This window comes from Victivallis vadensis (assembly GCF_003096415.1).
In the GTDB taxonomy this organism is placed as follows: Bacteria; Verrucomicrobiota; Lentisphaeria; order Victivallales; family Victivallaceae; genus Victivallis; species Victivallis vadensis.
On the sequence record NZ_QEKH01000016.1, the window covers coordinates 1 to 57671 of the forward strand.

Annotated in this window: 42 protein-coding genes (1 of these 42 running past the window's edge); 25 read left to right on the forward strand and 17 right to left on the reverse strand. The window is 61.2% G+C overall.

The genetic code is table 11. The features are described 5' to 3' along the window. Positions 1–207 precede the first annotated feature (207 nt). The 4 genes from C8D82_RS10570 to C8D82_RS10585 all read left to right on the forward strand — a co-directional run bounded on the left by C8D82_RS10570 (position 208) and on the right by C8D82_RS10585 (position 7733). The gene (locus tag C8D82_RS10570; protein WP_116884256.1) at positions 208–978 is read left to right on the forward strand and encodes a DUF1559 family PulG-like putative transporter; all 771 of its coding nucleotides are present in this window, start codon (positions 208–210) and stop codon (positions 976–978) included. 13 nt (positions 979–991) lie between these two features. After that, positions 992–4915 (forward strand): rhamnogalacturonan lyase family protein, encoded by a 3924-nt coding sequence (locus tag C8D82_RS10575; protein WP_116884257.1) that lies wholly within the window; start codon positions 992–994, stop codon positions 4913–4915. 387 nt (positions 4916–5302) lie between these two features. After that, positions 5303–6835, forward strand: a complete 1533-nt coding sequence (locus tag C8D82_RS10580; protein WP_116884258.1) for an alpha-isopropylmalate synthase regulatory domain-containing protein — start codon at positions 5303–5305, stop codon at positions 6833–6835. 493 nt (positions 6836–7328) lie between these two features. Further along, entirely contained in the window at positions 7329–7733 is a 405-nt protein-coding gene (locus tag C8D82_RS10585) for a WbuC family cupin fold metalloprotein (RefSeq protein ID WP_116884259.1), read from the forward strand. A gap of 49 nt (positions 7734–7782) precedes the next feature. On the opposite strand, the gene C8D82_RS10590 is transcribed toward C8D82_RS10585, so the two are convergent. Then, a complete protein-coding gene (locus C8D82_RS10590) occupies positions 7783–8475 on the reverse strand; it encodes a prepilin-type N-terminal cleavage/methylation domain-containing protein (RefSeq protein ID WP_116884260.1) in 693 nt (230 codons plus the stop codon). A 214-nt stretch (positions 8476–8689) separates the two neighbouring features. On the opposite strand from C8D82_RS10590, the gene C8D82_RS10595 reads away from it, so the two are divergent. Continuing rightward, positions 8690–9400, forward strand: a complete 711-nt coding sequence (locus C8D82_RS10595) for a type II secretion system protein (RefSeq protein WP_116884261.1) — start codon at positions 8690–8692, stop codon at positions 9398–9400. Between the two features lie 145 nt (positions 9401–9545). Further along, a complete protein-coding gene (locus C8D82_RS10600) occupies positions 9546–10541 on the forward strand; it encodes a lysophospholipid acyltransferase family protein (RefSeq protein WP_116884262.1) in 996 nt (331 codons plus the stop codon). 194 nt (positions 10542–10735) lie between these two features. Here C8D82_RS10600 and C8D82_RS10605 read toward each other — a convergent pair whose 3' ends face one another. Next, complete coding sequence (locus C8D82_RS10605; protein WP_116884263.1) at positions 10736–11200, reverse strand: YceD family protein; 465 nt, start codon at positions 11198–11200, stop codon at positions 10736–10738. Continuing rightward, positions 11193–11690, reverse strand: a complete 498-nt coding sequence (gene coaD / locus C8D82_RS10610; RefSeq protein WP_116884264.1) for a pantetheine-phosphate adenylyltransferase — start codon at positions 11688–11690, stop codon at positions 11193–11195. Before coaD ends, C8D82_RS10605 begins: the two co-directional genes overlap by 8 nt. A gap of 86 nt (positions 11691–11776) precedes the next feature. Here coaD and ribF point away from each other — a divergent pair, with 86 nt between their 5' ends. The 4 genes from ribF to C8D82_RS10630 all read left to right on the forward strand — a co-directional run bounded on the left by ribF (position 11777) and on the right by C8D82_RS10630 (position 17171). Further along, positions 11777–12754 (forward strand): riboflavin biosynthesis protein RibF, encoded by a 978-nt coding sequence (gene ribF / locus C8D82_RS10615; protein WP_165833006.1) that lies wholly within the window; start codon positions 11777–11779, stop codon positions 12752–12754. Next, positions 12751–13866, forward strand: coding sequence for a MerR family transcriptional regulator (locus C8D82_RS10620; RefSeq protein WP_116884266.1), 1116 nt, complete (start codon positions 12751–12753; stop codon positions 13864–13866). The genes ribF and C8D82_RS10620 overlap by 4 nt, the downstream gene beginning before the upstream one ends. Beyond that, positions 13863–14240 carry a holo-ACP synthase gene (gene acpS / locus C8D82_RS10625; RefSeq protein WP_116884267.1) on the forward strand — a complete coding sequence of 126 codons (378 nt, stop codon included), beginning with the start codon at positions 13863–13865 and terminating at the stop codon, positions 14238–14240. The genes C8D82_RS10620 and acpS overlap by 4 nt, the downstream gene beginning before the upstream one ends. 132 nt (positions 14241–14372) lie before the next feature. Continuing rightward, entirely contained in the window at positions 14373–17171 is a 2799-nt protein-coding gene (locus tag C8D82_RS10630) for a hypothetical protein (RefSeq protein WP_116884268.1), read from the forward strand. Between the two features lie 38 nt (positions 17172–17209). Here the strand turns inward: C8D82_RS10630 and xerD are convergent, their stop codons facing one another. Next, positions 17210–18094 (reverse strand): site-specific tyrosine recombinase XerD, encoded by an 885-nt coding sequence (gene xerD / locus C8D82_RS10635; RefSeq protein ID WP_165833007.1) that lies wholly within the window; start codon positions 18092–18094, stop codon positions 17210–17212. Between the two features lie 117 nt (positions 18095–18211). Here xerD and C8D82_RS10640 point away from each other — a divergent pair, with 117 nt between their 5' ends. Beyond that, positions 18212–18763, forward strand: coding sequence for a DJ-1 family glyoxalase III (locus C8D82_RS10640; protein ID WP_165833008.1), 552 nt, complete (start codon positions 18212–18214; stop codon positions 18761–18763). Between the two features lie 23 nt (positions 18764–18786). Continuing rightward, positions 18787–19887, forward strand: coding sequence for a tRNA guanosine(34) transglycosylase Tgt (tgt, locus tag C8D82_RS10645; protein WP_116884271.1), 1101 nt, complete (start codon positions 18787–18789; stop codon positions 19885–19887). A 1-nt stretch (position 19888) separates the two neighbouring features. Here the strand turns inward: tgt and C8D82_RS10650 are convergent, their stop codons facing one another. From C8D82_RS10650 to C8D82_RS10665, 4 genes are read right to left on the reverse strand one after another with little or no spacing between them, the layout of a single operon-like run. Then, positions 19889–22879, reverse strand: coding sequence for a beta-galactosidase (locus C8D82_RS10650; RefSeq protein ID WP_116884272.1), 2991 nt, complete (start codon positions 22877–22879; stop codon positions 19889–19891). 8 nt (positions 22880–22887) lie between these two features. Next, a complete protein-coding gene (locus C8D82_RS10655; protein ID WP_116884273.1) occupies positions 22888–24618 on the reverse strand; it encodes a right-handed parallel beta-helix repeat-containing protein in 1731 nt (576 codons plus the stop codon). Positions 24619–24636: 18 nt separating this feature from the next. Next, positions 24637–25359: a prepilin-type N-terminal cleavage/methylation domain-containing protein gene (locus C8D82_RS10660; RefSeq protein ID WP_116884274.1), complete on the reverse strand. Its 723-nt coding sequence runs from the start codon at positions 25357–25359 to the stop codon at positions 24637–24639. 12 nt (positions 25360–25371) lie between these two features. Continuing rightward, positions 25372–26385 carry a LacI family DNA-binding transcriptional regulator gene (locus C8D82_RS10665; protein WP_116884275.1) on the reverse strand — a complete coding sequence of 338 codons (1014 nt, stop codon included), beginning with the start codon at positions 26383–26385 and terminating at the stop codon, positions 25372–25374. 355 nt (positions 26386–26740) lie between these two features. Between C8D82_RS10665 and C8D82_RS10670 the strand changes: the two genes are divergently transcribed. The 5 genes from C8D82_RS10670 to C8D82_RS10690 all read left to right on the forward strand — a co-directional run bounded on the left by C8D82_RS10670 (position 26741) and on the right by C8D82_RS10690 (position 31542). Beyond that, positions 26741–27829, forward strand: a complete 1089-nt coding sequence (locus C8D82_RS10670; RefSeq protein WP_165833009.1) for a GntR family transcriptional regulator — start codon at positions 26741–26743, stop codon at positions 27827–27829. A 17-nt stretch (positions 27830–27846) separates the two neighbouring features. Then, positions 27847–28362 carry a carbohydrate binding domain-containing protein gene (locus tag C8D82_RS10675; RefSeq protein WP_116884277.1) on the forward strand — a complete coding sequence of 172 codons (516 nt, stop codon included), beginning with the start codon at positions 27847–27849 and terminating at the stop codon, positions 28360–28362. Between the two features lie 10 nt (positions 28363–28372). Then, entirely contained in the window at positions 28373–29056 is a 684-nt protein-coding gene (locus tag C8D82_RS22130) for a prepilin-type N-terminal cleavage/methylation domain-containing protein (protein WP_116884278.1), read from the forward strand. Positions 29057–29071: 15 nt separating this feature from the next. Continuing rightward, positions 29072–31276: a hypothetical protein gene (locus C8D82_RS10685; RefSeq protein ID WP_116884279.1), complete on the forward strand. Its 2205-nt coding sequence runs from the start codon at positions 29072–29074 to the stop codon at positions 31274–31276. Between the two features lie 92 nt (positions 31277–31368). After that, positions 31369–31542, forward strand: a complete 174-nt coding sequence (locus tag C8D82_RS10690; RefSeq protein WP_165833010.1) for a hypothetical protein — start codon at positions 31369–31371, stop codon at positions 31540–31542. 20 nt (positions 31543–31562) lie between these two features. Here the strand turns inward: C8D82_RS10690 and uvrA are convergent, their stop codons facing one another. The 5 genes from uvrA to C8D82_RS10715 form a co-directional block, all read right to left on the reverse strand. Next, on the reverse strand, positions 31563–34421 hold the full coding sequence (uvrA, locus tag C8D82_RS10695) for an excinuclease ABC subunit UvrA (RefSeq protein WP_116884281.1): 2859 nt from the start codon (positions 34419–34421) through the stop codon (positions 31563–31565). A gap of 214 nt (positions 34422–34635) precedes the next feature. Further along, on the reverse strand, positions 34636–35673 hold the full coding sequence (locus C8D82_RS10700; RefSeq protein WP_116884282.1) for a lactonase family protein: 1038 nt from the start codon (positions 35671–35673) through the stop codon (positions 34636–34638). A gap of 166 nt (positions 35674–35839) precedes the next feature. Next, on the reverse strand, positions 35840–36742 hold the full coding sequence (locus tag C8D82_RS10705) for a D-hexose-6-phosphate mutarotase (protein WP_165833011.1): 903 nt from the start codon (positions 36740–36742) through the stop codon (positions 35840–35842). A gap of 655 nt (positions 36743–37397) precedes the next feature. Next, a complete protein-coding gene (locus C8D82_RS10710; protein WP_116884284.1) occupies positions 37398–38504 on the reverse strand; it encodes a hypothetical protein in 1107 nt (368 codons plus the stop codon). A 3-nt stretch (positions 38505–38507) separates the two neighbouring features. Then, positions 38508–39014, reverse strand: coding sequence for a nitroreductase family protein (locus C8D82_RS10715; protein ID WP_116884285.1), 507 nt, complete (start codon positions 39012–39014; stop codon positions 38508–38510). A gap of 172 nt (positions 39015–39186) precedes the next feature. On the opposite strand from C8D82_RS10715, the gene hisF reads away from it, so the two are divergent. From hisF to C8D82_RS10730, 3 genes are all read left to right on the forward strand, one after another. Continuing rightward, complete coding sequence (hisF, locus tag C8D82_RS10720; RefSeq protein WP_116884286.1) at positions 39187–39954, forward strand: imidazole glycerol phosphate synthase subunit HisF; 768 nt, start codon at positions 39187–39189, stop codon at positions 39952–39954. A 41-nt stretch (positions 39955–39995) separates the two neighbouring features. After that, positions 39996–41327, forward strand: a complete 1332-nt coding sequence (locus C8D82_RS10725; protein WP_116884287.1) for a malic enzyme-like NAD(P)-binding protein — start codon at positions 39996–39998, stop codon at positions 41325–41327. A gap of 778 nt (positions 41328–42105) precedes the next feature. After that, complete coding sequence (locus tag C8D82_RS10730) at positions 42106–44916, forward strand: alpha-L-rhamnosidase-related protein (RefSeq protein WP_116884288.1); 2811 nt, start codon at positions 42106–42108, stop codon at positions 44914–44916. 2 nt (positions 44917–44918) lie between these two features. Here the strand turns inward: C8D82_RS10730 and C8D82_RS10735 are convergent, their stop codons facing one another. Both C8D82_RS10735 and zwf read right to left on the reverse strand, forming a co-directional pair. Further along, positions 44919–45680 carry a class I SAM-dependent methyltransferase gene (locus tag C8D82_RS10735; RefSeq protein WP_116884289.1) on the reverse strand — a complete coding sequence of 254 codons (762 nt, stop codon included), beginning with the start codon at positions 45678–45680 and terminating at the stop codon, positions 44919–44921. Between the two features lie 356 nt (positions 45681–46036). Continuing rightward, the gene (gene zwf / locus C8D82_RS10740; RefSeq protein WP_116884290.1) at positions 46037–47521 is read right to left on the reverse strand and encodes a glucose-6-phosphate dehydrogenase; all 1485 of its coding nucleotides are present in this window, start codon (positions 47519–47521) and stop codon (positions 46037–46039) included. Positions 47522–47702: 181 nt separating this feature from the next. Between zwf and C8D82_RS10745 the strand changes: the two genes are divergently transcribed. Continuing rightward, positions 47703–48932: a hypothetical protein gene (locus C8D82_RS10745; protein WP_116884291.1), complete on the forward strand. Its 1230-nt coding sequence runs from the start codon at positions 47703–47705 to the stop codon at positions 48930–48932. A gap of 164 nt (positions 48933–49096) precedes the next feature. Next, positions 49097–50491, forward strand: a complete 1395-nt coding sequence (locus tag C8D82_RS10750) for an MFS transporter (RefSeq protein WP_116884292.1) — start codon at positions 49097–49099, stop codon at positions 50489–50491. Between the two features lie 15 nt (positions 50492–50506). Here the strand turns inward: C8D82_RS10750 and C8D82_RS10755 are convergent, their stop codons facing one another. Then, the gene (locus tag C8D82_RS10755) at positions 50507–51562 is read right to left on the reverse strand and encodes a LacI family DNA-binding transcriptional regulator (RefSeq protein WP_165833012.1); all 1056 of its coding nucleotides are present in this window, start codon (positions 51560–51562) and stop codon (positions 50507–50509) included. Positions 51563–51622: 60 nt separating this feature from the next. Continuing rightward, entirely contained in the window at positions 51623–52573 is a 951-nt protein-coding gene (locus C8D82_RS10760) for a dihydrodipicolinate synthase family protein (protein ID WP_116884294.1), read from the reverse strand. Positions 52574–53263: 690 nt separating this feature from the next. On the opposite strand from C8D82_RS10760, the gene C8D82_RS10765 reads away from it, so the two are divergent. The 3 genes in view from C8D82_RS10765 to C8D82_RS10775 are tightly spaced (at most 12 nt apart) and all read left to right on the forward strand, a layout consistent with a single transcriptional unit that may run on beyond the window. Continuing rightward, positions 53264–54052 (forward strand): DUF1559 family PulG-like putative transporter, encoded by a 789-nt coding sequence (locus C8D82_RS10765; RefSeq protein ID WP_187144095.1) that lies wholly within the window; start codon positions 53264–53266, stop codon positions 54050–54052. A 12-nt stretch (positions 54053–54064) separates the two neighbouring features. Further along, positions 54065–56701 carry an FG-GAP-like repeat-containing protein gene (locus C8D82_RS10770; protein ID WP_116884296.1) on the forward strand — a complete coding sequence of 879 codons (2637 nt, stop codon included), beginning with the start codon at positions 54065–54067 and terminating at the stop codon, positions 56699–56701. Positions 56702–56707: 6 nt separating this feature from the next. After that, positions 56708–57671: the 5' portion of a sodium:solute symporter family transporter gene (locus C8D82_RS10775; RefSeq protein ID WP_116884297.1), read on the forward strand. The gene runs 587 nt beyond the window's last position; the window shows 964 of its 1551 coding nt (coding positions 1–964); its start codon is at positions 56708–56710; the stop codon falls past the right edge of the window.

The window sequence follows — 57671 nt, forward strand, 5'->3', positions numbered from 1 at the left end:
GGCTTCGTCACTATCGTTCCTCGTTACTTGCTGCCGCAAGTAATTCCCTCACATTCGTTCGCGGCGCTGACCGCGCTTATTGTGCGCCGCGTAAATGGTCTTGGAGACCAACCAAGGCCTGCCAGTGTCAGCAGCCGCACGCCCCCCGAAGGGGCATTGGCGTGCGCACCCGGCGGCGGCACCTTGCCGCTTAACATACTTGGCATTATGCGTCGGAATTTTACCCTTATTGAGCTGCTCGTTGTGATAGCGATTATCGCGATTCTGGCGGCGATGCTGCTGCCGGCGCTGAATCAGGCGCGGGAGAAGGCGAGATCGATTTCGTGCGTCAGCAATCTGAAGCAGTGGGGACTGGCGGTGCACAACTATTATGCCGCATTCGACGACTTCATCTTCCCGTATGGCGGGATGGGATCGGGGGATGGAACGAATAAGACGGACGGCTTCAACTGGAATCAGGCGGGGAGCTGGCTGGTCTGCTCGATCGATCAGGGGGCAATTTCAACTTGGAGCCCCGGACGGGAGAAGTGGGAGTCCGGCAAGGGAATAAACGGCTGTCCGTCGGTGGGAGACGGGGATGTAACTCAGGGGCAATGGGGCGGTTCGCCGCTGCGGCGGGATAGTTATGCCGCCAATTACTGCGTGACTTGGACGCAAAAAGCGATGGATGGATTTGACGGTTCCGATCCCCGGATTCGGAAATTTACGAAAATCCGCAACCCTTCCCAGGTGATCCTGATCAGCGATGGGATTTATATAGGCGGATTCCATGCCAATGACGATTCTCACTTAAATCCTGCTACTTATCCGGGAAATTTGACCACCAAACAGGAGAATCCGTGCCGGATCGGATATCGCCACGGCGGGCGGGCCAATCTGCTGATGCTGGGCGGGAATGTCGCGAGTTCTTCGCACATCCGTAAATGTAAAGCGACCAACGGCAAATGGGAAGCAGACAAACTGGTCTGTGAATATTGAGAGGAGGATAACGATGAAAAAATGGATGGGAGTGGCGTCGCTTGCGGCGATCGCCGGAATCGGGGCCGCCGCTGCGCCGGTCGAACAGCGGTTCGAGGCGGAAAAAGTGCTGGCGAACCCGGAAGCGGTAGTGCGGAACAGTCAGCAGAAGGGCCGCTGGAATCTGTGGAGCACCGATGTCGATGCGATGAAAAAGTGGTCCGGCGGCGTGGTGCTGCAGGGGAATGTGATTTCGGAGGACGCCGCGCCGGGGACGAATGTGCCGGTGCTGAAGTTTCGGATTCCGGTCGCACAGGATGGGAATTATGATTTGAAAGCGCAGGTCACCCGTACCGTCGGGATTTCTCAGGACGGCGGGAAGAACTGGACAAAGAGAACCGGCCCCGGCACGGTTTTCTCGAACCGCGCCCTGAAAGCCGGGGAGGTGATCGAGCTGCTGATCGCCGGGGATTACCGGGACCCGAACGGGGCCGGGGCTCCCTATATCGATTATTTCACACTGATACCCGCCGCCGTGCAGAGTGCGGAACTGAAAAACGCCGGTTTCGAGGCTTCGCCGGTCGGCAGGGCCCCGGAGGGCTGGACGCTCTGGACGCGTGAAAAGGGCGGCGCCGAAGCGACGGTCACGGAAGACGCCCGTTCCGGCAGGCAGGCGGGGCGGATCGTCTCCTCCGGCGTGAAGGATTGGGCGTTCAACAACACCCTTTCGCTGCCGGTGAAAGCCGGGGATGCCTTTGAACTGGCCGCATGGGTCAAAAACAACGGCGCTGCGGCGCCGGACGCCCATTTGCAGGTCGTTTCCTACAAAAACGGCAAGGTGGCCGACTTCTCGATGGTGTCGGTTCCGCTGGGAAGCGCCGGGAAGGAGTGGCGCGAGTTCAAGCGCGAATTCGTGATTCCCGTCGGAGTGGACCGGATCAGCATCCGGGTGATCGGGGACGGCGTGTGCGATCTCGCTCTGGATGATTTCAAGCTGGCTTCAAAGGGCAACCGCGCCGGGAAGCCGGAAGCGGTGAAGCTCCCCGGCGCCGACTTTGAGGAGGATGCAGTCGGGCAGGCTCCGAAAAACTGGAACCGCTGGGCGCGCGAGGGCGTGACTTTCTCGGCGGAAGTGACCGGTGACGCGGCGCAGGGCAACCGGACCGCGCGGCTGCGTTCCGCCGGAGAGCGGGACTGGGCGTTCACACTGCGCGGCACCGTTCCGGTGACTCCGGGACAGGCGGTCCGCATCTCCTGCAAGGCCCGGAAGACCGGCGACGGCACCGGCGGTGCGACGGTCCAGCTGATGGGCTTCACCAAAGGGAAGCTGGTCGATTACGGCTTTGCCGGGATGGGGCTGAACGGGCTTTCCGAAAAGTGGAAAGAATTTTCGACCGTGGCGACCGTTCCCGCCGGCCGGGACGGGATCGGCATCCGGGTGATCGGGGACGGAAACTGCGATCTGGCCGTCGATGATTTCCGGCTGGAAAAACTTCCTGCGCCGCCTGCGCCGCCGAAGCGGGAACACCGCCCGGTGCAGGGCTTTGCGAAAGAACGGGTGGCGGAAAAGCCGGATCGCGGTCTGGTGGCGCTTCCGGTGGAAGAGGGGGTCTATCTGTCGTGGCGGCTGCTCGCCTCCGACAACCCGAAAATCGGCTTCGACGTGTTCTGCGCAGCGGATGGCAAAGAGCAGAAGCTCAATGCGGCTCCGGTGATGCAGACCACCGATTTTCTGGTGAAGAATCCGGTTCCGGGGGCGAAGTATCTGGTGCGTCCCGCCGCCGGTTTCTCCGGGACTGCGGGAGAGGCGGAGGTGTACGCCGGAAAGTTCGAGCGCAACCCCTATATTTCCTACAAGCTCAGTGATCCGAAAGCGCGGGTCAACAAAATCGGCATCGGCGATCTTGACGGCGACGGCAAATATGACTTCGTGGTGCGCTACGGCAATGCGAATGTCGATCCGTGGTATCTCTTCTGGAAGCCTTCGAAGCATCCGTTCGTGCTGGAGGCGATCAAAAGTGACGGCACGATCCTGTGGACCAGAAATCTCGGCTGGAATATCGAAAGCGGCATCTGGTACAGCCCTTACATCGTCTACGACGTGAACGGCGACGGCAAAGCCGAAGTGGTCCTGAAAGCGTTCGACCCCGAAGCCGGCGACCTGCGGGAGAAGGAGGGCAAGGACAAAGGCAAGGTGATGACCGGCGAGGAGTACGTGATGGTGCTCGACGGCATGACCGGCAGGGAGATCGCCCGTGCGCCGTGGCCTTCGCGGGAGCTGTTCAACGGGATGAACATGGCCTATAACTATTATTCGCGCAACCAGCTCGCGATCGGCTATCTGGACGGCAGGACCCCCTGCATCATCGCGCTTCGCGGCACCTACAGCCTGATGCTGGCCGAAGCGTGGCAGCTGAAGGACGGCAGGCTCGAACCGCTGTGGAAGTACAACAGCGGCGACTACGGCCGGGAATTTCACGGGCAGGGGGCGCACTCCACCCGGACCGTCGACCTTGACGGCGACGGCCGCGACGAGATCGTCCTCGGCGGCGCGGTGCTGGACGACGACGGCCAGCCGCTGTGGAGCACCGGCCACGGCCATCCCGACTACGTCTATGTGACCAATATCACCAATCGCAATCCGGGCATGGAGGTGGTCACGATCTATGAAACCGCCTGCAAGGTGAAGGGCGGCTTCACCTGCGCCGATGCGAAGACCGGCAAGGTGATCTGGGAGCTGGACAAGCCGAGCACCCATATCCACTACGGTTACGCGGGCGATATCGATCCGCGTTACCGGGGGTGGGAGGTCGGCGGCTCGGATACCTCCGGCGGCGAGAAGAAAACTTCGGCGATCAGCCGCCATTACTCTCCCGACGGCGAGCTGCTGCGCTCCGGCGACGATGCGCCGTACAAGGGGACCGAACACTTCATCTACTGGGACGCCGACCTGCAGCGCGAACATGTTTCGCCGGTGATCACCGACTTCAGCGGCGGCGCTTCCGGCGGCGGTTACGAGGGGAGTTTCATCATGCAGGCCGACGTGCTCGGCGACTGGCGCGAGGAGGCGCTGACGGTCACGAACGGGGAACTGCGGATCTATTCGACCACGATTCCGGCGATGGACCGGCGGGTCTGCCTGATGCAGGACCCCAACTACCGGCAGACGGTCGCCGCCAATTCGATGGGCTACATCTACGATCCGGCCCTGACCTATCTGCCGACCGACGTGTCGCCGAACCTCAATTTGAACTTCAAGGACAAATTGAATGCGCCGGAGCTGGAGGTCGTGGTCAGCGCGCCGCTGGAGCAGCCGCTGAAAGGAACCCTGAAACTTTTCGGTTCCAACGGAATCCGGCTGACGCCGTCGGAGTGGGCGGTCGACCTGAAGCCCGGCGCGCTGGAGGTGGCGCAGGTGAAGGTGACGAAGCCGTTCGAGACCGTCGCCCCGATCCGGGCGGAACTGACGCTGGAGGACGGCGCCGTATTGCGCGGTCAGGTTCCGACCGGCGTGAAGCTGCCGCCGCAGCCCAAAGTCGAGGGGATCATCACCGAAGCCGAGGATTTCACCGCTCAGGCCGGCGGCAAGGTCGTGATCCGCTCCGACAAGATCGGCGTGCATAAGAAGTGCTTTTCGCACTGGGACAAGGAGGGGCATGAACTGGCGTGGAAGCTGGATGTTCCGAAGGACGGCAAGTATCAGCTGCTGGTCCGCTATGCGGCCAACGACGATGCGAAGCGCGGCTTCACGCTGAACGGCGAATCGCTCGGCGTCTTCGAGCTGCCCTCCACCGGCGGTTTCGGCGAAAGCGCCGCGGACTGGCAGAGTTATACGCTCGAACGCAACAAGGGCAACCTGATATTGCCGCTGAAAGCGGGCAAATCCGATTTGAAGATCGGCAATGCCGACGGTTCCCCGCTGAACCTCGACTATATTCAGCTGGTGCCGGTTCCCTGACCGGGGAGCGGTCCCGCTTTTTTCGTCCGGCGGCGGAAGTAACTTCTTCCGTTGCCGGACGATCTGTTTTACGTGCTTTTTGATTTTCGGGGTTGATTTTTGAAGGAAAGATGTTATTTTAAGAAAAGTTATCAATCAATAAGGACGGTTTGAACAAATGCGAGTAGCCCGGTACGTTCCGAAAAAGCGAGTCATGCTCGTCACCATCGGCATTAGTAAGGGTCATGTCGGCAGCTTTGCCGGGATGGCCCGTAATTGAACGTATCCGGAAGGCTTGTTTCCTTGAAATAAAAGCGTTTTTTTCGACGCGCCATGCAGCTTCCGGACACGCCCGGATGGTACGCATGGCTTTTTTGTTGGACAAATTCTGATGCTGGATGAAACAAAATGAAATCGAAAAAGACCGATCAATTCGTTGAAGTGATGGATACCACGTTGCGCGACGGCGAACAGACTCCCGGCGTGGCGTTCACTCCCGCCGAAAAGCTGGAAATCGCCCGGCTGCTGCTGACCCGCGTGAAGGTGGACCGGCTGGAGATCGCCTCCGCCCGGGTTTCGGAGGGGGAAAAGGAGGCGGTCCGAGCGATCCTCGCGTGGGCGGAGCATCGCGGCTGTCTGGAGCAGATGGAGATTCTCGGCTTTGTGGACAACCACGCTTCGGTCGACTGGATCAAAAGCGTCGGCGGCAAAGTGATCAACATGCTGGCCAAAGGTTCGGAGGAGCACTGCCGGGTCCAGTTGAAGAAAACGCCCGCCCGCCACTTCGACGATGTCGCCGCCGAAATCGAATACGCCCACAGTCAGGGCCTGATGGTCAACCTCTATCTGGAGGACTGGTCGAACGGGATGCGCAACAGTTTCGGCTACGTCTATGAATTCCTGAACCGGATCAAGGATCTGCCGGTCGAGCGGGTGATGCTGCCCGACACGCTCGGCGTGCTGGAGCCGACCGAGGTGACCACCTATATCGAATGGCTTTACCGCGGCTTCCCGCACCTGCGGCTCGACTTCCACGGCCACAACGACTACGGCGTGGTCACCGCGAACAGTCTGGCGGCGGTCCGCGCCGGCGTGAACGGCATCCACACCACGATCAACGGCCTCGGCGAACGCACCGGCAACCAGCCGCTCGCCCAGCTTGCGGTCTGCGTGAACGATATGACCGGGCGCAGGATCCGGGTGGTGGAAAAGGAGTTGCAGCACGCTTCCGAAATGGTGCAGAGCATCTCCGGCAAACGCTGCGCGTGGAACATGCCCGTGGTCGGAGCCGACGTGTTCACCCAGACCTGCGGCGTTCATGCCGACGGCGACAAGAAGGGCAACCTTTACGCGAATCTGCTGCTGCCGGAGCGGTTCGGCCGTCACCGCAACTACGCCCTCGGCAAGCTCAGCGGCAAGGCTTCGATCGACCAGAACCTCGAAACCCTCGGCCTCGATCTCGATCCCGAAGTCCGCAAGAAGGTGCTTCAGGAGGTGATCCGGCTCGGGGATAAAAAGAAGAGCGTCTCGCCGAGCGACCTGCCGTTTATCATAGCCGGTGTGCTGCACACGCCGCTGGAATCCAGACTGAAAGTGACGGATTTCGAGGTTTCCACCCGTTACAATGCGCTGCCGAAAGCGCGCGTTACAGTGGAAATGGACGGTCGGCAGGTCGAATCCACCGCCACCGGAGACGGCGGCTACGACGCCTTTGTGAAGGCGCTGCGCAAATGCCTGAAGCAGTTTGAACTGACGATGCCGCGGCTGCTGGATTATGAAGTCCGCATCCCGCCGGGCGGCAAGACCGACGCCCTCGTGGAGGCCACTATTACCTGGGATACCAAAGGAAAATCGCTGGTCACGACCGGCATCGACTCCGACCAGCTGGTCGCCGCCGTGCTGGCGACGGAAAAGATGCTGAATCTGGTCGTCCCGCGATAAGCCGTGGGAGATGCCTCCGGCGGCCGGGGGCGCTTCGCCCCCCGGACCCCCCGACCGGGTAGCACCCGGTGGCGGGTACGGTTTTGAATTTTTACTGCGTAAAAATTACAAAACCGGGGGTATTAATAATGGGGTGGATTGGCTCTATGTGCGTTTTACCGCACCGGCACGTTGCCGGTTGGGGCAAGGGACGAAGTGCCCTTGTCGTCGAAGACAGTCACGGCAGCGGCACCTTGCCGCCGCGTAGCGCCCAGCTACCGGAGATGCGATTGAAAATCAGGCCGCGTAGCGCACAAGGTCTGCCATCCGACAGGGCGGGCAGACCCGCCTGCCTTCAAAACGGCAGGCTTCCCCCTGCGCTTTGCTTCTGATTACTCAGCCGCATGTGACGGTATCCGGTAAAAGACAACAGCTGCCCTTTTCCTCCTTTTCGCGGTTGAAAGCAGCCGTTTCCCGTGGTACGTTAAGAAAATCACCATAGGAGAAAAACATCATGAAAACAGTCGATAACGCCAAAATCGCCGAATTGCTCAAGGAAGCCGCCGCCAGCCCGCGCCGCCGGACCCACTTCAACCTGCACGAATCCACGGATGACCCGACGAACCGGCTGCTGGTGGTCTGCCAGCCGGATACCGTGATTGCTCCGCACCGCCACATGGCGAAATGGGAGCTTTTCACGATTCTGGAGGGAAAGATTGCCGCCTATACCTACGATGACGACGGCAATGTGCTGGAAAAGGTCATACTGGGCGAAGACACGAAAATCGTCGAAATCCCCGCCGCCGTCTGGCACAATTTCGTAGCTCTGACTCCCGCCTGCGCAATGGAGGTCAAATACGGCCCCTACGCCCCGCTCACCGCCGAGGAAAAGGCACCGTTTACCGGTGTATTGCCGTAAATTTAAAATATCAATGAAAGATTTTTACTTCTTTAAACACTGATCGGAATTAAAATTTACTGGTATTAGTAATGAAATCCGCTCCACCTTTTGCTGTGGAAGTAACAGTGCTTAAAGGATAATATTTCTTTTTCATCACTTCCTGGTTGAGTGTCTCCACGTGTCCATCCAAAAAGAAGAAATTAGCTTGTTTTTGATGAATACCGATGGGGGCACCACCAGTGGTATCACCGGATTTAAAACTCATGATTGCTGTTGCATTATCCTGCGCCTTACCAGAGCAGCCGCCAAGAATCAACATATTGGGGGAAATGGAATCTCCGTCTTGGTTGGTAAGATATTTTGTGCCGCGAAAATCAAACCCATCTGTATTGGTTGTATAACCTACACCGTAAACATGAGCAAGTTCATTTTTGATTTCAGCTTGGGTAGTTCCGTTAGCAGATGAGTAAATCAAAGAGGGGCAACGGAGTACTTTGGAATCCTTGATGATATTTTTATCAAACAAAATTCGAGACCAAGTTGAATCTTCTGCAGTACCGGATTTTAAAAAGTCATCATTGGCTGCCATATAATCCTTGATAAATTTAACTGTCTGTGTTTGATTACTCAAGCAAGCTGCAGTTTTGGCTTTTTCACGTGCTCCTTGAATCGCTGGCATCAGCAATCCTGCCAGAATCGCAATAATTGCGATTACCGTGAGCAGCTCAATAATCGTGAAATTGGAACGCTTGATTTTCATAAAATCACCCTTTCAGTGAAAATTATCGGTACGGACCTTACATTGATAAACTAGTGGATTGATGGGGATTTTTCAAGTCCAAATGAGGAGAATCATGTATTTTTCACAAAAAAAGCCGTTTAAAATTTGAAAAACGCCTCCGAAACATTTACTATATCAATTAGGAACGGAAACACTCACCGGATGCGGTGGAAAATAGTTGAGAAGGTAAACTATGAAGAAATGTGAAAATTTTACGCTTATTGAGCTGCTCGTTGTAATCGGCATTATTGTGTTGTTGGCCGGCCTGATTCTGCCGGCGGTGATGAGTGCTCAACAGAAAGGACGAATTACTCAGGCCAAAGCCGATATGGCAAGTATTCTGACTGCGTTGAAAAATGTTGAAAATACTTATAACCGGATGGTGAGCGGCAGTGGCACTTCTTATCGTTTTGGAGGAAGTAGTGACACTGTTTCGGAATCGAGTAAAACGGCAGGAGGAACTGAGTACAAATATATTCAATTGGGAGACAGCAAAGATCAGGATAAGAACAAGAAGACGAATGTTGTTTATGACAATTTTATCTTGGAATTAACGGCTCCCCAAGTTGTGACCAATTCCGATAACCTGAATATCAACAAGCGTAGAGTGAAATTTTTAGATCCACGTCCTAAATATGATCCTTCCAAAGGATTGGATGATACGATTGATGGAGTTGAGGAAGCTAACCGCAAACAGATGTGGCGGGATCCCTGGGGAAATCGCTATGTCATTCTGATCAATACGAATTTTTCTGATGGGATTCCCAAGCCAAGCGATGATAACAAAATTATTTCCAGCAAGGCTATCGTCTATTCCTGGGGACCCAATGGAACCGGAAATGATGGGAAAAATGTTCTTACGGGCGGAGATAAGACGGATGACGATGTTACCAGTTGGGATTGATAGCTGATCTGACTTCACGGGGCGGCGGTTGCCGCCCCTTTTGTTTTGTTTGAAATCTCTGGTTTCCGGAGGGGCGGCGCTGGACAAATCGGGGTTTCCGGTGTAAATTCCTTTTCATGCGATTTTGTAATGAAAGGAAACGGATATGAAGGTTTGGCGCGATATCAGGTATCGGATCGAGTATGCGGGGATTCTGATTCCCTACCGGCTGATCCGGATATTGCCTTATCCCGTTGTCCGCGGCCTGGGGCTTCTGATCGGCAATGTGATGAATCTTGTACCGATGATCCGCAAGGTCGTGCGGGCCAATATCCATGCCGCCATGCCGGAACTTTCCGCCGGAAAGGTGGCGGAAATCGGTCGGGAATCGCTGCGCAATCTCGCTTTCAACATGCTTGAATTCATCTGGCTCGACGGCAAGCCGGAACGGATCCGGCGCTGCTACGTGCTGCCTCCGGACGTCACCGAGCGGCTCAAAGGCCATGTCGAACGCAATGAGCGCATCATCTTCGTAAACCCGCATCTCGGCAGCTGGGAAGCCTCCGGTGTGATGGCTCCGTTTTACGCCGGCGTGAAAATGGTCGCGATCGCCCGCCCCATCCGCAACTACTACATCAACCGCCTGTTCAATCAGGGCAACCGGGAAAAGGTGCCGGGACTCGAAATCATCTTTTCCGAAGGCGCTGTCCGCGCCGCGATCAAAGCCCTGAAATCCGGGCGCGGCGTCGGCACCCTGATCGACCAGAACACCAAAGGCCGCTACGGCGGCACCTTCGTGAACTTTTTCAATATTCCCGTCGCCAGCAGCACCGCTCCCGCCAATCTCAAAAGCTACTGCGACGCCCATGACATTCCCGCCGTGATCATCTATGGAACCAGTGTCCGCCACGCCGACGGCAAAGTCTACGCGCATTCCGCCTATCTCCCCAAGCCGTTCCATGAATACAAGGACGAAGTCGAAGTGCTGCAGGCGCTGATGGATATGTCCGAAGAGTTCATCCGTAAATATCCCGACCAGTATCTCTGGTTTTACCGCCGCTTCCAGTATATTCCGCAGGGAGCGACCGACGAACTCAAGGCCAAATACCCGTTTTACGCAAAAATGGCCAGCAATCACTTCATGCGCGCCAATCAGGAATGACCTCCGAGGGGGGGATGCCTCCGGCGGCTCGGGGCGTTTCGCCCGGTTACCGAAGCCGACGTTCGGCTCCGACCGGCAAGGTGCCGGGTACGGTTTTATCTGGTCTGTCGGCGGAACTTGCCACCGGGTGCTGCCCGGCCGGATTCCAAAGGCGCTTTGGGCGCCAAAGGAGAAATCCCGGCGTGGCTGTGCGGTTACAGCTGGAGATTGTCGAGTGCGTCCCAGCAGCTCGGGCCGGAAGGCGGTTCGGCGCAGTTGCAGGAGGTTTTGTTGAGGTTGCAGCCGCAGACCGGGCAGAGGCCGGCGCAGTCGTCCGAGCAGAGCAGCGTCATCGGGAGTTCCAGCAGCATTTCGGCGCGGATCTCCTCGGAGATGTCCATTTCATCCTGATCGCCGAGCTCCAGAAAAAGACAGATGCCGTCGTTTTTGACGTGCCGGGTGACCGGTTCCAGACAGCGGCCGCAGATGCCGGAGAGTTCCGTGCTGACTTGGCCTTCGACCAGTGCGCCGCCGGAGACGGCTTTCAGATTCAGGTCGTATTCCACCGGTGCGGAGACGGCGAGCAGTTCGCCGGGCTCGATTTCGAGAAACTCCGCCGGTTCGGAGCCGGTCAATTCGATCGGTTCCTTTTCCAGCCGGGCGACGGAAAACTTAATCATTGCCGCCGCGCCTTTCCGCAAGTTTGGCTTCGATCGCCTCGGCCACCACCTCCGGCACGTACTGCCGGTAGTTGCCTTTCAGCGCGGCGACCTCCTTGACCAGCCGGGAGGCGACGTAGGAGTTTTCCAGCGTCGGCATCATGAAGATGGTTTCGCATTCGCGCCGCAGGCTGCGGTTCATCAATGCCATCTGCAGCTCGTATTCAAAATCGGAAAAGGCGCGCAGTCCGCGCAACACCGCCTGGGCGTTGTATTTCTCGATCGCATCGACCACCAGTCCGCGGAACGCGACCACCTTGACGTGGGGAAGGTCCGCGCAGCTTTTTTCGATCAGCTCCTTGCGTTCTTCCAATGTGAACATCGGGGATTTCTCGGAATTGACCGCGACGGCGACGATCACCTGGTCGAACAACAGTCCGGCGCGGGCCACCAGATCGCGGTGTCCATTGGTAAACGGATCGAACGATCCGGGATAGAGTACGGTTTTCATCGCATTTCCTGTTGACGTGACGTTGATGACAGTGTATTTTAATATACGACAGATATGACGGAAATTCAATACCGGGACGGTTTGAGGTGAACGATATCCTGAAATTCAGCATCGCCGGAAACGGCTTCGACACGGCCTGCGCGCCCCGGCTGGCGCTCGGGATCGGGGTCTTCGACGGCGTGCACCTCGGCCACCGGCGGATCATCAGCGAACTGGTCAGGCAGGCGAAGCGTAACGGAGCGGTTCCGGCGGCGATGACTTTCGATCCGCATCCGCGCGCGGTGCTGCATCCGACTGAAGCTCCGACGCTGCTGGTGCCGCTCTCCGAACGGATCCGGCTGCTGCGCGAGGCGGGGGCGGAACTGGTGCTGGTGGTTCGTTTTACCGCCGAATTCGCGCGGCTGGAGCCGGAGGAGTTTCTGCGCCGGCTGCTGGAGTGCCCGGAATTCCGGCTGGCCGGAATCTGCGTCGGAGAACGGTGGCGGTTCGGCCGCGGCGGCTGCGGCGACTCCGCGCTGCTGCGTGAATACGCCCGGAGCCGCGGACTCGATTTCACTGCCTGCCCCGAACTGGAGATCGGCGGCGAAACCGTCAGCTCCAGCGTCATCCGCCGGGCGATCGCGGCGGGGCGGCTCGACACGGCCGCCGAAATGCTCGGCCGCCCCTATCGGCTGACCGGCGTGGTCGAATACGGATACGGGGCGGCGACCAGCCGGCTCTCCTGCCCGACCGCCAATCTGGATTTCAAGGCGGGGGTGCTGCCGCCCGACGGCGTTTACGCCGGGTGTGCGGTACGTGACGGCAGGCTCTATCCGGCTGCAATCAATGTGGGGCTTTGTCCGACTTTCGGATGGGAACAGGCACGGCGGCGCGTGGAAATTCATCTGCTCGACTACACCGGCAACCTGTACGGTTCGGAATTGGGCGTGGAATTTCTGCATCATCTGCGCGAGGAGCGCACCTTTACCGGCCCGGAGGAGCTGAAGCTCCAGATCGACCGCGATCTTGTCCGCATCCGGGAATTTTTCGCACAACGACAGGCACAGGAAGGAAAACAGGCATGACCGGCGAAACGAAACGTTATCTTGCCAGCGATCTCTCGGTCGAGCTCGCCCTGCCGCGCAGCACGATCAACGACTGGCTCGCCCGCTATAACGACTATCTCGAAGCCGAAATCCGCGGCAAGCGCAAATATTATTCGGAAAAATCGCTGAACATCTTGAAGGAAATTTCCGGGATGCGCAATTCCGGCATGAGCTCCTTTGAAATCGAGCAGCAGCTGGCTGCCCGTTACGGCATCCGCCCCGAAGTCGCCGCTTCCGGCGAAAGCGCCGGGCAGGGGACGGAGCCCGCCGCAGCCGCGGAAACTCCGGCGGAGAGCCAGGTCCCGGCGGTGACGGGCGGGAATGCCCCATTCAATCCGGGAGAGGCGCTGCCGATCCTGCGCCCGGCGTTCGATGAGATGAGTGCGAAGTTTTCGCAGGAGTTCAGTGAGCTGGCCAGGCGTTTTGAAGCGGTGGAGCGGGAACGCGAGCGGCTGACCCGCCGGATGTGGACGCTGACCGTCGTTGCATTGGTCGGCGGCCTGGCGCTGCTTTTGCTGCTGGCCGCCGCCGTGTGGGGCTTCTACGGCAAGATGCGCGAAAACGACCGGAAAGCCGCCGTCGCCGCCGCGGAATTGAACCGCAAAAACGGCGAACTGGCCGGGCAGATCGACCGGCTCGGGGAAGAACGGCGCCAACGTGACGCGGAGGCGAAAAAACAGGCGGCGGAGCTGGCGGTGCTGCTGGATAAATCCCGGGCGGATTTCAAGGAGTCGGTCAGCAGGCTCAATCAGGAGCTTTCGGAGCAGCGCCGGGTTTTTGAAACCCAGCTGAAAAAGCTGGAAGCGGACGCAGCCTCCCGGGCCGAGGCCGACGCGATCCGTCTCAGGGAGGAGTTCGCCCGCAAGCAGCAGCAGGAGCTGCGCCGGATCGCCGCCGAGCATGAAAAAGAGTTGAAAGCCGCTGTCGAAAAGGCCGGCTCGGCCAAACAGGATGAGGCGGAGAAGGCCCGGCTTGAGCTGGAGCGGCGCCGGGGAGAGCTGGAGCAGCTGCGCGCGCGGATTGCCGAGCTGGAACGGCTCCGCAACGGAGAAAGCGCTTCGGAAAAAACGGCGGAAACTCCTGTGCCATGATTGCCGGACTCGGAACCGACATCGTCGAGATCGCCCGGATTGCGCGGATGCTGGAGAAGTATCCCGACGCATTCCGTGAACACACCTGTACGCCGGCCGAGATTGCGGAAGGAAAGCGCCGTCGGGATGATGTGACGTTTTATGCCGGACGCTGGGCCGCCAAGGAGGCCGCCGCCAAAGCGCTGGGGTGCGGCATCGGCAAACACTGTTCGCTAACCGATCTTGAGGTGGTCAACGGGGAAAATGGAGCGCCGGAACTGCGGCTTTCCGGGGCGGCGGCCGCGTTCGCCGCATCCCGGGGCGGCGGCCGTTTCCTGGTGTCGATCAGCCACGAAACGGGCTATGCGGTGGCCGTGGTAATTTTTGAACAGTAATCACTATTAAAAATTAATCGATAAAAGTGATTCGGAGAGCTTGACAAACTCCGGTTTCTGCGACATAATTATATTAAGATTACGAATTGGCAATCCGGATCCGTTTTGCGGGCAACGCAGGGAGGTGGCTTTATGGGAATGGTGAAACTGCCGAGTCAAATTTACGGGGAATGGATCTGGAAGCAGTCGCTGGCCGACCGGCCGGACAGTTATCTTCTGATGCGCAAGGAGTTCGTGTGCTCCAGCGTCGGGCTTGAAACCAATCTCTGGATCAGTGCGAACTGCAATTATCTGCTGTTCGTGAACGGGCGTTTCGCCGGCTTCGGTCCGCGCGCCCACCAGAATTGCGGAACCAGCTATATCGACCAGCACGACATTACCTATTACCTGGAATCCGGCATCAACGTGATCGCGGTGCAGGTCTATTACACGAGTGATCCGGAGAGCCGGAACCGCCGGGTGCCGGGCCTGTGGTGTCAGGTGGAAAGTTCCGGGCAGGAAATCCTCCGCAGCGACCGCAGCTGGTTCATTCACGACGGCGGAAGCTGCTGCGGCAACCGTCCGCGCATCTCGCCGGGACTCGGCATGACCCAGTACCTGAACGCCGAGCTGATGCCGAAAAACTGGATCAATCAGATGTTTCTGCCGGATTCGACCTGGACGCATCCGGATTGGTCGAAGCCGGTCGGAGAATTCGGAGCGCGGCTGGAACTGCATCCGCTGCCGCCGCCCTCGATCAACGATGAGCACCCCGCCTTCACAGTCGAGGAGCATGGCAAGGTGGGCGGCGAACCGAATTGGACGCAGGTGCTGTTCAAGCGTGCCGCCGGGGAGAGCGGAGAAACCTATGCTGCCGCGACCTATCTCTTCTGTGAAGAGGCGCAGGAGCTGCCGGTCAAGCTGTTTACCGACGACCCGTTCAAGCTGTTCTGCAACAACCGGCTGGCGGCGGACGCGGCGTGCCGGTGCGGAGAGGATGATCTCCTGCTGCTGGAGCCGGGCTGGAACCGGCTGCTGCTGATCCAGAATCCGAGCCGTCACTCCATGGGGTTCCTGATTATTTTCCCGGATACGGAATTCGGGCGCGAGCTGCGTATTTATCAGGATATGGTAGACACCACGGCTCCGGCATGGAGCACGGTCGGCCCTTTGAAGCTCACGCTCGCCGAGGCTACCCCGTCGTTGAATTTTACCCGCCTTCAGGTGACCAGCTATCTGCCGCATCTCGGCGATCTGACCGATCCGGCCAGCGTATTGAACAGCTGCCGCTTTGAGAGCGATCCGTCGCCGGCCAAATCGCTTGGAAGCTGCGATTATGTACTGTTCAGGCTTGATACGCTGCGCTACGGCTTTGCGCGGCTGACCATTGATGCTTCCGCCGGCGATATCGTCGATATTACTTTGGGAATGCGGCGCAACAGCCGCGGATTCATCAGCAGCGGAGAGCAGGTGAAAGGAACCGGCACGCTGATCTGCCGGGCCGGACGGAATGACTATCTGACCTGCATTCCCGGTGATTGTTTTTATGTGATGGTGAGTGTGCGCAAGGCGTCGCGCCGGATCACTGTGGACAATATCATCTTCGAGGAACTGTACCGGCTGGAACGGCGCGAGTGCACCTTCAGCTCCTCCGATGCGCTGTTGAACCGTTTCTGGGAGGTGGGGCGGCAGACGCTGCGGCGTTCGGCCGCTTTCGTGCCGTTGTCGGAATCCCGCCCCGATCACGACTGCTATATGCTGGACGCCTATATCGATGCGGTCAACATGGCGGCCGTGTTCGGCGACTTCGACTATATGACCGCCCGGTTGCGGCAGTTCATCGATGCGCAGCTGGAGAACGGCGATATTCCGGCGTTGACCTACGGAGTGCGCCACGCTTCCCAGATTCACCATCTGTTTTTCCTGCCGATCTGGATCTTCTACAACTACCGGTTCAGCGCGAACCGCGTGGAGTTGGAGCGGTCGGTTTCCGCGCTCGACCTGACCCGGGAGTATTTCGAGGCGATGCTGGATGAGGAGACCGGCCTGCTGGTCGACGTCGAAACCCGGTTCGGGCTGCACAGCCGCCTGAGTTACGGAGAGTTTCAGGAAGGGGATATTCCGACCTATCTGAATGCGATGTTCTGCCGGTTCCTGCTCTCCGCCGCCGATGTATACCGGGTGGTGGAGCTGCCTGATTCCGCTTACCACTGTATCCGGCTTGCCCAGAAAATTGCGCAGCAGTTGACGGCGTACAACTACGATCCGGAAGTGGAGCTGTTCAGCCGCTGGCCGCTTTCGCAAAAGCGCGAACCGGATCACAATCTCTTCGCGAATTTCTGCGCGATGTTCGGCGGAGTGCTTTCGCTGGAATCGTTTGAACACTTTTTCTACTCTTTCTTCAACTACGATCCGCCCTTCGACCGCAGTTCGGAGTCGCAGCACCCCTACTTCCATTTCCTGTTCATGGAGATGCTGTTTGCGATCGGCCAGCGGGACTGGGCGTTCCGGTATTTCCGCGATTACTGGGAGCGGCGGCTCTGCGACGAATCCGGCGCATGGCGCATTTCTCTGGACAGCAAGGACCCCGCTCCGACCAAGTTTTCGGACGGCTCCTGCGTGTCGCCGAATATCTTCCTGCTGCGCGAGGTGCTGGGTATCCGGATCGCCGAAGCCGGTCACTCCGTGATCTACTTCAATCCCGCCCTCAATCTGGTGGATTGGGCGGAGGGGACGCTGACCATGGCCCGCGGCAGGCTGAAAGTGAAGTGGGAAAAGCTGGACGACGGTTCGCTCGACGTGACGCTCGACTCCAACGTGCCGGTCAAAATCCTGCCGGAAATGAGCCATCGCCTGATCAGCAACACCACCTTCCGCCTCGGCGAGCAGGTCACGCTGCTGAATCCTCCGGCCGAATTGGTTGAGGATGACGAGGTCGAGGCGGAAGAATAGCCTTTCTGCCGGGAGTTCATGAACCGGCCTGACGTTTTTCAGCCGCGCGGATGGAATTTGTGATGGATTGCGGCGAGGCGGTTGGAGTCGATGTGGGTGTAGATTTCGGTGGTGCTGATGTCGGCATGGCCCAGCATTTCCTGAATGACGCGCAGGTCGGCGCCGTGGGCGAGCAGGTGGCTGGCGAAGGAGTGGCGCAGCGTGTGCGGGTGGATATTCTTATGGATGCCGGCGCGGGCGGCGGCGACTTTCACCACATTCCAGATCCATTCCCGGTTCAGCGGACGGCCGCTTTTGGAGAGAAACACATAGGGAGAACGCGGATTTTTCTCCGCCAGCAGCGGCCGCACGTCGGCCAGATAGCGCCGCAGCGTGCGCAGCGCGACTTTGCCGATCGGCACGATCCGGGTTTTGCTGCCTTTGCCGACCACCCGCAGCAATTCGTTGTCGAAATCCACGGCGGTCAGCGGCAGCCGGGCCAGTTCGCTGACCCGCAGCCCGGAGGAGTACAGCACCTCCAGAATGGCGCGGTTGCGCATCTCGAACGGCTCCTTCACAGAGGCGGGGAAGGCTTTCAGGAAGGCGTCCACCTCCGCTTCCGACAGGAAGTCCGGCAGGATGCGCCACAGTTTCGGCGAATCCATCACGGCGGTCACATCCTTTTTCAGGATGCCCTCTTCCGTCAGGAAGCGGCTCAGCATTTTGACCGCGACCAGCCGCCGGGCCAGTGTGGCGGTTTCCCGCCCCAGATCGCGTTCGGCGTCGAGATAATCGAGGATCGCTTCGCGGTCGACCTGGCTCCACTCTTTGAAACCGCGCTCCGTCAGCCAGTCGCGAAATTCCTCCAGGTCACTGCGGTAAGCCGCGGTGGTATTGGAACTGAGTCCCCGCTCGGTTACGAGGTAATCGATAAAAAGATTCAAATCCCGGTCGAACATATTGCCAGAGTCGCGTTATGGTTATATAGTATACAACGTAAAAATATGAATTCACAAAATAATCCGTATTGCCGGGAAATGCAAATTTTTCCGGGGGGAGGAATGATGAAAGTTCTGATGATTCTTGCCGGCGGTTTCGAGGAAACCGAGGCGATTGCCGTCGCGGATGTGCTGCGCCGGCTGAATATCGACGTGACTGTCGCCGGTCTGGACTCTTTGGAACCGGCGGGCGCCCACGGCTTCACGGTGAAGGCCGACGCTTTGCTGGAAAAGTGCGGCGGAGAGCCTTGTGACGGTGTTTTCCTGCCCGGCGGAATGCCGGGGGCGACGAATCTGCTGCACTCCGAAGCCGTGCTGGAGCTGGTTCGCCGGGTCGACCGCGAAGGGGGCGTCGTCTCCGCGATCTGCGCCGCCCCGATCGTGCTGGCCCGGGCGGGGCTCCTGGCCGGAAGACGCTTCACGATGTATCCGGGCTTTGAGCAGTACCTCGGCGGCATGACCCCGACCGGGGAGCTTGCCGAATGCGACGGCCGCGTGGTCACCGGCAAGGGACCGGGGGCGGTATTCGCATTCGCCGCGAAGCTGGCCGCCGCTCTGGGCAAATCCCGGCAGGAGATCGCCGCGGCCTATGCCGCAATGTTCATCGAACTGTAAATGCAGCCCGGATCGGAGAAACCATGCCCGGAATATTTGAACTTCTGAAAAAGGATTCCGCCAGCGCCGCGCGCCGGGGACGCCTGACCACCCGCCGCGGCGTGATCGAAACCCCGGTTTTCATGCCCGTCGGCACCCGCGCCACCGTAAAGGCGATGTCGCCCGCCGAGCTTGAGGAGCTGGGCGCGCAGATCATCCTCGGCAACACCTACCACCTCTTTCTGCGCCCCGGCATGGAGATCATCGCCGCGGCGGGCGGACTGCACAGATTCGAGAACTGGAACCGGTCGATCCTGACCGACTCCGGCGGTTTTCAGGTGTTCAGCCTGACCGGACTGCGCAAGATGGAGCCGGACGGGGTGCGGTTCGCCTCCCACATCGACGGCACCCGCTTTTTCCTCGGGCCGGTCGAATCGATGCGCATCCAGCGCACCCTCGACTCGGATATCGTGATGGCGTTCGACGAATGCACCCCCTATCCGGCCACCCGGCAGCAGGCGGAGAAATCGCTGGCGATCACCACCCGCTGGGAGCGCATGTCCCGCGAACAGCCGCTGAACGACGGCCAGATCCGCTTCGGGATCGTGCAGGGTTCGGTCTTTCCTGACCTGCGGGAACAGGCGGCGAAAAGCATCGTCGGGATCGGGTTCGACGGCTACGCGATCGGCGGGGTTTCAGTCGGGGAATCCGAGCCGGAGATGATGGCCGCCGTCGACGCCGCCGCGCCGCACCTGCCGGAAAACGCGCCGCGCTATCTGATGGGTGTCGGCACTCCGCGCCAGATCGTTGAAAGCGTTGCGCGCGGCGTGGATATGTTCGACTGCGTGATGCCGACCCGGCTCGCCCGGCACGGCTCCGCCTTCATCGGCAACGACACCATCCCGGTCAAGGCCGGGCGGTATGCGAAGGACTTCACGCCGATCGACCCGCAATGCACCTGCTACGCCTGCCGGAACTTCACCAAAGCGTATATCCGCCATTTGTTCAACGTCGGCGAAATTCTCGGCGTCCGGCTGGTCACGATGCACAATCTTCACTACTTCATCAACCTGATGAGGCGCATCCGCACCTCGATCGAGGAGGGTACTTTCGACCTGCTGCGCCGCGAGTTCCAGGCGCGGTAGGTCAGTGCAGCAGACGCACGGCGAGGAAGCGCCCGGCCGGGATTTCCGGCAGCCTGACGCCGTTGCGGAGCTGTTCGGCCGTATATTCGCCGAGGCAGGTTTCGGAGATCAGGGTGATTCCGGCCAGCGTGGCCGGACGGGCGGCAGCGGGAAGCGTCAGGACCGGTCGTTCAGCCTGTTCCCCCGGGTTGAAGATGCAGAGCAGCCGTTCGTTCGGGCCGCTCCGCATCGCGGAGTAGCACGAACCGGAAAGCCGGTACTCCGGCGCGATGCCGCTCCAGCGGGTGAGGTCGCGCAGCAGCGGGGCGAACTCTTTGACCAGCTTCGGCTCCGCCTGCTGCCAGATCGTATTCGTGTGCGCTTTGCCGTCGGGTGAAACGCTCTCTTTCAGCGCGATTTCGTCGTTCGGCCCCGGATTGCCGGCCAGCAGCAGCACTTCGCCTCTGCCGCACGGCCACAGCACCGCGCCGGGCCGTCCGTCCGGCAGTGTCGCGACGGCCCGCCCGCCCTCCGGCACCGTCAGCGGCGTGTAGTTGTTGACGGTCAACTGCCGGGTTTCGGAGAATATCCGGCGGTCGGCAAAAGTCAGCGCGGCATTGCCCGGATCGCGTTCCGTCAGCGTTCCGGCGTAGCCGAGACGGCGGAGCAGCGCGTGAGAAGGCGCGTTTTCGTCTTCGAGGTATTCGCCGCTGCGGGCGGTCAGCACCGCCCTGCCGCCGTTGCGGACGAATCGTTCCAGCTCCGCCGCGAAAGCCGGGGCGACCACCGGGGAGCCGTCGTCGATCAGCAGCTTCATCTTCGTCAGCGCCCCGATTCCCGCCGCGTCGGAGAATGGCTCGAAAAGTTCGCCGTTTTGCAGCATCGCGGTGTACAGCGCATTCATCAGCCACCAGCGGTAGACGCTGATCGAGCGGTAACGGTAGTTGCCGACCGCCGCGTCGCTGAGGAAGGAGTGGTGCAGCCCCGCCGGTATGAAATCGCCCTCCAGCCGGGCGGCGTCCCTGATCAGCTGCCTGATCCGGCCGTTGGCGAATACGGTACGGTAGAATTCGTTGTCGGTCCAGCAGCTGAATACGAAATTGAAGTGGCGCAAGCCCAGCATCGCCGCCTGGAACACATCCCAGTTGCACCGCTCGGTCATCGTCGCGGCGGTGACGCCGCGCCCGACCTTGATCGGCGCGATATCCTCGTGGCGCAGCGGCAGGCCGTAGCGGCGCTGCGCGAGGAAGCGGCGGAAGTAGTGGGTGATGTTTAGCCCCTGATCGCCGTAGAAGCCGCCGGTTTCGGCGAGGCTCCGTAACTGGCCGTGCGCGTCGCCGACGCCGCCGGAGGCGTTGATGCCGGAGAGGGCGCGCTTCGGGTCGTGGCGGCGGACGATCCGGGCGATCCGGTCGCGGAACCAGACGGTCCGGGCGTGGTAGAAGTCGAGCCAGTCCCGCCACCGCGCGGAACGGTCGACGACCGTGACCGCGCGGGCGGCGCGTCCCTCCCGGAGCAGCCGGTCGGAGCGCGATTCCGGCACCGGCACCTCGTCGAATGAGGCGTAGGCGCTGCCGTAGGCCCGGTTCAGTGCGGTGACGGAGCCGTATTTCTGCGCCAGCATCCGGTGGAACGCGGCGAGCGCCTCCGGGTTGGTGTCGTAGATGTCGGTGGTGTCGTGGTCGACTACGCCGTAGGGGTGGAGGCTCCACAGCTGGATTTCGGGGCAGTCGCGGTAGCGCTGCACCAGCACTTCCGCCGCGCGCTGGGCGTGACGGGTGAATTTCTCCGAAAACAGGCTCGGGATTCCCAGCCAGCCGCTGGAAGTACCGCCGTCCAGCCCGCGCCGCAGCTCGGATTTCAGCCAGAACTGCGACGGGCCGTCGAAGTCCCAGTGCCACAGGCCGAATTCCAGCCCCATCCGGTTCCGGCCCGCCATCGCGACCATCCGGTCGGCCCATTCGAAGTTGTACACGCCGGGCAGCGGCTCGAAATCGTGGTAGGAGGTGATCGCCATCGCCAGCTCCGCGCCGTCGGCGGCGACTTTGGCGAAATAGTGTTCGTCCGGCGTGCGCCTGCCGCCGATGCAGTGCGAGATGTCGCTCGCCCACAGGGCGCCGCGCCGCTCCAGCAGTTCGGGCCACGCCGGGACCGTTTCGCCGCGGCGGGCGGCGGGAGAGCGGAACGGCTCCGGCGCGCGGTTTCCGGCGGCGATCTCCGGATCGCGCAATCCGACGATCAGCGCCTGCCGGGCGCGCGGCCCGGTCGCATCCGAAACCGTGACCACCCCGATATAGGGGCCGGGTTGTTTTCCCCGCATCGCCAGCCGGTAATGGCCGGTTTCGCCGGGGCCGAGCCGCAGGAGGGCCGGTTCGGCGGTTTCGGCGACGCCGCCCGCGTAATGGCGGAACTCCCCGCGCACCGTGAAAGTGCGCGGTTCGGCGTCGGGATTGGTGACGGCGGCGGCGATCTCCGGCAGCCGGTCGGGCCGGTACCACGGCGACAGGTCGAATACGCTGTCGGGGGCGTCGCAGGAGAGGGCCAGCAGGCCGTTGTTTTCCTGCTTCGGACCGAGGCCGCGCCCTTCCACTTTGAACTGGTGGAACTGTAAGGTGTCGTGGTCGCGGTTGGTGATCTCTGAAAAGAGCACCCGCAGCGCCCGGGTGCGGACCGGCAGCGCAAAGCGGAACCGGAATTGATCGGCGGTCGCGAGGTCGCGCCATTCTCCCTGTTCGCCGAGCTGCTGAATCCGGACGATTCCGGCGGATTCGTAGAGTGCCTCCGCCGAGATCGCGGTCAGCTCCGCGCCGTCCCGGTAGGGGAAGCGGATCAACAGCTCCTGTCCGGCGGCGAACGGAACGCGGCAGGCGAAAGGCTGCCGGTCGGCGGGCAGCAGCAGGTCATACGGTTTGCCGCCGTTGATTTTGGCGAAGTCGTGTTCGAGCAGCATCTCGGGAGCGGCGACCGCGGCGAGCGCCAACAAAGAGAGAGCGAGCGAAAAAAATGGTTTCATACCTCCTCCTACGGGGTGATCCGGTTGCCGTTTTCCGTCACGTCGGCGGAATCCTCCACCACGATCGCCGCTTTGGCGGGGGCGCGGCCGGGGACGGCGACCCGGTTGATGCCGTCGATCCGGTTGTCTTTCAACTGAACGTCACGGGCGGTGCGCACCAGGATGGCCGGGCCGCCGGAGCGCAGGATTTTATTGTTTTCAAACCGGATATGTTCGACGCACTCGGCGGCGGCAAGCTCGCCGGGCGCGGTGATTTCGATGGCCGCCCCGGTTTTGCCCTGACCGTCCATGCCGCCCTCGATAAAGGTGTTGTTGCGGATCACGAGGTTCGCGGAGGTGATCGATTCTCCCCAGAAGCCGGGCTGCCCGGCGGTGGTCAGGTGGGGACTCTGCGCCCGGTCGAGCAGGTTGTTTTCGATCACCGCGTCGCGGCTCTGGAAGCGGATGCCCCGCGCCAGCGAATTGCGGAACGTGCAGTTGCGGATTTCCGCTCCGGCGGCGATCGCGCTCAGGCTGGCGAAGATCGGCGGCGCGGCCGTCTCCAGCGGTTTGTCGAGGGTGATGCGGCGCGCCTGCACCTTCTGCCCCGGCTTGAAGTTGCCGGCGGCGGCCCAGACGCGGCCGACCGCGCTGTTTTTCTCGGGGACCGTATAGGTGAAGGGCGCGCCGACGGTCGCGGAACGCACGCCGAGCGCCTTCCAGCTCTTGCTTTCGAGGAAGCTCAGTTGCGCGGGGCCGTCGCCGTAGAAGTGGAAGCTCTGCACGACCAGTTCCGTCGGGGAGAGCTGCTCGAACACCCGGTAGTAGACGCCGTGGAAGTTCACGAAGTCGTCGCCGATGGTGTCGATTTCGCAGTTCAGCAGCTTCGGCCCGCGCAGCACGCTGGCCGAATTGAAGCCGTCCGCGTTGCCGGACATCAGCCGGTCGGTGCCGGGGCGTTTCACGATCCGGCAGTTGGTGTAGGTGTGGCCCCCTTGGCCGACGTTTTCGACGAAGCAGACGAACGGGGAGCTGTAGAGGGTCACATTCTCGAACGCGCATCCCGCGGAAACCTCGGTTTTGACCGCGCGGGCGGTGCGGCCGAGGATGGTGATCAGGTCGCCCGGTTCAAAGCCGCACACTTGGGCTGGGCGGTTGTAGAAACCGCGCACCTGCACCAGATAGTCGCCGTTGTCGAGCTTCCGTTTCATCGCGAGTCCGAAGCCGGTCTGGCCGAGCTTCATGCGGCGGTCGGCGCGGTCGAACAGGATGCCGCGCAGCGACAGTTTGAACATCGGCTCGCAGAATGCCCCGTAACCCGGATCGGGGCGGAATACGAAGGTGTTGTTCGAGTAGTCCACTGACACCACCTCCCCCTGCGTGAAGGGCAGCGGGTCGTAATCGATCGAGAGGTTTCTGATGGTGACGTTTTCGCTCTTGTAGACGGAAACTGCGGTTTCAAGTTTCTCCAGATAGAATTCCGAACCGCCCCCGTCAAAGGTGAAATCCTTTACCTCCAGAAAACGGAAGAATGCGGCGGCCTTCGGATCGGTTTCGGCGAAGCGGTAGACTCCTTTCGGCACGCGGAACTCCTTTTTGCCTGTTTTCAGGGCCTGTCGGAGTTCACGCTGCAACCCGGCTCCGGCGGCGCGCTGCGCGTCGAGGTCGGCGGCGGTCCAGCGGGAGTTCTCCGCCGGAAACGGGGCGGCTTCCAGCAGGAGGCCGCAGGTCAGCAGAAGAAGGAAAAATATGGATTTCATCAAAGTGTCTCCTTGCGGTCAGCGTTGCGTGTTGGGGGCCGGGAAGTGGATGTAGACGTTGCGGTCCGGGACATTCGTGCACCACGCCTTGAATTCCCGGTACTCCACCCGCGCGGCGTGTCCGTCGGCGAAATTCAGGTTGATGCCGCCGGAGTGGCGCATGTAATAGGAACTCTCATGGATGCCCTCGTAAGGCGCAATTTTCACATTGTGTTTCAGCGCGGCGGCGGGGTTGTTGTTCACGGTTGCACCGGCGGCTTCCGCCTCCTTGCCGGTACGGGCATCTCCGGCATACACCGCCTGCGAAGGACGGATCAGCCGTTCCAGCTTCATGATCTGAAGCTCATTGCTGACGGAACGGCCCACAAACGTCTGGTTGTTGATGCCGATGCCGGCGTACCATTTGAAGTTCGCCTCCGCCGAGCTGTTGTCGCGGTCGACGCTGAGCTTCTCTTTCCACGGCTGGGTCGGGCAGTTCCAGACCCGGTAGGTATTGCCGACGTAGGGTGCCAGATTGTAATACCAGCTTTTATGCCCCGGCGGAATCGCACAGGCGGCAAAGCCGGTGTTGTCCTGCGCGTACTGCATGTTCGCCATTCCGAGTTGCCGCATCTGGGTCATGCAGGAGATCGCCTGCCCCTTGTCGCGGGCTTTGTTCAGGGCAGGCAGCAGCATCGCGGCAAGAATCGCGATGATGGCGATCACAACCAGCAACTCGATTAAAGTGAAAATTCTTTTCATCGTCCTTCTCCTTTATTGGAAACGTGAAACCACGGTATCGCGAACCACCAGATCGGCCGGAATCAGTTGATTCGGGTTTTCCGGCGCAATTCCGCGCGTCAGCTGCCGGAGCATCTTCATCGCATTGGCGACCAGCAGTTCGATGTTGCGTTCGATGCTGGTCAACTGTGGATAGACGCGTTCGGCCTCCCAGCCGGAGCAGGCTCCGATCAGGCTGACATCCTCCGGGACGCGGACGCCCAGGCGCGGCAGCTCGTAAAGGGCGACGGTGCAGAAGCCCTGGCCGGGTGCGATGATCGCGTCAGGTTTCACCGGGCCGGAAAAGAACTCACGCACATGCTGCGCACATTCGAGGAAGTGGTCCCGGCCGACCGCGAGCGAATGGCGGCGGATCAGCTCCGGCCGGATCTCGCGCCCGAATTCCTTGCAGCCCTCCCGGAAGCCCGCCTCCATCTGCTTGCTCAGATCGAACTGGGCCGGCCCGCAGAACAGGCCGATCCGGTGGTGGCCGGTAGCCGCCAGATACTGCACGGCCTTGCGTACGCCGGTTTCAAAATCGGTGCGGACGCAGTATTTCCACGGCTCTTCAAAGGAGACGAAGGGATAGGCCGGATTGCGTTCGAGCCAGTCGCGCAGCGGTTCGGAGATGACCCCGGCGTGGATCACTCCCTTGGCGATGCCGTCGGAGAAGGTGGCGGGAACGCCGCCGGTGCGGTCCAGCTCGAACTGGGTGCGGATTTTGCCCGCGCGGCACTCGTTCAGGAACTTCTCCTGAAGCTCGGAATAGACGCCGTGCCCGGTCAGCCGGGTCAGCCGGTCCGAGATGATCAGCCCGAAGATATCGACTTCGTGGTTCTTGAGCAGCTGGGCGGCCAGATTGGGCTTGAAACCGAGCTTTTCGGCGGCTTCGCGGATCTGTTTCGCCTTGTCTGGGCTGACCCGCCCGGTGCCGTTCAGCGCGGCGGAAACGGTGGAGATGGCGGTGCCGGTATAATCGGCGATATCCCGCAGCTTGACTCTGCTCATACTGGTCGGCTCCCTGTTTTTGAAAATTTGCCGAAACGTTTCGTCAACATATTTATATTATGACCGATTTCCGTCGCTTTGTCAAGATCGGATCGAAAAAAATTGAAAAAAAAGAATGGAAAAGCGGGAAGTATTTGGGAAAAACGGAGATTCGCCTTGTGAAATTGATATGCTTATTTTTATTTTTATATGAAAAATTTTGTGATGATGTAATCTACTTATATGAAGTATATTATGTTAATTGGAAATTGACGGTTTTGAAAGGGGCATTGACAATCGGCGCGAATTTCTGTATAATTATATGCAGAGCAATCGGAATAGATCGTATCTTTGCCGGATGAGTTGCGGAATGATCATGAAAATAAACGATACAACAGCGGCGGCGACGCCGAAATACCGGCAGGTGTTCGACTACCTCGCCGAAGCGATTGAAGCGGGCGTTTTCGTGCCGGACCGCCGGATGCCGTCGGAACGCAGACTGGCGGAGGAGCTGGCGGTGAATGTGGCGACCGTCCGCCGCGCGTTCCGCGACCTGATCGCGGGCGGCATCGTGGAGAAGCGCGTGGGAGACGGCACTTACGTGCTGCCGCGCCCGGTCACGGAGAATGAGAACCGGATCAACCTGATCCTGTCGAATTACGAAGGCGATACCCAGCGCGAACTGGCCGGACTTGCGATGCGGGAAGGGGAACGGCTGAAAGTTGCGTGCCGGATCTGCTATGCGGGAAAAACGGATCTGGCGATGCAGTTGCGCTCCTTTGTCCGGTTCCGGCAGCCGACCGTGATTCTCGGCGATACTTCGGTCGGACCGGAGGCGATCCGGGAGATGGAAAAAGCGCCGGAACTTTTTGTGGTGATCGCGAACCGGCTGGACCATCTCGGCATCCCGTCGGTAATCGGCAACGACTATGCGGGCATCAACATTCTGATGGATTTCCTGCAAAGGCAGGGGCATTCGAGGATCGGCCTTCTGCACAACAATTCGGGGCATCCGATTGAAAATATCCAGATCGCGGTCTGGCGTTCCCGCTGTCCGGCCGCGCTGGAGCCGGAATTGGAATTCCGCGCCAATGTTCCGGGGGGGGAACACCCTTCCGAATACGCTTATTACTGTGTATTGCGCCATTTGCAGCCAGGCGGCGTGACCGCGCTGATCGCGTTGAACGACGAGTTGGCGGTCGGGGCCCTGACCGCCGCCGCCGAGCTGGGGCTTCCGGTGCCGGAAAAACTGGCGCTGGTTTCAGTCGGCGACACTGTGGTGGGGCGTTTCGCAAATCCGCCGCTGACCGGCCTCAATCCGAATCTGCCGGAACATCTGCACCAGGCGTTCGACCTGCTGCGCCGCAATCAGGAACGCCGGTTCGGCCCGGAGTTGCTGCGGATTGTGGAGCCGACGCTGGTGGAGCGCCGCAGCACCATGAAATTTCTGGAACTTGTTCATTAACCATCAGGAGGAACAGAATGGGACGAATCTTGGCAGTATTATTTTTTTGCGGAGGCACTCTGCTCGCGGCGGTACCAACGTTGACCAATGGGGATTTTTTTCAGCGTAACGACCGCAATGAACCGACCGGCTGGCAGATCCGCTATACCGATCCGGCGATGAAGGGAAGCGGACTGGTTGTGGCCTCCGGCAGCGGTGTACTGACGCTCGGCGGCACCGGATTGCGTGGCGAAGTTCTGGTGTTTCAGCCGAACATCCGTCTGGAAGGGGGAAAGAAATACCGTTTTTCCTTTGAAGCGAGAACAGCCGGCGAAGACGCCAATCTGCGTGTCTATATTCAATATCAGAATCTGAAAGAGGGAAAAGCAGAACCGATTACGGTGAACGGCGATTGGAAAAAACTTTCCGCCGGCTGGCAAACCTTCTCCTTTGAATTGAATTATCCGGTCACGGGCCGCAGTCCGTGGCTGGTGATCAACAGTTCAGGCCGCAATTCCGCTGAATTGAAAAATCTGACTGTAACGGAAGAATAAGGAGAAAGTCATGAAATCCCATTTTACTCTTATTGAGCTGCTCATTGTAATCGCAATCATAGCGATTCTCGCGGCGATGCTGTTGCCGGCGCTGAACAAGGCGCGGGAGAAGGCGTTCGCGACCCAATGCTTCTCCAATCTGAAACAGATCGGCAACGGGCATATGCTCTATATGGGAACTTACGGCGATTATCTGACGCCGGCTCATATTCCGCATTACGGTTCGTGGGCGCACATTCTGGCCGGGCCGATGGGAATGGGGGGAAGCCGGGTGTTCACCTGTCCCGCGGTGGACCGGGCGATCTATCCGGTGTTCGACCTCAAGGATACGCTGACGATCACGGACAATCCGTTCAAGGAGCCGCTTAAACTCGGGTTCAAGCAGAATTTCCGCAGTTCCTATCACTCCGGATATCCGACTAGCACCGCTTATACGAAAGTGACCCAGTGGCGGCGGCCGTCGGTCAGTGTGCTCAACTGCGACAACGGCAATGGAAACAACAACAACGTAGTTGTCAACGACTACGATATTTCCACCTGCAGCGGCGGAGGGGCCGGCGTGGAAAAAGCGGCCAGTTTCCGGCAGCACAGCAACCTGATCCATCTGCTGCTGCTTGACGGCCACACGGCTCCGGCAAACGACGGGGAATTGTTCAACTCAAAATATTGGTGGCGGACCGATCGGGTTCGCTGACGGGAGGAAAATCCGGTGAAACATCATTCGATTCTGATCATATTCGGGGCGTTTCTGGCGCTTATGCCTTCTCTGCTGGCGGTCCGGGCTGTTCCGGATCGGGAGTCGGCGGTCTATGCGCCGGACGAAACGGTACGGTTCCGGTTGTATGAGCTTCCGGACGAGGCGGTGAAAATCGATTTCCGGGCATTGAACCTCGAACGGGAACCGCTGCTGGCAGGCAGCGCGGAGCCCGGAGGCTCCATTCGGCTGGAGAAACTGCCGCTCGGTTATTATGAATTCGATTTCACGGTGCGGGATGTTTCCGGCAGAGCGTTGACGACAGGGCGGTGGCCGTTCGCGGTGATCCCGCGGATCAATCGGGACAAGGTTCAATGGGAGAAAAACCAGTTCGGGGCAATGGTGATGCCGCACACCGCCTACCCGATGGCGGACCGGCGGCGCGACGCGGAGATGATGAACCGGGTCGGGATGCGTTTCGTGCGCGGCCAGCGTCTGAATTGGGTACAGGTCCAGCCTGATGAAAAACGGGCTCCCGACTGGAAAACTGCCGACGAGGAGGTGGCGATCTATCGGGAAAACGGTCTGGAGATCGTCGCAAATACCGCGTGGCCGCTGCCGCGTTGGGCCTCGGCGGGATTCGGCAGGTCGAAGCGGGCGGTGGATAAAATGTATCCCGCCGATGATCGGCTCGACGACATCCGGGCTTTCTACTCCGAACTCGGCCGTCGATACCGGGGCAAAGTCGCCTATTGGGAGGTCGGCAATGAAGTGGATGCCGCTCTGTTCTGGCTGGGACGGCCGGAACATGTCGAATCCGGCGACAAGGATGCAATCATAAAGGATTTCTGTGATTATTTCGTACTGATCGCGCAAGCGTTGAAAGCGGGCGATCCCGCTGCACAGGTCGGGCCGAATACCACCGGTCGCGCGCCGGACGGACATACCTACCGGGACTGGCTGCGGAAATTCCTGGCGGACCCGGCGGCGAAACGGGAGATGAATTTCTTTTCGACCCACTACCGCGCCGATTTTGACGGTATCCGGCAGGTGTTCCGGGAAAAGGGCGTGCCGGCGGAAACCGATGTGATCGTGACCGAGATCGGCGGCATGGGGTCCAAGGTGGATCGGACGCGGACGGAGTGGGAGCAACTCAAAGGGAACATTCGCGTCACCTATATCCAGTGTGCGGCAGGCTTGACGGCAGGCGCGAAGGCGCTCTGCAAATTCCTGTTGCGGGAGATCCCGAATGTGCACCTGAACGAAATCTGCGGTATGCTGGAGAAGGATTTCCGGCTGCGTCCCGAATTCGTGGCCTACGCGACGATGATCCGCATGATCGGCTTTGCCGACCCGGCCGGCGAACGGAATGTGGTCCGCCGGGCGGACCGGGGATGGCTGAATTGCTGGACGTTCAAGGAGGCGGACAGACAGATCAATCTGCTCGTGCTGAATGATGCCGGCCAGGCGGAGGTGGTGCTGGATACTCCCGATTCGGAACTGTTGCTGACCGATCCGATGGGGCGCGAGCGGACGGTGAAAAGTGTCGGCGGCAAGGTGAAATTCCGTCTGGAACGGGAGACGCCTCTCTTTGTGACCGGCCGGATCACGCCGGAGCCTGGTCCTGTGAAGTATCCGGAGCCGGAGGTGGTGGCAACCGTGAATCTGTCGGTCAACTCCGGTTTTGAAGAAGCGGCTGAACCGAATCGGATTCCCGGCTGGAAGGTAATTACCGACGAACTCGGCGGCAAAAGCGGTTCGCAGGGCGGTTTCAAGGTCGAACCGGATGCGACAGTGAAATTCGCCGGTGATCGGTCGCTGCGCATGAGTGCGGCGGAAAAGACGAAGTGGTACGGGGTGATGCTGGATATCCCGGCCGAAAAGCTGCCGAAAATCGGTTTCGGCCAATACCTCGAATTAACCGTGCGTTACCGGATCAAAACCGATCGGGTACAGGGAACCGGAACCGCGGTCACGTTCTCATTGCGTGAGAAAAGCGGACGCCGGATCAGTTGGAAAGATTCGGCATTCGAGTGGGGAACTTTCGGTTGGGAGGAAAGAACGCGCACGTTCACGGTGGACCGGATGGGGCCTGAACTGGGGAGCATCTCGGTGGAGTTCTATCTCGGTCAGGCGACCGGCACGGTCTGGCTTGACGAAGTGGAGGTAACCGGGAAACTGTGGCAGAAATCCGGCGCCGACGCAATGCGGGTGAATTGAGAATGCGAGGACGGAATGGTTGCCACATTTCGGCGTGAAAGAAGATGGCCATGGATAATGTTGTCGTAATTCGGCTACAGTTTACTTGCGCTATGAGTCCCCGCACTTCCTGTTCCCCCGTTGATCCCCGCCACAAGGGCAACAGCAATATGCTCTTCCCGGACGGACACGCCGTGGCGGCGAGGCTTCACGAGCTTTACCCGGTTTACTTCATCCGCCCGTGCTACGATGAGGGAAGCGGCAAAACCGTCCCGACCCCGCGCTGAAAACGACGGGGCGGCCGGGGTCATTTTTTCAGGTACTTTTTCAGATAGCGCCCGGTGTGGGAACCCTTGACCTTCGCGACCTCTTCGGGAGTGCCGCTGGCGATCAGCTTGCCGCCGCGGTCACCACCCTCCGGGCCGAGGTCGAGCAGATAGTCGGCGGTCTTGATCACGTCGAGGTTGTGTTCAATCACGATCACGGTGTTGCCCATGTCGCGCAGCTTGAACAGCACCTTGAGCAACTGGTCGATGTCCGCGAGGTGCAGCCCGGTGGTCGGCTCGTCAAGGATATAGACGGTGTGGCCGCGCGGCACCCGGGCGAGTTCGGCGGCGAGCTTGACCCGCTGCGCTTCGCCGCCCGACAGCGTGGTGGCGGGCTGTCCGAGCGTCACATAGCCGAGGCCGACCTCCTGCAGGGTCTTGAATTTGCGGGTCAGCGACGGAATCGCGCTGAAGAACTCCACCGCCTGATTCACGGTCATGTCGAGCACGTCGGCGATGTTCTTTTTCTTGTAGTGGACTCCGAGCGTCTCCTTGTTGAACCGCCTGCCGTTGCAGGCGGAACATTCCACATATACGTCGGAGAGGAACTGCATTTCGATCTTCTTGATGCCGTCGCCCTTGCACTCCTCGCAGCGGCCGCCTTTCACGTTGAAGCTGAACCGGCCCGGCCCGAAGCCGCGCACCTTCGACTCCGGCAGTTCGGAAAAGAGCTTGCGGATGCCTCCGAACGCATCGGTGTAGGTCGCCGGGTTCGAGCGCGGCGTGCGCCCGATCGGACTCTGGTCGATCACGATCGCCTTGTCCACGAACTCCAGCCCCTCGACCGCTTTGCACTTGCCCGGCGGCAGGTCCTGAATCCCCTGATGCGCATTCAGTGCCCGCACCAGAATGCCGTTGATCAGTGAGCTTTTGCCGGAGCCGGAGACGCCGGTGACGCAGGTGAAGGTGCCGAGCGGGATTTCGGCGGTGAGCTTGCGCAGGTTGTGGAACTCCGCGCCCCGGATCACCAGCTTGTGTCCGTTGCCCTTCCGGCGCTCATCCGGAACCGCGATTTCGCGCCGCCCCGCCAGAAAGTCGGCGGTCAGCGAGCGCGGAAAGTTCACCAGCTCCTTCGGCGTGCCATAGGCGACCAGTTCGCCGCCGTGCACGCCCGCGCCGGGGCCGAGGTCGAGCACATAGTCGGCCCGTTCGATGGTGTCGAGGTCGTGTTCGACCACCAGCACGGTGTTGCCGATGTCGCGCAGCTTTTCCAGCGTGTCGAGCAGCCGGTCGTTGTCGCGCTGGTGCAGCCCGATCGAAGGCTCGTCGAGAATGTAGAGCACGCCGACCAGCCCGCAGCCGAGCTGGGTGGCCAGCCGGATGCGCTGCGCCTCGCCGCCGGAAAGGGTGCTGGAAACCCGGTCCAGCGTCAGGTAGTTCAGCCCGACGTCGCACAGGAAAGTCAGGCGGCTGCGGATCTCCTTGAGCACATCCCCGGCGATCGCGGCCTGCTCCTTATCCAGCTCCAGCTCCGAAACGAACTTCAGCGCCGCTTCGACGCTCTGGGCGTTGAATTTGTCGATGCCCAGTCCGCCGACGGTGACCGCGAGGCTGACCGGTTTCAGCCGCGCGCCGTGGCAGGCGGGGCATTCGCGCGGACTCAGGTATTCGCCGAGCCGTTCGCGGACGGAGTCGGATTCGGTTTCGGTCATGCGGCGGCGCAGGTTCTCAAGCACCCCCTCGAAAGGTTTGCTCCAGCGGTATTTCTTGCCGTGCATGCGGTAATCGAATTCCAGCGGCGTGTCGCCGGTGCCGTACAGCACGATATTGCGCACCCGTTCCGGCAGTTTGTTGAAGGGAGTCGTGAGCATATCCGGCTCCTCCAGCCACTCCGAAAGTTTGCGCAGCAACAGATTGTAGTAGATGATCAGATGGCGCGGGCCGCGCCGCCACCCCGGAATCGCACCGTTTTTGATCGACAGCGACGGGTCGGGCACCACCTTCAGCGGGTCCATCACCTGCTGCACGCCGAGGCCGTTGCACTCCGGGCAGGCGCCATAGGGGGAGTTGAAGGAAAAATTGCGCGGCAGCAGCTCCCCGTAGGAAACGCCGCAATCCGGGCAGGCGAGGTTTTCGCTGAATTTCTCCTCCTCGAAGTCGGGCTTTTCCCCCGCCGGAGCTTCGAGCAGCACATGGATGGTGCCGCCGCCGTGGCGCAACGCGGTTTCGACCGAATCGGTCAGGCGGGAACGGTCCAGCTTGCCGGTGATCAGGCGGTCCACCACCGCTTCGATGGTGTGGCGCCTGGTCTTTTCCAGCCGCGGCAGCTCCTCTTCGTCGAATTGCACGATATCGCCGTCGATCCGGGCGCGCACAAATCCCTCCGAGCGGATCGAGTCGAGGACATCGCGGTGTTCGCCCTTGCGCCCGTTGACGAACGGGGCGAGGATCATCATCTTCTGGCCGGGCTTCAGCGCGAGCAGCTGTTCGGCGATCGCCTGCGCCGACTGGGATTGCAGCTTGCGTCCGCAGTGGGGACAGTGCGGCACGCCGACATGGGCGTAGAGCAAACGCAGATAGTCGTAGATTTCGGTTACGGTCGCAACGGTGGAGCGCGGCGTGCCGCCGGCGGTGCGCTGTTCAATCGCGATCGCGGGCGAAAGCCCTTCGATGTGTTCGACCTTCGGCTTCTGCATCCGGTCGAGGAACTGCCGCGCATAGGCTGAAAGGCTCTCCACATAGCGCCGCTGTCCCTCCGCGTAAAGGGTGTCGAACGCCAGAGAACTTTTGCCGGAGCCGGACAAACCGGTGATCACCACGAGTTTATTGCGGGGAATCGTCACGTCGATTCCCTTCAGGTTATGCTGGGTCGCGCCGCGTATTTGTATCTTTTCAAACATGGTTGTTTTTCTCCTTTTTCATCATTCGGATAATATATCACCGAATTGCCGTTTTTCACGGTTGAAAAAGTCGGAAATGAGAGCTGTTCTCGAAAAGATGCGCCATGAAACTGACCGGTATCGTGAGCTGCGGCCCGTATGTGCTGCGGATGAGGGGAGAAAGCTGCTGCTGTCCCCGACCGGCAAGGCGGCTGGGGCCGCCTTGCCGGGACGATCAGTTTTGAGGCCACATTATACAGAGCGGCTGGGGCAGTTTGAGCTGGAAGCCGTTGGGAGTGAGTTTGCCTTTGCCGTCATAATCGTAGAATGTGACCAGGTCGGAGAATTCGTTGGCCGCCGCGAACATCGTTCCGCCGGGGAGCATGTTGATGTCGCGCGGACTGCTGCCGCCGGTGAGGACGAGGTCGATGAACTTCATGCCGCCTTTGCCGTCGAGCTCGTAGACCGCGACCGAATCGTAACCGCGGTTGGAGGCGAACAGATAGTTTTCATCGGGAGAGAGGCGGATGGCCGCCGCCTTGGTCGCGCAGTCGACGAAACGCGGCAGCGTGGTGCAGCTCTGGATCGCCTCGAATTTGCCGTCATCATAGCGCATGGAGATCACGGTGTTGCCGAGTTCATTGAGCAGATAGGCGATTTTGCCCGATCTGTCATAGACCAGATGGCGCGGGCCGGAACCGGCCGGTTCGATTTGGCTGGTCACGGGATGGGCGGCGTCAAGCCCCTTTTCCGGGTCGAGCGGATAACACTTGATCGCGTCGATGCCGAGGTCGATCACCGCAAGGTATCTGCCGTCGCTGGTGATGCCGGTGAAGTGCGGATGGGCCGCTTCCTGACGGGCAGGGTTGGGGCCGCTCCCTTCGTGGCGGATCAACTGGGTGCGTTCGACGATCCGTCCCTCCTTCAGCCGGAATTCGACGAAAGAGCTGCTGCTGTAATTGGCGGCGTACAGGAAGTTGCCGCTCGGGTCGACGATCACGTAGCAGGTGCTTTTGCCCTCCGCCGACATCGAATTGATCGGCGTCAGGGAGCCGTCCGGATTGAGCCGGAATGAGGCGACGCCGCCGATTCCGTCGATGGTGCAGGTGCTGAAAAAGTATTTGCGGTCCGGCGAAAACGCGAAATAGTTCGCGTTTTCGAGCCGGTTGAAGCCGACCTGCTTCGGGGCGGCGGATTCGCGCATTTCATAGCGGTAGATTCCGCCGTCAGGCTCCGGCGACTTGGCGGCGACGTAAAAGAGTGTTCCCGGCATGATGGATAATTCCTCCGATTATTGCTGATGGTTTCCCATATTATATCACGGGATTCCGTTTTTCGCCTCCCATGCAGGCGGGAAAAACGGAAAAAAACGGCCCCCTGTTCACATGATGAAGAAAAGGCCGGAAGAAACGTTTCTCCCGGCCGGCGGCGGAAACTCTTTAAAGAATCGTGATCTTCTGGGCAAGCACGTGGGTGCCGCCGGGTTCGATCGTGCGCGCGTCGATGCTGGCGTTCACCGCCTCGATGCAGACCATGCCGTGAAACTCGTCGTCGCCGAAGTCCGGCATCGCATGGGATTTGCGCACCCACGGATTCCAGACCACAGTGGAGGCGGAACCCTCCTTTTCGATCCGGATCGTGCGCTTGAAGCCGGGGTCGACGATTTCGACGGCGGACATCGTGTCGAGGTAGATGCGGTCCACTTCGGCGCTGATTTTGATGTCGCCCGCCTGCACGTTGCCGTAGACCACCGGCGCACCGACCACGCGGTCCTCATAGCCGACCAGGTCGAGGCCGCGGATCGCGATTTTCTCCGCATCGGAGACCGAGAAATAGGTGTGCAGCGCGTCGGTGACCACCTGCGGCTGGTCCGACAGATTGCGCATCGTGAGCTTCAGTTGGAGGCGGCTGCCGACGGTGAATTCCATTTGGAGTTCAAAGGGGAATTTCACTAGCGCCTGATTGGTCACATCCCGGCCGGAGAGCGTCAGCGTCACATGGGTGGCTCCGCATTCGAGCGCCTCGACTCCGGCGACCTGCCACTGGGAAAGGCGGGCGAAGCCGTGGGCGGGCAGTTCCGGCGAAGCTCCCGCTCCGAACCACGGCCAGCAGAGCGGCACGCCGCCGCGGATCGGCTTGCCCGCTTCAAACCAGGAACTTTTGCTCATCCACAGCAGCGGCAGCTGTCCGGCGGGCGTGAACTCCATGATGTGTGCACCATAGGTGCAGATTTTCGCCTTCGCTTTGGCGTTGGCGATTTCGATGCTGACGAATTCCCCCGGTCCCTTCACGAACTTCACCGTGTCGGAACCGAACTGCTGTTGAAGCGAATCAATATCCATAACCATCATCCCTTATGTTTGGTGTGTGTTGTACTCATATACGGGGGAAGCCGCGCCGACGACGGGGACGGCGAGGCTGCTCGCCCCTGCGGGCAACAGACCTTGTGCGCTACTTGCAATCAGGCATCGGTAGCTGGTCGCTGCAGCACCCGGTGGCGAATACCGCCGACAGACTTCCCGCAATCCATTATTAATACCTCCGGTTTTGAGATTTTTGCTGCGCAAAAAACTCGAAACCGTACCCGGCGCCGGCACCTTGCCGGTCTGGGGGACCGGGGGGCGAAGCGCCCCCGGCCGCCGGAGGCAAAGTCCCGGAGAAGCCATGCCGCTTTTGCGGCAGGCGGGTCTGCTTGCCCTTTCGGGCAGCAGACCTTGTGCGCTACGCGGCCTGATTTTCAATCAGGCTCCGGTAGCTGGGCGCATAGCGCACAACTGTCTCCGACGGGCAAGGCGCTTCGCCCTTGCAACCCGACCGGCAACGTGCCGGTGCGGTAAATCGCCGCTAGACCGTATTCAACCCATATTAATCCCCCCGGTTTTGAGATTTTTGCTGCGCAAAAAACTCGAAACCGTACCCGGCGCCGGCACCTTGCCGGTCTGGGGGACCGGGGGGCGAAGCGCCCCCGGCCGCCGGAGGCTCTCGCCCCCTCCCGCGTTATTCGCTGTCCGGCAGCGGGCGGGGGCGGCGGGCGAGGTTCGCGGCGCTGACCGAGTCGGCGAATTGGCCGCAGTCGCAGTGCATCGTCAGCCAGTGGCCGTTCTTCAATAACTGTCGGTTGCCCCAGACATAAAACGCGATCCAGTCTTCGAGGTCGAGATGTTCAAGCTCTTTTTTGTTGGGCCGTTCCAGATGGGCGGCGGACATGCAAAGCCCGAAATTCGCGTGCTCGAAGCGGAGCGGAGACGACGCCTGACGCACCTGCGTGCGGAAGAATTTCCGGGCGGGTGCGCTGGCGAGGCAGAGTTCGGGCAGAACCTTGCCGCCGCAGCCGATCCGGCGGCCGGATTCGGCGATGGAAGCGGACGCAAGGTTGATGCTCCGCACCCCGGCTTCGGAATCGGCTTCCCGGCCCGGAACGCTCCACGCGAACACGGTCTGGAAACGCCACGGGCGCTTTTCGATCTCCGCTTCCGCTTCATAGGTCAGGATCTGCCGCCGGAACACGATTTTGTCGCGGCTGCCCGACAGCACGAATTCGCCGGAGGCTCCCGGAGTGCGGAAGCCGGAGCGGTGCCGCCACAGGTCGCTGCCGGTCGCGAATTCCACCCTGACGCCGTCGTCGGCGGTCAGGCGGATCATCACCAGCGTTTCGGGGGAATGGTGAAACTCCTGCTCATCAGCGGCGGGTTCGACGGTACGGAACTGTTCTTCGCCCCAGACCAGAAACTCCAGCTTGTTCCACGGGCCGTCGAATTCGAGATCCTCCAGCGCGAGGTTGCCGACTTTGCCGTGGTTCACGGCACGGATATCGACGGTCGCGGTCGCGAAGCCGTCCACAGCTTCCAGATCGCGTTCGACCTCGTATTCGCAGCCGAAGGGAATCACCGACAGCGTCTCGAAGGAGGCGGTCAGGTTGTCGATCGAACCGTGGAGGCGGAATTTCCGGGAGAGCGCGCCGAGTTCGCTGAACTCCGCACAGCGGACCCGGCCGCAATGCAGCCGGGGGCGTCCGGCGACTTCGAGGATCAATGAATCCTTGCCGTTCGGAAGCGAGCGGAACGTGAAGTCCGCTCCGTGGATCAGATGTTCTTCTGTGGGCATGGCTTAAATGATTTCAAAGGTTTCCGCGAGCGGCTTGCGGTTGAAGGGGAGCGGATCGGCGTTCGCGTAACCGAGCGGACTCAGCGCCAGCACGGTCCACGGCGCCGGAATCTCCAGCGCGGCGTCAACGTTGGCGCGAGTGTAGGCGCAGACCCAGCAGGTCGCCAGCCCTTCGGCTTCCGCGGCAAGGATCACGTGCTCGAACATGATGCCGAGATCCACTTCGACAATCGAATGGTCATCGCCGGGGCGCTGCCACGCCTGTTTCGGATTGCCGAGCGCCAGCAGCACCATCGGGGCTTCGGCGATGAACTTCATAGGGCAGGCCTGATAGAGTCTGGCGAGCTTGTCGGGGCTTTTGACCGCAACCAGTTTGACCGGCTGGCGGTTGCAGGCGGAGGGGGCGGCGGAAGCGGCTTTGGCAATGCGTTCGAGCGCGTCGTCCGGCACCGGATCTTTTTTGTAGCTGCGGATGCTGCGGCGATAGTTTACAACATCATAGAAATCCATAATTACCTCTCTCGTTGAAATTCAGTATGCGTCGGATAGAACTTACCGTGAAAACCGGGAAAAAGCAAGTTTTTCCCGTCGATTTTCCCCGGTTTTTGCCGTGCAAAATCATGAATCCGGTGGTATATTACAGAAAATATCCGAAAGCAATCTGCATAAAGAGGTATCAGCGGTGCTGGCAAAAAGAATCATACCCTGTCTGGACGTGACCGGCGGCCGCGTGGTCAAGGGGATCAATTTCGTCGATCTGGTCGATGCGGGCGATCCGGTCGCAATCGCCCGGAACTACGACGCGCAGGGCGCCGATGAACTGGTGTTCCTCGATATCACCGCGAGCAGCGACGCCCGCGGAACGATGGTGGAGGTGGTACGGCGGACCGCGGAACAGGTCTTTATCCCGCTGACGGTCGGCGGCGGCATCCGCACCGCCGACGACATCCGCCGGATGCTGCTGGCCGGGGCGGACAAGACTTCGGTGAATACCGCCGCGATCCTGCGCCCCGACCTGATCCGGGAAGGGGCCGAGCGGTTCGGCAGCCAGTGCATCGTGCTGGCGATCGACGCGCGGCGGGTTCCCGGCGAAAACCGCTGGAAGGTTTTCACCCACGGCGGGCGCAACGAAACGGAACTCGACGCGGTCGAGTGGGCGGTGCGCGGCGTGGAGCTGGGGGCGGGCGAAATCCTGCTGACCAGCATGGACGCCGACGGCACCTGCGCCGGCTACGACTGCGGGCTGACCCGCGCGGTTTCCGACGCGGTCGGCGTGCCGGTGATCGCCTCCGGCGGCGCGGGAACCCTCGAACATCTGGCCGAGGTGCTGGACAGGGGGCGCGCCGACGCGGTGCTGGCGGCGAGCATCTTTCACTTCGGCACCTTCACGGTTCCGCAGGCGAAGGAGTTTTTGAAAGCGAAAGGGATTCCGGTGCGCCCGGTCCTGTAACGATTTTACCGTTTGACACTTTATATCAGGAGACACAGATTATGACCCCCGAAGAACTCAGGAAAGCCGCCCTCGCTTACCATCATGACGGCGCTCCCGGCAAGATTTCCGTCGTCGCGACCAAGCCGTGCAACACCGCGCAGGACCTTTCGCTCGCCTACACGCCCGGCGTCGCGCAGCCCTGCCTCGCGATCAAGGAGACTCCCGCCGATGTCTGGAACTATACCTCGCGCGGCAATCTCGTCGCGGTGGTCAGCGACGGCACCGCCGTACTGGGCCTCGGCAATATCGGCCCGGAGGCCGGTCTGCCGGTGATGGAGGGCAAAGCGGTGCTTTTCAAGCACTTCGCGGATATCGACGCGGTTCCGGTCTGCCTCGGCAAGGTGTTCAATGAGAAAGGGCGCACCGACGCGGCCAAAGTGATCGAGACCGTCGAGCGACTCGAACCGACCTTCGGCGGAATCAACCTTGAAGACATCGGCGCGCCCGCCTGTTTCGAGGTCGAACAGACTTTGAAAAAGCGGATGAACATTCCGGTTTTCCACGACGACCAGCACGGCACGGCGATCATTTCTCTGGCCGCGATCATCAATGCGCTGAAGATGGTCGGCAAGAAGATCGAAGATTGCAGATTCGTGGTCAACGGCGCGGGAGCGGCGGGAATCGCGTGCAGCCGCTTCTACATCACCGCCGGGGCGAAACGTTCCAACTTCATCATGTGCGATTCGAAGGGCGTGATTTACAAGGGGCGCACCGACCTGAATCCGGAAAAGCAGGAGTTTGCCGCCGAAACCGATGCGCGCACACTGGCCGACGCGATGAAGGGAGCGGATATCTTCCTCGGCTTCTCGGCACCGAACTGCGTGACGGCCGAGATGGTCAAGTCGATGAACAAGGGGGCGGTGATCTTCGCGATGGCGAATCCGGTGCCGGAGATTTTCCCGGATGTGGCGCTGGCGGCGGGAGCGGCGGTGGTCGGAACGGGCCGCAGCGACTTCCCGAACCAGATCAACAACGTGCTGGGATTCCCGGGGATTTTCCGCGGGGCGCTGGATGTGCGCGCGAGGGACATCAATGAGGCGATGAAGCTGGCGGCGGCGAATGCGCTGGCGGAGCTGGCGGCGGAGTCGATTCCGGCGGATGTGAAGGAGCAGCTGACGGCGGCGTATCCGGCGGATGCGGCGGCGGGGATGTTTGAGGGGGAATCGCAGCTGAAGGCGACGTATGTGATTCCGAAGCCGTTTGACCCGCGGGTGGTGCCGCGCGTGGCGATGCGCGTGGCGGAGGCGGCGATGAAGACGGGTGTGGCGCAGCTGAAGATCGAGGACTTGAAAGAGTACGAAAAGAGCGTAGCAAAGCGCATTAAAAAATAAAAAAATATAAAGAACAGGCGGCGGAGCCGCCGTCGCCGCCGGCAGCTTGCCGGTCGCAGTCCAGCGCGCGAACTGCGCTGGTCGAAGGCGGAGGGAGCGCGCTGGCGCGGCTCCCGGAGCCTTCGAAATGTAAGGTCGGCGAATGCCGACCGCAATGCAGCAGTACTGCCCGGCGGAGCGCGCGATCACTCAAAGAAGCAAAGCGCCTTTGAGTGATCGGTTCAGAGCGCGGAGCCGCCGCGAGGGGCGGCGACAGCGGATGGTAATTGCAGACGCAACCACGCGGACGCGAGAGCGTCCCCCGCGCCGCGAAGCGTCTGAGGTGCGGTGCGATTGTTTGCGGTGATGTGTCAGAGAGACAGGCAAGGCTGATTGAGCTTTGCTGCGGTTTTCGGTGGCCGTAAAGGTGATGGCGGCGGCAACGCGCTTACCGCCGGAAACAAAAATTCGCGTTGCTTATTTTTGATTCCGGCAAGCGCTTTTGCGCGGGTGGTACTGTTGCGGTTGCGGTCCGCATTCGCGGACCTTACATTTCGCTCCGCTTCGGACCCGCGCCTGCGCGCTCCTGCGCGAAGCGACCAGCGCTTCTCCGCTGGACCGAGCCCGGCAAGCTGCCGGTGGCGACGCCGCTGCGCGGCTTTACTTTTTATTTATTTTTATTTGGGAAAGTTTTCAGCCGACCAGCGCTTCTCCGCCGGACCGAGCCCGGCAAGCTGCCGGTGGCGACGCCGCTGCGCGGCTTTACTTTTTTATTTATTTTTATTTTGGGAGAGCTTTCATGGATATCATCGCCAACTGGATCTGGTCCGACGACTCCGACGGCCGCGGCTACAACCTCTGCTCCATCTTCCGCCGCGATTTCCGCCTGGCCGCGCTGCCTGTTACCGCCCGCCTCGCCGTCACCGCCGACAGTTTCTACCGGCTCAAAGTCAACGGCCAATGGCTCAACGACGGCCCCTGCCGCAGCTGGCCCGGCCACTGTCAGTACGATGTTTACGATCTTGACGGCATCCTTCGTGCCGGAGCCAACCACATCGAAGCGGTCGTCCGCTATTTCGGCTGCGGCGATTTCCACCGCCTGCCGCAGCGCGCCGGTTTTCTCGCCCAGCTTGAAGCCGCCGACTCCGACGGCAACGTCACCGTAATCGGCACTGATACCGAGTGGGTCGCCGCCGAAATGCCCCAGCTGCGGCGCAACGTTCCCAAGATTTCGATCCAGCAGCCGCCTTTTGAGTGTTTCGACAACTCCGAGCCGGAAGCGCCGGTGTGGCGCAAGGCCGTGCTGGTCGCCCCGGCGGAGGGCGGCCCGTGGAAGGAGCTGAAGGAACGCGACTGCCGGCTGCTTTCCCGCCGCGAATTCCTGTTCCGGGATTTCGTATCGGCTCACCGGGTGATGCCGGCGTATTCCACGGTGGCGGTTGCGCCTCACGCGCTGCTGTTTCCCGGCGATACGACCGTCAATACCAGTGACGTGCTGCCGCTGCTGATCGCCTTTGAGATCGATTCGCCGCGCTGTCAGGAGGTGGTGATCGCGCGGGAAGGCGTGAATGTCTCCGTGAACGGACGCAGTGCGGACGGCGGAGCGTGGCACTTCAACGAAGGCGGCAATTTTGTGGTGCTCGCCCCGGAGAACCTGAACGGGCACTGCGCCCTTTACGGCATCGGCTTTCCGCCGGAATCCGGCCTGACCGCGGAAGCGGTCCGCGACGCGGTGCTGGTGCGTTTCCCGAAACTTGCCCGGCTCGCCCCCGACCGGCCGTTCTGTACGCTGAATGCGCAGTTTCAGCAGAGCGTCCGGGAGTTTCAGCCATTGGCCGCCGGGGCGCTGAAGTTGCCGGAGCGGGAAGCGTTCCTGAAGGAGTTCCCGCAGGCGGAGCCGCTGGCCGCCGGGGCGCTGGTCGACGACGACGCCCACCTCTCTTTCGTGCTGCGCCGGGCGGAACCGGTGCAGCCGGGGGATGTGACCGATCCGGAATTCATTCTCTACCCGGACGACTGCTGCGCGGTGATCCGGCCGGTCGAAGGGCGCGACATTGAGTTGTGTTTCGACCTCGGCGAGCAGAACATCGGCTGCTGGAACTTTTCGCTGTTCGCCGCCGCCGGAACTGTCGTCGACGTGGCGGCGATCGAATACAAAACGCCGAACGGAGCATTGCAGCACACCGGGCCGGGCTGCCGCAATTCGATGCGCTATATCTGCCGCGAGGGGATCAACCGCTATACCGCGATGCAGCGGCGCAGCGGGCGCTACGTGTATGTGACGCTGCGGAACATGACCGCGCCGGTGCGCTTCCAGTCGTTCCGGCTGGTGGAGTCGACCTATCCGGTGGTTCCGGCCGGTTCCTTCCATTGCAGCGATCCCGCGATGAACCGGATCTATGAGATTTCGCAGCGGACTTTGAAGCTCTGCATGGAGGATACCTTCACCGACTGCCCGCTCTACGAACAGACGCTCTGGGTCGGGGACGCCCGCAGCGAATCGCTGTTCGCGATGTCCTCTTTCGGCGCATACGACCTGGTGCGCCGCTGCATCCGGCTGGCGGGGCAGTCGCTGGACGATATGCCGATGGTGCTCTCGCAGGTGCCGACCGGCTGGAGCTGCATTATCCCGGCATGGAGTTTCATGTGGAGCTATTCCGTCTACGACTACTGGTTCGAGACCGGAGACGAGGAGTTCCTGCGGGAAGTGTGGCCGATGGTGAAGAAGAATCTGGAGGGAGCCGCCGCCTGCGTCGATCCGGAGACGGGGCTTTTCTCCGCTCCCGACTGGAACTTCTTCGACTGGAACCGGACCGATTGCGGCCACCGCATCATGCTGTACAACTCCTTCTTCCACGCCGAGGCGCTGCGCACGGCGGCGGAACTCGCCCCGGTCGCCGGGGAGCCGGAGCTGGCCGAGGGCTGGCTGGCGCAGCGCCGCAACCTGATCGACGCGCTGAACCGGGTGTGGGACGCGCGGCGGCTGGCGTGGCCGGATTCCATTCACGAGGACGGCACGCTCTCCGGAGACGTGAGCATCCATACCAGCATGCTGGCCGCGCTGTTCGATGCGGCGTGGCCAGAGCATCAGGCGGCGGTGCGCGCCAACACTGTGACGCCGCGCTCAGAACTGTTCAAGGTGGTTTCGCCCTTTGCGCTGTTCTACCTCTATGCGGCGTTGGAAAAGCTCGGCTTGCCGGGCGAGATTCTCGACGCGATCGGGCGCGACTACCGCCCGATGCTGGAAGTGGGCGCGACGACGGTGTGGGAAAACATTTCGCTGCACTTCAATCCCGACAGTGATTTCCCGACCCGGAGCCATTGTCACGCCTGGTCGGCGGCGCCGCTGTACTTCCTGCCGCGGCTGGCGCTGGGGATCATCCCCGCCGGGCCGGGCTGCCGCAAGATTCTGATTTCTCCGGTGGTGAACCGTTTCGAGTACGCCTCCGGCACCCGTCCCACGATCCACGGCCGGGTCGGGGTGCGCTGGAAAAAGCAGGGGCGCGAGCTTCATATTCAGGTGACGGCTCCGGCGGAGATCGAAGTCGAGTTTCTGCCCAACGACACGACCTTCGATTTTGAAGTGATCCTGAGCCGTTCGGCGGAGTGAGCCTACAGCCGTCCCGAATAGCAGCGGGTCGCGTTGTTCCAGCGGAGCTGTCCGTTTTCGGCGTACCGGTCGAACAGGGCGCCGAGTTCTTCCACGAAAGGCCGGTACTGCGGGGCATCGGGGCGCGGAGCGTAGGAGCTGGACAGATTGCGCCCGAGAAAGGTTTCCCGATCCATCCACAACGGATTCGGGAACTCCCGGCTTTCGAATTTTCCGGCGAAAAACTCCGAAACCGCCTCTTTCCCGGAACGGCTGGAGTGGCCGGAGAAACCGGTGAAATCCGGGCAGTGCTTCCGGCAGATTTCCCGGCATTCCGCCATGAGCGGGTCTGTCTCGATCCGGCTGTTCCAGATCAGGATCACCGGACCGCCGCTCCGCAGGATGCGGCGGCACTCCTCCCGGAACTGCACCGGGTCGAACCAGTGGAACGCCTGTACCGCAAAGACCGCGTCGACGCTTCCCGCCGCCAGCGTGGTGCGTTCGGCGGCGCCGACGACGGAGACGAAGCCGGGCATTCCGCCCAGCTCGCGTTCCGCCTGCTTGCGCATATCGGCGTTGGGTTCGACTGCGTAAAGGCGGCGTATTCCCTGTTCCAGCAGCAGCCGCGCGAAAATGCCGGTGCCGGAACCGATTTCGGCGGCGACGGTGTCGGGTCCGACGCCGGGAAAGGTTTTCAGGCAGTCGAAAAGCGCCGCCGGGTAGCCGGGGCGGTAACGGCGGTAGACCTCGCCGAGGCCGGTGAATTTTTCAGTGTTGTCCTGCATGTGTATCGTCCTGTTCTGTTGTTTTTTTCAAAAAAAACACTTTACGCCGTGAGGGACGCTCTCGCGCCCGCGTGGCGGCGTCTGCAATTAGGATGTGCTGTTGACGCCCCTCGCGGCGGCTCCGCGCGCTGAACCGATCACTCAAAGGCGCTTTGCTTCTTTGAATGATCGCGCGCTCCGCCGGGTGGTACTGTTTCGGTTGCGGTCGGCATTCGCCGGCCTTACATTTCGAAGGTTCCGGGAGCCGCGCCTGCGCGCTCCCTCCGCCTTCGACCAGCGCTTCTCCGCCGGACCAAGCCCGGCAAGCTGCCGGTGGCGACGCCGCTGCGCGGCTGTTCTTTTTAAGTTTTATTTTTTCAGAGTTCGCGCCATTCGCGGTTGTCCAGAAACAGCATCCGGTTCGCTTCCGTCGGCCCGTCGCTGCCGGGCGCATAGGTGACCAGCGGGCAGTCATGCTGCCAGTTTTCCAGCACCGGCGTAAACAGCTTCCAGCTCTCCGCGATTACGTCGCTGCGGATGAACAACGTCTGGTCGCCGAGCATCGCGTCCAGCAGCAGCCGCTCGTATGCTTCGAAGCTCTCCCCGCCCGGAAGTTCGGAGTAGCGGAAGTTCAGGCTCAAGCCCCCCATGCAGAGCTTCGGGCCGGGCTGTTTGGCCTGGATCGTCAGCTCCATCCCCTCGTCCGGCTGCACTTTCAATACCAGCGTGTCCGGCTGCATGTCGCTCGCCTTGATCGGCGCGAAAATCGAGTGCGGAATCGTCTTGAACACGATCGCGATCTCGCTCTTACGCTTCGCCAGCTTCTTCCCGGAACGCAGGTAGAACGGCACCCCGCTCCACCGCCAGTTGTCGATCATCAGCTTGGCCGCCACATAGGTTTCCGTGGTCGAGTCCGGCTTGACTCCGGGTTCGTCAAGATATCCCTGATACTGGGCGCGTACCACCGAATCGTGCAGATGTTTGAGGTCGAAGGGACGGATCGACTGGATCAGCTTCACCTTTTCATCGCGCACCGCGTCCGCCGAAAACGAGCTGGGCATCTCCATCGCCGCCATCGCCAGCATTTCGAGCATGTGGTTCTGGAACATGTCGCGCAGCAGGCCGGACTGGTCGTAGTAGCCGGCCCGGTGCTCCACCCCGAGGGTTTCGGCGACGGTGAGCTGGATGTGGTCGATGTAATGGCTGTTCCAGACCGGCTCGAAGATCAGGTTCGCGAAGCGGAGCATCATGATGTTCTGCACCGTGTCCTTGCCCAGATAGTGGTCGATCCGGTAGATCTGGTCCTCTTTGAGATAGCGGTGCAGCTGGATATCCAGTTCTTCGGCGGAGGCGGTGTCGCGGCCGAAAGGCTTTTCCAGCACCACGTGCCGCCACGAACTGCCGTCCTCCGGTTCGGTGAGCTGGCCGGTCGCGTAAAGCTGTTCGATGATGGCGGGATAGAGCGCCGCGGGCATCGCCAGATAGATGGTGCGGTTGGCGGGAAGTTCGCTGCCTTTTTCCAGCTCGTCGAGCCGTTGTCCGAGGGCGTGGTAGTTTTCGGCCCTGTTGTAGTCGAGTCCATGGTAGTGGATGCGCCGCAGGAATTCGTTCAGCTCCGCATCGGTGCCGCCGGTGAGTTCGGGGCGGATGTGGTCGCGGAAGCCGTCGTCGCTGTAGGCGGTGCGGGCGCAGCCGACGATCCGGGACTCCTCATGGAGCAGCCCGCGCCGGAACAGGTGGTACAGCGCCGGATAGAGTTTGCGCCTGGCGAGGTCGCCGGAAGCGCCGAAGATGACCAAAGTTCCGGGGGCCGGGCTGACTTCGATGCAGAAATTGCCGCGCCAGTAGTTGCTTTCCAGCATAATTGATTCTCCTCAGAGGTTATCGACTGTCAATCATAGTTCTCCATATGTTTTAAAATAGCCGGATCGGCGTTTTTTTCAATGGTTTTACGGAATTATTTGCTCCCGGAACGGTTTGAATCTTGAAAACCTTCCCGGCCGGTGGTATTTTTCAGTCTGTATGTTTACGATGAGGAACGGTATGCTGAAACGGTTGTTGACGGGAATCTCGCTTCTGCTGCTGGCCGGCTGCGGCCCGCTTCCCGCCTGGCGTCTGCCCGCGTCCGCTCCTGCGGAAGAGCAAATGCCGGAGGCGGAGGCGACTCCCGCCCCCGGCCCCTCGGCGGCGGTGGAGGAAATACCGTTGCCCGTGACTCCGGCGGCTGTTCCGGTACCGGAGCCGGAGGTGGAGGTGGAGCCGCCTCCGCTGCGCGCGGTGTTCCCGCTGGCGCAGGCGCTTCGGGAGGCGCGCTACAACCTGCTGGAGATCCTGACGGTCGAATCGCTGCAGGAGCTGGCCGGCGAACACGTCGAAAACCGCAAACTGCTGCTGCTGCCCGATATCATCTCTTCCTTGCGGAGCACTCCGGCGCAGTACTGGCCGGACGGCGACCCGCGTCTGCGTTATCTCGACGATGCGATCGCCTATAATTATTTGTTGAGCCTCCCCGACAACGCGGATATGGCGCGGGCGAGGAACAGCCGGGCGGGGCAGTTGCTGGATTATTCCCAACTGGCGCTCTGGTCGCGGCTGGCGGCGGTGCGCGAAGCGATCGGACTGGAGGACGAGGCGCGGCTTCCCGACCTGCGCCGGGAGGAAAACTCGCTGCTGATGGAGTTGCGCCTCGCAACCGGTTTGCCGACGGCGGAGTTGGAAAAGATCGATTTTTCCACGCTGGCCGAGGTCCGGCCCGTGGCGGCGGAGCCGGCGGCGCTCCAGCGGTACGCGGCGATGAACCGGTCGGAATCGGCGGGAACATCGTTTTCGGCGTCGTTCCCGGAACTGGTCCGGAAGCTCTACCGGTTCGACCGGGCCGCCGAACTGCTGCTGGCGGAGTCGCTGTTCCGGCTGCCGCGCAAGCTCGACGGCCTGCGGCTGAACGATCCGGCGGCGGACCTGCGCGGGATTGCGGCGCTGGCCTGTGCTGTCGGAGCCGCGTTCGAGGTGGAACTGGACTGGCGGAGCTTGAACCGCGCCTACGACGAATACCGGCTGCACTCGCTTGCCGTGGAAGTCGATCCCGCCAACCGCACTGCCCGGATCAAGGCGAACGAGGCGCGGCTTGCCTGGCGGCTGGCATGGTACCGGCTGCTGACCGACCTGGGCGTACCGGATGTTACCGGCGCATTGCCGGAACACTTCCCCGCACCCGGCGGCGAGGCGAAACGCGAATCGCGCCTGCTGGAACTGCTCGACCGGCAGCAGCCGTAGGCTTTTACAACATTCTTTCGAGAAATTCTGTGATTTATTCGAGTTTGGATCAATCTGGATCATTTTTTGTTGCACTTTTCCTCATTTCCTTTCCTCCGCTCTTTCCTTTCGCTTGCAAGAATCTTCAAACGGAAGTATAATGATGATATTTCGGGAGGGATTTCATGGCAGAAGCAAAAGAACAGAAAATCTGGCGGGCGGGAACGCTTACTTACACGACAACCGGCATCATCTTGCTCTTCATCTGGTTGCTCTGGGGCGATTTCGCGTGGGGTCTGAAAGAGCGGTCGGTCGGGTATGTCGCGGGGCTGATGGTGAAGTCCTTCGGGATATCCGACTTCGTTTACACGGTGATGATGGTCTCGTTTCCGTGTTTTACGAATATCTTCCTGATGCCGATCATCAGCTACCGGTCCGACCGGCACCGCGGCAAGTGGGGGCGGCGCATCCCGTTCCTGATGAAGACCACGCCGTTTGTGGTGGTCGGCCTGATCGGGCTCGGCTTCACGCCGATGCTGGGCAACTGGCTTTCCGCCCATATCGGGGCCGACCGGCTTTCCGTGAATATGGCTTCGCTGCTGGTGTTCGGCTTCTTCTGGATTCTGCTCGACTTCGGAACCACGCTGACCAATGCGATCTTCGTCGCGCTGGCCAACGATGTGGTGCCGACCGCGCTGATCGGCCGCTTTCTCGCGCTGTTCCGGGCGGTCAGTCTGATCTGCGCGATGCTCTTTAACGCATTCCTGCTCGGCCACGCCGAAACCCATTCGATGTGGATTTTCATCTCACTGGGCATTTTCTACTGCATCGGACTTTACTCCATCTGCCTCAAGGTCAAAGAGGGGAAGTATCCGCCGCCGGTCGATGACGGCAGCGACGACCACCGCCGCAGTTTTTTCAGCGCGGTCCGGGTCTATTTCCGGGAATGTTTCTCCATGCCCTACTACCGCTGGGTGATCCTGGCGCAGGTGTGCTGCTCGCACTCGGTGCTGCCGCTCAACACTTTCGTGATCTTCTACGCCAAAGACCTCGGGCTCAGCATGGGGACGTTCGGCAAGATCACCGCGGGCATCTTCCTGACGGCGGTGATCATGAGCTTCGCGCTCGGTTTCCTGTCGGATAAATTCCACCCGATCCGCACCGGCATCGCCAGCATGTCGCTGCTGCTGGTGGTGCAGGTCGTCGCATGGCTGGTGATCCGCGACATCACCACGTTCGTGATCTTCTTCGTGGCCCACGAGCTGACCATCATGGCTTTCAATACCCTGATGGCCTCCTATACGCAGCGATTGTTCCCGAAGGCGCTTTACGCCCAGTTCAACTCCGCGCTCCAGATGCTGCTGGCGATCGCCGCGGTGCTGATCGCGCCGGTGGTCGGCGTGATTCTGGACGGGCTCGACCACAACTACGTGTATGTGTTCATCCTCGGCGCGGCAATCGGCGTGGTCGGGCTGTTCTCGCTGTTCAAGGTCTACCGCTATTACCTGAAGTACGGCGGCGATGAAAATTATCAGGCTCCGCTGCCGGAAGCGCACGCCTCAAAGGAGGAGGCGGCCTGACGCCGCCGCGCCGGTTCAGGAGCGGAAAACGCCGGCCGGAGCGTCGCCTTCGATCAGGCGCGGCTCGATCACGATGTCGATCCGGTGCGGAGTATGCTCCTGCCCGGTCAGGCGCTGCAGCAGCTGTTCCACCGCCTGGCGGCCGATCGCGTCGCCGGGAATTTCGATGGTGGCGGGACGCGGCGACAGCCCTGCCAGCGCGGCGAGTTCGCCGTCGCAGCCGATGATCTCGAGGTCGCGGCCCGGCAGGAAGCCCAGCCGGGGCAGGATGCGGTAGAGCAGCGCGACCTGAAAATCCATCGGCACGAAAAATCCGGAGGGGCGGTCCGGCGCATTCAGGCAGGGGGCGATCAGCTCCTCAAGCGAGCGTTCCAGCGCGGCGAGGTCCGGTTCGGAGGAGGAAAGGTCGATCGCGGCGCGGCGGGCGACGCAGAATTCAGTGCGGATTCCGGCTTTTTCCGCGAAAAACTGGAAATATTCGCCGCGGGTACGGATCGCGGTGATCTCCGGCAGCGCATTCACGTAAGCCAGGCGGCGGTGGCCCCGCCTGACCAGATAATCCAGCGCCAGCCGGGCGATGCGGTCGTTTCCGGCCAGCGCGGAGTCGCCGTTTTCGCTGTGCGAGGTGATCCAGCAGGCCGGGAAATCGGCGAGCGCCTCCACCAGCGCGCGGTCGGGAGTCTGTCCCGCGAGGATCAGCCCGTCCACCTTGTGCTGCCGCACCGCCGGGGGGAGTTCGCCGCCGGAGCGGACGATCCCGTGGATGCAGGAGAGATGGTTCTCGCGCGCGGCGCAGATCACCCCGTGAAAACTCTTCTGCGCGACCGACGAGTAGGTTAAAAAACAGTCCTCCGCCAACAGCAGCAGCGCGATCGCGCCGTGCCGGAGCCTGCGGCCGCCGGAGGCGGAACGGCACTGTTCAGCGGGGTCTCCGCCGTGTTTGCGGATGGCCGTCTGCACTGCTTTTTCCAGCTCCGGCGAGACGCCGGGGCGGCGGTTCAATACGCGCGAAACCGTTGCGAGCGATACGCCCGCTTCGGCTGCGATCCTGCTGATGGGAATCTTTTTCACGAGGCTCCGTCGGGTTGTGAATCTTTGCTTTATCAAAAAATACTTGCGGTTTGCCGTTTTTCAAGCGGTTTCCATCACCGCGTTCGCGGAAAAACGACGGATCAGCCGTTCTGCGTCGGCGCCGAGCTGCCGCAGTGTTTGCCGGTCGCCGTCGCCGATGGTGCGTTCGGTGATCCGGCAGCGGAGCGACAGCGGGAGGCGGTGCAGCTGCGCCATGTATTTGGCGGAAACCGGATAGGCGCGGCCGAGGTCGGCCATCGCGTCGTTGGTCGCGATGAACTGCTGAAGCTTCTTGGCCTGTTCCGAATCGCGGTGCGCCCACAGCAGCCGGAAAAGTTCCGGGTAGTAGTTTGCGCCGACGCCGCAGTAGCCGCCGGCTCCGGCCCGGAACGAATCAAGCAGCGTCGCAGCGTTGGCGTTGAAGAGCCGCAGCGGCGTGCCGCGCACCAGCCGGATGCGCTCGCGGATGCGCCCGATGTCGCAGCAGGTGTCTTTGAAGAACACGAACCGGCCGGTCGCGGCCAGCTCCGCCAGAGTCTTTTCCCGCAGGAGCCGATGGTAGGGCTTCGGGCACTCGTACAGCCCGAGCGGCAGGTCGCCGGTCAGCTTCAGCAGCCGGTCGGCGTTGGCCAGCAGCCGGTCGTCGTCCTCCTCCGGCGCGGCCAGTTGCGAGACCAGCACGACCGAAGCGGCGACGCCGGTTTCAGCGAGGCGCAGCACATCCGCGGCAATCGTTTCCGGCGTGGGAGCCGCCGGCATCACGCCGCCGACCACCGGGAAACGCCCGGCGGCGGTTTCGACCGCGAGGCGGTTCAGTTGCAGGATCTCATCGATGGACAGGCAGTTCAGCTCCCCGGTCAGGCACGACACGAAAAGGCCGTCGACGCCGGCGGAAGCGTACCACTCGAACAACGCGCGGTTGCCGGGCAGATCCAGTTCGCCGGAGGGAGTGAAGGCGGTCAGCGCCGGAGGCCAGACGCCGGACGGCAGAGGGGAAAAATTCTGTTTCATGAATGACTTTCCGAAACCGGCATGATTGCGCGGTTTCTGCGTTGAAGGTTGTTTGCGGACAATGAAAAACAGATGCGCCGGATTGCGGTGGCGGCCGAATCATCTGCATCTGCCTATCATTATACCAAAGTTTCTTGAAAATGTCAATATATTTTCTGAAAATTTTTAATATTTTTTATTTTCAAAGAGCCGGGACCCGGTTTTTGCAACTACGATCATTGCAGGAATATGGCAATATAATAATATTTTCTGAAAATTTTCTTGAAAATATAAAATAATTTTCCAATAATTTTTAGAAAAAGACTTGTCATGCCGCACTTTTTTTGCTATAATTAAAATGGCGGACCGAATCGAATTGAAGAAATGGTGAACCAATGACAGAAAGGCTTCCGTCTTATGAACATTCTCAACAGCTTACACCGCCGGGGCACATTATTTCCCCGGCCCCTCGTTCCCGCTCTGCGTAAAAGAGAGGGGGGCGGGGGCGAGAAAGCGGCGACTTGCGCCGCGTCTCTCCCCGTACCAAATTTCCTCAACATCTCCCTCACTCTCGGCAAGCTCTCACGCCTCCGCCAATGCTCTGCAAGCGGCAAGTCGGAGCAAAAACGTGAAGTTGTTTTTCCGCAGAAAAGCGGGAAGACAACTTCACGTTATTGCGGATCTTCTTCCCTCCGCCGACCGACCGCGTCTTTGCACTGCACCGCCCTGTACGCGGCACCGGCACCTTGCCGGACGCAGGGGGTGCGGGGGGCGGCGGACACGCCCCCCGCATATCGCCGCTTAAGGCCGATCATCACAAAATTCACCCTCATTGAGCTGCTCATTGTAATAGCGATCATCGCGATTCTGGCGGCGATGATGCTGCCGGCGCTGAACAAGGCGCGCGAGAGCGCACGCACATCGAACTGCATCAACAACCTGCGGCAGCTGGGACAGGCGGAGCTGTTGTACGTGGATGCGTATGACGGACTGCCGACGGCGGTTCAGGATATGGCGCGCACGAGCCTGACGTGGCACCAGATGCTGCTGGTTTCGGGATTGCTGCCGAATAAGTCGGAACTGTTCGCGTGCCCGTCGGCGCCGGAAAAGACGCTGACTCCGGCGACGCTGGAAATGAACGGCGTGACCTATGTTTACTACACCTGCTATGGAATCAATGCGGATCTGGTCGGGGACATCAGTAAAACCACGCGGGCCAGGAATTTCTATTCCGGCACGATTCCCTTCAAGCGGCTGGCCACGCCGAGCCGGACGATCCTGATCAGCGACCTGACGGACGGGCTGACCTATGCCGGTTTTTCGCAGTCGAGCTGGCACGAGCTGGGAAATCCGCTTTCGACCAACGACCGGCACGGGGAGCGGCACTACAACGGGCGCGGCTGCAACATCCTGTTCGCCGACTTCCACGTGGCGGGGGCGCCGCACCCGGAAATTTACGACAACATCAGCGACCGTGCCGTCTACTTCGGGCGGAAGTGAGGAAAGAGACAGATGATGAGACGATATCGAACCATGCTGGGAGCCGGTATATGCTGGCTGCTGGGAATTGCGGCGGCGGGCGGAGTGATGCTGGAAAAGGAGGCGCTGACGTTCGACGGCAGGAACACGCTTCCGGCGTTCGCGCTGGAACAGCCGCTCGCGGGGACATTCACGGTACAACTGAAACTCCGGTTGCGGGCGTGGCCGGCGGGCGGCAAGGAGGAATTTTCGCGGACTTCGCCCGCCGGAGTGGTGCTGCTGCAGGGGCGGCCGGAGGCGGGGGAGTGCCTGATCCGGGTTCTGGGAAAACGTCTGCAGCTTCACCTGCGGGGGAGCGCCGCGAAGGGACAGGGGGCGATGGCCCGGGGCGAACTGCCGCTCGGCGAATGGGTCCGGCTGGCGCTGGTGCATACCGGAGCGGAAACCGTACTGTACGCGGACGGCGCGGCGGTCGCCGCGTTGCCGGTCCCGCCGGGCGCGGGGCCGTGGAACCGGATCGCCGTCGGGCAGGAGCTGGGCGGCATCCGGCTGCTGCAGGGGGAGATCAGGGAGCTTCGGGTGATCGACCGGGCGCTGTCGGCGGCTGAAGTGAAGCAAGCGTTCCGGGAGTCCGGCGCCGAATCGCACCTGTCTGAGGCCCGGGAACTGCCGCCGCTGCAATTGCCCCATCCGGCGCTGAAGGTGGCCGCCGATGTGATCCATCCGATCGCGGGGACGATCGCGCGAACCGCCGAAATCGTGCCGTGGAGCGGGCCGGGCGCGCGCGATCTGCTGGTCAGCGGGGCGGGCCGTTTTCACGGCCACCGGGTGATGCTGTACCGGAATTTGAATCGCGACCGCGACGGAGTGCCGGTGTTCGACAGCGGCGAGAGCATCGGGCTGACTGGGCGGGACTTCCAGACGCTGCGCCGCCCGGACGGCGGCTTCGACCTGATCGCCTCCGGGGAGGGTACGCCGTTTCCCGGACAACTGGTCTTTTACCGGAACACCGGCAAGCCGGGCGCGCCGAAGTTCGGTTCCCCCCTGCCGATATCGGTCGGGAACCGCCCTTACTGTCAGGCGTTCGGGGAGCTGGCGCCGCGCGGCTGGGTGATCGGCGACCTCGACGGGGACGGCGTGCCCGATCTGGTCGCCGCCGCTGCCGACCCGGAGGAGTGGAACCGCAATGCGCCGGACGGGGTGTCGTTCTTCAACGGCCGGGAAGCCGAAAACAGCGGGCCGGGGCGCGGCTACGACATCGCCGGGAAGTGGCTGGGCGAGGAGTGCCGCTACCGCTTTTTCTGGGCGAAGGGCGAGCCGGACGGAGAGGCGTTCCGGTTCGGTGAACCGAAACCGATCCTGGCCCGCGATACCGTGATGCCGCTGCAGTGGAAAACCTATCCGCCCGCCCCCGCACCGGCGCTGCTGCGGCTGGACGGCGTCCCGCACCTGATCGTCGCGGGCGACGTCGACCGGCTGCTGGCGATGCCGATCTTCCCTGACGGTGCTGCGATGCGCTGCGGTCCGGCCGCCGATTTGCTGCGGGAAAGGAGCATGACGGAAAATTACTGGATCGAATCACTGCGCGCCGCCGATCTCGACGGCGACGGCCATCAGGAACTGATCGCCGCCGGAAATCCGGGAAGGATCACCGTTTACCGCGGCCGCTGTCCCGGCGACTTCACCGAAGCCGGTTCCGCATTGCAGCGCGGCGGGCTGGTCGAAACCGATACGCTGGTGACTCCGGCGCGCGGCGACTGGGACGGCGACGGCGTGCCGGACCTGATCACCGGCGACGCCTCCGGCTATCTGATCTTCTGGCCGGGGACCGCCGATCCGCTGGTGTACGGCGCTCCGGTCCACCTGCGGGAAAACGGCCGTATCGTCCACCATCAGGCGGGGCCTTCCGGTTCGATTCAGGGATATCACGAAAAACGGTGGGGCTACCTGCAGCCGACAATCGGCGACTGGGACGGTGATGGACGCAACGAGATCGTGACCAATGACATCCGGGGTGCGGTGAAGCTGTACCGCCCGGTGGCGGGCAGACCGGGAGAGGTGCGCTCCGAACCGTTCCTGTTCCGGGGCAAACCGCTGCCGGCGGCGTGGCGGGTGCGTCCGGCAATCCTCCCCGCCCGGTACGGCTTCGGCGGCGAAAACCGCGCGGTGCTGCTCTTTCTCGACTGGGACGGCGACCTGGCCGCCGCCGTTCCGGCTCGAAGCGGTTCGACCGAAATCGCGCGGATCGTAAAGCTGCCGGACGCATCCGGGAAACCGATCCGGCTCTGCGGCGTGCGGGGACACTGGGGACGGGCCAAGCTGGCGGTTTCCGACTGGGACGGCGACGGCGTGTGGGATCTGCTCTGGGGACACAACCTCGGCGTCTACCGGGAAATCTGGCCGAAACATCTGTCGCGCCCGAAAGGGGCGGTCCCCTGTCTGTTCCGCAATGTCGGGAGCAACGCGGCCCCCCGGTTCGGCGGATTGCAGGAGCTGGAACAGGCGGACGGCGAACGCTTCCACTTCCACACCCACAACAGCTCGGTATTCCCGACCGATCTTGACGGCGACGGCCGCGAGGATCTGATCGTCGGGGCCGAGGACGGTAAAATCTACTGGTTCGGGCGGGACGGCCTGCGCATCCGCCGGGAACCGGCACAGGAAAGGTGACGCATCATGTTCAGACTCTGGGACCTTGTCGCAATCATCCTGTTTCTGGCGGGAATGGCCGGAATGGGGCTGTGGTTCGCCCGCAGGAATACCAGCACGGAGGCGTACTTCCTCGGCAACCGCTCCTTTCCAGGTTGGGCGGTCGGGATTTCGATGCTGGGCACTTCGATCAGTTCGGTGACCTTCCTGGCGATTCCGGCGGCGGCTTACGTACTGGACTACCGGCAGGCGGTCACGAATCTGGCGCTGCCTTTTGTGGCGGTGATCGCGCTGATCTTCTTTATCCCGCTCTTCCGGCAGGGGGCGTTGACCAGCGCGTATGAGTATCTGGAAAAAAGGTTCGGCGTACTGGTCCGTTCCTATGCGGCGTTGAGCTTTCTGGTGCTGCAGGTGGTGCGCCTCGCGATGATCCTCTATCTGGTGTCGATCCCGATCGAGGGGATGCTGGGCATTCCGATTTTATGGATCATCATCGTCGGCGGGGTGGTGGTCAGCGTCTACACCGTATTCGGCGGCATCGAGGCGGTGATCTGGACCGATGTGGTGCAGACCTTCATCCTGCTCGGCGGCGGGCTGCTCTGCCTCGGACTGATGGTCTGGGACCTGCCCGGAGGCTTCGGGCAGGTGATCGAAATCGGCACGGAATTCAATAAGTTCAGCCTCGGCCCGCTGGAGGGAGGCTTCGGCGAACGCACCTTCTTTGTGGTCTTGCTGCTGGGACTGGTCAATTTCACCAACGAATACGCGGGCAACCAGAATGTGGTGCAGCGTTACATCGCGTCGAAGTCGCTGCGCGAGGCGCGCAAGGCGACGCTGATCTGCATGTTCATGAGCGTGCCGACATGGATGAGCTTCTTCTTTCTCGGCAGCTGCATGTTCGCGTTTTACCATGTGTTCCCGGAACCGGCGGTCGCGGCGATGGCGGCGGACGAGGTGCTGCCCCACTTCATCCTGACCCGCACTCCGCCGT

Coding starts and splice junctions, on each gene's coding strand:
- C8D82_RS10570 (WP_116884256.1), top strand. CDS start 208: ATGCGTCGGAATTTTACCCTTATTGAGCTGCTCGTTGTGATAGCGATT.
- C8D82_RS10575 (WP_116884257.1), top strand. CDS start 992: ATGAAAAAATGGATGGGAGTGGCGTCGCTTGCGGCGATCGCCGGAATC.
- C8D82_RS10580 (WP_116884258.1), top strand. CDS start 5,303: ATGAAATCGAAAAAGACCGATCAATTCGTTGAAGTGATGGATACCACG.
- C8D82_RS10585 (WP_116884259.1), top strand. CDS start 7,329: ATGAAAACAGTCGATAACGCCAAAATCGCCGAATTGCTCAAGGAAGCC.
- C8D82_RS10590 (WP_116884260.1), bottom strand. CDS start 8,475: ATGAAAATCAAGCGTTCCAATTTCACGATTATTGAGCTGCTCACGGTA.
- C8D82_RS10595 (WP_116884261.1), top strand. CDS start 8,690: ATGAAGAAATGTGAAAATTTTACGCTTATTGAGCTGCTCGTTGTAATC.
- C8D82_RS10600 (WP_116884262.1), top strand. CDS start 9,546: ATGAAGGTTTGGCGCGATATCAGGTATCGGATCGAGTATGCGGGGATT.
- C8D82_RS10605 (WP_116884263.1), bottom strand. CDS start 11,200: ATGATTAAGTTTTCCGTCGCCCGGCTGGAAAAGGAACCGATCGAATTG.
- coaD (WP_116884264.1), bottom strand. CDS start 11,690: ATGAAAACCGTACTCTATCCCGGATCGTTCGATCCGTTTACCAATGGA.
- C8D82_RS10620 (WP_116884266.1), top strand. CDS start 12,751: ATGACCGGCGAAACGAAACGTTATCTTGCCAGCGATCTCTCGGTCGAG.
- acpS (WP_116884267.1), top strand. CDS start 13,863: ATGATTGCCGGACTCGGAACCGACATCGTCGAGATCGCCCGGATTGCG.
- C8D82_RS10630 (WP_116884268.1), top strand. CDS start 14,373: ATGGGAATGGTGAAACTGCCGAGTCAAATTTACGGGGAATGGATCTGG.
- C8D82_RS10640 (WP_165833008.1), top strand. CDS start 18,212: ATGATGAAAGTTCTGATGATTCTTGCCGGCGGTTTCGAGGAAACCGAG.
- tgt (WP_116884271.1), top strand. CDS start 18,787: ATGCCCGGAATATTTGAACTTCTGAAAAAGGATTCCGCCAGCGCCGCG.
- C8D82_RS10650 (WP_116884272.1), bottom strand. CDS start 22,879: ATGAAACCATTTTTTTCGCTCGCTCTCTCTTTGTTGGCGCTCGCCGCG.
- C8D82_RS10655 (WP_116884273.1), bottom strand. CDS start 24,618: ATGAAATCCATATTTTTCCTTCTTCTGCTGACCTGCGGCCTCCTGCTG.
- C8D82_RS10660 (WP_116884274.1), bottom strand. CDS start 25,359: ATGAAAAGAATTTTCACTTTAATCGAGTTGCTGGTTGTGATCGCCATC.
- C8D82_RS10665 (WP_116884275.1), bottom strand. CDS start 26,385: ATGAGCAGAGTCAAGCTGCGGGATATCGCCGATTATACCGGCACCGCC.
- C8D82_RS10670 (WP_165833009.1), top strand. CDS start 26,741: ATGAAAATAAACGATACAACAGCGGCGGCGACGCCGAAATACCGGCAG.
- C8D82_RS10675 (WP_116884277.1), top strand. CDS start 27,847: ATGGGACGAATCTTGGCAGTATTATTTTTTTGCGGAGGCACTCTGCTC.
- C8D82_RS22130 (WP_116884278.1), top strand. CDS start 28,373: ATGAAATCCCATTTTACTCTTATTGAGCTGCTCATTGTAATCGCAATC.
- C8D82_RS10690 (WP_165833010.1), top strand. CDS start 31,369: ATGAGTCCCCGCACTTCCTGTTCCCCCGTTGATCCCCGCCACAAGGGC.
- uvrA (WP_116884281.1), bottom strand. CDS start 34,421: ATGTTTGAAAAGATACAAATACGCGGCGCGACCCAGCATAACCTGAAG.
- C8D82_RS10700 (WP_116884282.1), bottom strand. CDS start 35,673: ATGCCGGGAACACTCTTTTACGTCGCCGCCAAGTCGCCGGAGCCTGAC.
- C8D82_RS10705 (WP_165833011.1), bottom strand. CDS start 36,742: ATGGATATTGATTCGCTTCAACAGCAGTTCGGTTCCGACACGGTGAAG.
- C8D82_RS10710 (WP_116884284.1), bottom strand. CDS start 38,504: ATGCCCACAGAAGAACATCTGATCCACGGAGCGGACTTCACGTTCCGC.
- C8D82_RS10715 (WP_116884285.1), bottom strand. CDS start 39,014: ATGGATTTCTATGATGTTGTAAACTATCGCCGCAGCATCCGCAGCTAC.
- C8D82_RS10725 (WP_116884287.1), top strand. CDS start 39,996: ATGACCCCCGAAGAACTCAGGAAAGCCGCCCTCGCTTACCATCATGAC.
- C8D82_RS10730 (WP_116884288.1), top strand. CDS start 42,106: ATGGATATCATCGCCAACTGGATCTGGTCCGACGACTCCGACGGCCGC.
- C8D82_RS10735 (WP_116884289.1), bottom strand. CDS start 45,680: ATGCAGGACAACACTGAAAAATTCACCGGCCTCGGCGAGGTCTACCGC.
- zwf (WP_116884290.1), bottom strand. CDS start 47,521: ATGCTGGAAAGCAACTACTGGCGCGGCAATTTCTGCATCGAAGTCAGC.
- C8D82_RS10745 (WP_116884291.1), top strand. CDS start 47,703: ATGCTGAAACGGTTGTTGACGGGAATCTCGCTTCTGCTGCTGGCCGGC.
- C8D82_RS10750 (WP_116884292.1), top strand. CDS start 49,097: ATGGCAGAAGCAAAAGAACAGAAAATCTGGCGGGCGGGAACGCTTACT.
- C8D82_RS10760 (WP_116884294.1), bottom strand. CDS start 52,573: ATGAAACAGAATTTTTCCCCTCTGCCGTCCGGCGTCTGGCCTCCGGCG.
- C8D82_RS10770 (WP_116884296.1), top strand. CDS start 54,065: ATGATGAGACGATATCGAACCATGCTGGGAGCCGGTATATGCTGGCTG.